Origin of the sequence: Stutzerimonas stutzeri KOS6, from assembly GCF_000307775.2 — a bacterium.
In the GTDB taxonomy this organism is placed as follows: domain Bacteria; phylum Pseudomonadota; class Gammaproteobacteria; order Pseudomonadales; family Pseudomonadaceae; genus Stutzerimonas; species Stutzerimonas stutzeri_B.
Genome location: NZ_KK020675.1, coordinates 852,798 through 909,561 on the forward strand (window position 1 = coordinate 852,798; position 56,764 = coordinate 909,561).

52 protein-coding genes and 1 pseudogene (2 of these 53 only partly in view) are annotated in these 56,764 nt (G+C 64.2%); 33 read left to right on the forward strand and 20 right to left on the reverse strand.

Annotation, left to right across the window (positions count from 1 at the left end):
• Positions 1 to 65, forward strand: the 3' end of a protein-coding gene (locus B597_RS27930; RefSeq protein WP_003296084.1) for a sensor domain-containing diguanylate cyclase. 1,396 nt of this gene lie to the left of the window's left edge; the window shows 65 of its 1,461 coding nt (coding positions 1,397-1,461); its start codon lies beyond the left edge, outside the window; its stop codon occupies positions 63 to 65.
• Positions 66 to 92: 27 nt separating this feature from the next.
• Here the strand turns inward: B597_RS27930 and B597_RS27935 are convergent, their stop codons facing one another.
• Positions 93 to 911 (reverse strand): substrate-binding periplasmic protein, encoded by an 819-nt coding sequence (locus B597_RS27935; protein ID WP_024161713.1) that lies wholly within the window; start codon positions 909 to 911, stop codon positions 93 to 95.
• A gap of 242 nt (positions 912 to 1,153) precedes the next feature.
• Between B597_RS27935 and B597_RS27940 the strand changes: the two genes are divergently transcribed.
• The 4 genes from B597_RS27940 to B597_RS27955 all read left to right on the forward strand — a co-directional run bounded on the left by B597_RS27940 (position 1,154) and on the right by B597_RS27955 (position 6,045).
• Complete coding sequence (locus B597_RS27940; protein WP_003296087.1) at positions 1,154 to 1,774, forward strand: TetR/AcrR family transcriptional regulator; 621 nt, start codon at positions 1,154 to 1,156, stop codon at positions 1,772 to 1,774.
• 199 nt (positions 1,775 to 1,973) lie between these two features.
• Complete coding sequence (locus B597_RS27945; protein WP_003296089.1) at positions 1,974 to 3,548, forward strand: MFS transporter; 1,575 nt, start codon at positions 1,974 to 1,976, stop codon at positions 3,546 to 3,548.
• Positions 3,545 to 4,660: an HlyD family secretion protein gene (locus B597_RS27950; protein WP_003296092.1), complete on the forward strand. Its 1,116-nt coding sequence runs from the start codon at positions 3,545 to 3,547 to the stop codon at positions 4,658 to 4,660. Before B597_RS27945 ends, B597_RS27950 begins: the two co-directional genes overlap by 4 nt.
• Positions 4,657 to 6,045: an efflux transporter outer membrane subunit gene (locus B597_RS27955; RefSeq protein ID WP_003296093.1), complete on the forward strand. Its 1,389-nt coding sequence runs from the start codon at positions 4,657 to 4,659 to the stop codon at positions 6,043 to 6,045. The genes B597_RS27950 and B597_RS27955 overlap by 4 nt, the downstream gene beginning before the upstream one ends.
• A 91-nt stretch (positions 6,046 to 6,136) precedes the next feature.
• Here B597_RS27955 and B597_RS27960 read toward each other — a convergent pair whose 3' ends face one another.
• The 4 genes from B597_RS27960 to B597_RS27975 form a co-directional block, all read right to left on the reverse strand.
• The gene (locus B597_RS27960) at positions 6,137 to 6,589 is read right to left on the reverse strand and encodes a PA2169 family four-helix-bundle protein (protein WP_003296094.1); all 453 of its coding nucleotides are present in this window, start codon (positions 6,587 to 6,589) and stop codon (positions 6,137 to 6,139) included.
• Between the two features lie 171 nt (positions 6,590 to 6,760).
• Positions 6,761 to 7,549, reverse strand: coding sequence for an exodeoxyribonuclease III (gene xth / locus B597_RS27965; protein ID WP_003296095.1), 789 nt, complete (start codon positions 7,547 to 7,549; stop codon positions 6,761 to 6,763).
• 83 nt (positions 7,550 to 7,632) lie between these two features.
• The gene (locus tag B597_RS27970; RefSeq protein ID WP_003296096.1) at positions 7,633 to 8,991 is read right to left on the reverse strand and encodes a heavy metal sensor histidine kinase; all 1,359 of its coding nucleotides are present in this window, start codon (positions 8,989 to 8,991) and stop codon (positions 7,633 to 7,635) included.
• Positions 8,988 to 9,662 carry a heavy metal response regulator transcription factor gene (locus B597_RS27975; RefSeq protein WP_003296097.1) on the reverse strand — a complete coding sequence of 225 codons (675 nt, stop codon included), beginning with the start codon at positions 9,660 to 9,662 and terminating at the stop codon, positions 8,988 to 8,990. The genes B597_RS27970 and B597_RS27975 overlap by 4 nt, the downstream gene beginning before the upstream one ends.
• Positions 9,663 to 9,804: 142 nt before the next feature.
• On the opposite strand from B597_RS27975, the gene B597_RS27980 reads away from it, so the two are divergent.
• A complete protein-coding gene (locus tag B597_RS27980) occupies positions 9,805 to 10,308 on the forward strand; it encodes a GlcG/HbpS family heme-binding protein (RefSeq protein WP_024161715.1) in 504 nt (167 codons plus the stop codon).
• Between the two features lie 16 nt (positions 10,309 to 10,324).
• Complete coding sequence (gene uraH / locus B597_RS27985; protein WP_003296099.1) at positions 10,325 to 10,735, forward strand: hydroxyisourate hydrolase; 411 nt, start codon at positions 10,325 to 10,327, stop codon at positions 10,733 to 10,735.
• A 5-nt stretch (positions 10,736 to 10,740) separates the two neighbouring features.
• Here the strand turns inward: uraH and B597_RS27990 are convergent, their stop codons facing one another.
• Positions 10,741 to 11,649 carry a LysR family transcriptional regulator gene (locus B597_RS27990; protein ID WP_003296100.1) on the reverse strand — a complete coding sequence of 303 codons (909 nt, stop codon included), beginning with the start codon at positions 11,647 to 11,649 and terminating at the stop codon, positions 10,741 to 10,743.
• Between the two features lie 116 nt (positions 11,650 to 11,765).
• On the opposite strand from B597_RS27990, the gene gcl reads away from it, so the two are divergent.
• From gcl to B597_RS28020, 6 genes are all read left to right on the forward strand, one after another.
• A complete protein-coding gene (gene gcl, locus B597_RS27995; RefSeq protein ID WP_003296102.1) occupies positions 11,766 to 13,547 on the forward strand; it encodes a glyoxylate carboligase in 1,782 nt (593 codons plus the stop codon).
• A gap of 199 nt (positions 13,548 to 13,746) precedes the next feature.
• Positions 13,747 to 14,529: a hydroxypyruvate isomerase gene (gene hyi, locus B597_RS28000; RefSeq protein WP_003296103.1), complete on the forward strand. Its 783-nt coding sequence runs from the start codon at positions 13,747 to 13,749 to the stop codon at positions 14,527 to 14,529.
• Between the two features lie 17 nt (positions 14,530 to 14,546).
• Positions 14,547 to 15,437 (forward strand): 2-hydroxy-3-oxopropionate reductase, encoded by an 891-nt coding sequence (locus tag B597_RS28005; protein WP_003296104.1) that lies wholly within the window; start codon positions 14,547 to 14,549, stop codon positions 15,435 to 15,437.
• Between the two features lie 336 nt (positions 15,438 to 15,773).
• Entirely contained in the window at positions 15,774 to 17,045 is a 1,272-nt protein-coding gene (locus B597_RS28010; protein WP_003296105.1) for a glycerate kinase type-2 family protein, read from the forward strand.
• Positions 17,046 to 17,129: 84 nt separating this feature from the next.
• Entirely contained in the window at positions 17,130 to 18,545 is a 1,416-nt protein-coding gene (gene pyk / locus B597_RS28015; protein ID WP_003296107.1) for a pyruvate kinase, read from the forward strand.
• 88 nt (positions 18,546 to 18,633) lie between these two features.
• On the forward strand, positions 18,634 to 19,566 hold the full coding sequence (locus B597_RS28020; RefSeq protein WP_024161716.1) for an urea transporter: 933 nt from the start codon (positions 18,634 to 18,636) through the stop codon (positions 19,564 to 19,566).
• On the opposite strand, the gene B597_RS28025 is transcribed toward B597_RS28020, so the two are convergent.
• Positions 19,484 to 19,708 (reverse strand): DUF2188 domain-containing protein, encoded by a 225-nt coding sequence (locus B597_RS28025; RefSeq protein ID WP_003294666.1) that lies wholly within the window; start codon positions 19,706 to 19,708, stop codon positions 19,484 to 19,486. The two genes, B597_RS28020 and B597_RS28025, sit on opposite strands and share 83 nt — an antisense overlap.
• Positions 19,709 to 20,095: 387 nt before the next feature.
• Between B597_RS28025 and B597_RS28030 the strand changes: the two genes are divergently transcribed.
• Both B597_RS28030 and pncB read left to right on the forward strand, forming a co-directional pair.
• On the forward strand, positions 20,096 to 20,266 hold the full coding sequence (locus tag B597_RS28030) for a con-10 family general stress protein (protein ID WP_003294664.1): 171 nt from the start codon (positions 20,096 to 20,098) through the stop codon (positions 20,264 to 20,266).
• 281 nt (positions 20,267 to 20,547) lie between these two features.
• Positions 20,548 to 21,750, forward strand: coding sequence for a nicotinate phosphoribosyltransferase (pncB, locus tag B597_RS28035; RefSeq protein WP_003294662.1), 1,203 nt, complete (start codon positions 20,548 to 20,550; stop codon positions 21,748 to 21,750).
• A gap of 43 nt (positions 21,751 to 21,793) precedes the next feature.
• Here the strand turns inward: pncB and B597_RS28040 are convergent, their stop codons facing one another.
• Positions 21,794 to 22,987 carry a GGDEF domain-containing protein gene (locus B597_RS28040; protein WP_003294661.1) on the reverse strand — a complete coding sequence of 398 codons (1,194 nt, stop codon included), beginning with the start codon at positions 22,985 to 22,987 and terminating at the stop codon, positions 21,794 to 21,796.
• A 221-nt stretch (positions 22,988 to 23,208) separates the two neighbouring features.
• On the reverse strand, positions 23,209 to 24,105 hold the full coding sequence (locus B597_RS28045) for a coiled-coil domain-containing protein (RefSeq protein WP_003294659.1): 897 nt from the start codon (positions 24,103 to 24,105) through the stop codon (positions 23,209 to 23,211).
• Positions 24,106 to 24,452: 347 nt separating this feature from the next.
• Here B597_RS28045 and B597_RS28050 point away from each other — a divergent pair, with 347 nt between their 5' ends.
• Complete coding sequence (locus B597_RS28050) at positions 24,453 to 24,725, forward strand: hypothetical protein (RefSeq protein ID WP_003294657.1); 273 nt, start codon at positions 24,453 to 24,455, stop codon at positions 24,723 to 24,725.
• Between the two features lie 9 nt (positions 24,726 to 24,734).
• Here the strand turns inward: B597_RS28050 and B597_RS28055 are convergent, their stop codons facing one another.
• Complete coding sequence (locus tag B597_RS28055) at positions 24,735 to 25,625, reverse strand: LysR family transcriptional regulator ArgP (RefSeq protein ID WP_003294656.1); 891 nt, start codon at positions 25,623 to 25,625, stop codon at positions 24,735 to 24,737.
• 93 nt (positions 25,626 to 25,718) lie between these two features.
• On the opposite strand from B597_RS28055, the gene B597_RS28060 reads away from it, so the two are divergent.
• The 4 genes from B597_RS28060 (at position 25,719) to B597_RS28075 (ending at position 30,467) form a co-directional block, all read left to right on the forward strand.
• On the forward strand, positions 25,719 to 26,327 hold the full coding sequence (locus tag B597_RS28060) for a LysE/ArgO family amino acid transporter (RefSeq protein WP_003294654.1): 609 nt from the start codon (positions 25,719 to 25,721) through the stop codon (positions 26,325 to 26,327).
• Positions 26,328 to 26,728: 401 nt separating this feature from the next.
• Complete coding sequence (locus B597_RS28065; RefSeq protein ID WP_003294652.1) at positions 26,729 to 27,310, forward strand: superoxide dismutase; 582 nt, start codon at positions 26,729 to 26,731, stop codon at positions 27,308 to 27,310.
• 283 nt (positions 27,311 to 27,593) lie between these two features.
• Complete coding sequence (locus B597_RS28070) at positions 27,594 to 29,654, forward strand: putative bifunctional diguanylate cyclase/phosphodiesterase (protein ID WP_003294650.1); 2,061 nt, start codon at positions 27,594 to 27,596, stop codon at positions 29,652 to 29,654.
• 126 nt (positions 29,655 to 29,780) lie between these two features.
• On the forward strand, positions 29,781 to 30,467 hold the full coding sequence (locus B597_RS28075; protein WP_003294648.1) for a spermidine synthase: 687 nt from the start codon (positions 29,781 to 29,783) through the stop codon (positions 30,465 to 30,467).
• A gap of 12 nt (positions 30,468 to 30,479) precedes the next feature.
• Here B597_RS28075 and B597_RS28080 read toward each other — a convergent pair whose 3' ends face one another.
• Both B597_RS28080 and B597_RS28085 read right to left on the reverse strand, forming a co-directional pair.
• Positions 30,480 to 31,373: a GIDE domain-containing protein gene (locus B597_RS28080; RefSeq protein WP_003294646.1), complete on the reverse strand. Its 894-nt coding sequence runs from the start codon at positions 31,371 to 31,373 to the stop codon at positions 30,480 to 30,482.
• Position 31,374: 1 nt separating this feature from the next.
• On the reverse strand, positions 31,375 to 31,947 hold the full coding sequence (locus B597_RS28085) for a LemA family protein (protein ID WP_003294644.1): 573 nt from the start codon (positions 31,945 to 31,947) through the stop codon (positions 31,375 to 31,377).
• A gap of 171 nt (positions 31,948 to 32,118) precedes the next feature.
• On the opposite strand from B597_RS28085, the gene B597_RS28090 reads away from it, so the two are divergent.
• From B597_RS28090 to B597_RS28120, 7 genes and pseudogenes are all read left to right on the forward strand, one after another.
• Positions 32,119 to 33,453: an imelysin family protein gene (locus B597_RS28090; RefSeq protein WP_003294642.1), complete on the forward strand. Its 1,335-nt coding sequence runs from the start codon at positions 32,119 to 32,121 to the stop codon at positions 33,451 to 33,453.
• Positions 33,454 to 33,615: 162 nt separating this feature from the next.
• The gene (locus B597_RS28095; RefSeq protein ID WP_003294640.1) at positions 33,616 to 35,040 is read left to right on the forward strand and encodes a di-heme oxidoreductase family protein; all 1,425 of its coding nucleotides are present in this window, start codon (positions 33,616 to 33,618) and stop codon (positions 35,038 to 35,040) included.
• Between the two features lie 73 nt (positions 35,041 to 35,113).
• Positions 35,114 to 36,190: an imelysin family protein gene (locus B597_RS28100; RefSeq protein ID WP_024161719.1), complete on the forward strand. Its 1,077-nt coding sequence runs from the start codon at positions 35,114 to 35,116 to the stop codon at positions 36,188 to 36,190.
• 2 nt (positions 36,191 to 36,192) lie between these two features.
• On the forward strand, positions 36,193 to 37,287 hold the full coding sequence (locus tag B597_RS28105; RefSeq protein ID WP_003294636.1) for a DUF1513 domain-containing protein: 1,095 nt from the start codon (positions 36,193 to 36,195) through the stop codon (positions 37,285 to 37,287).
• Between the two features lie 86 nt (positions 37,288 to 37,373).
• Positions 37,374 to 38,996: pseudogene (locus B597_RS28110) on the forward strand (methyl-accepting chemotaxis protein).
• A 224-nt stretch (positions 38,997 to 39,220) separates the two neighbouring features.
• A complete protein-coding gene (locus tag B597_RS28115) occupies positions 39,221 to 40,357 on the forward strand; it encodes an efflux RND transporter periplasmic adaptor subunit (protein ID WP_003294634.1) in 1,137 nt (378 codons plus the stop codon).
• Positions 40,358 to 40,427: 70 nt separating this feature from the next.
• Positions 40,428 to 43,484 carry a multidrug efflux RND transporter permease subunit gene (locus B597_RS28120; RefSeq protein WP_003294633.1) on the forward strand — a complete coding sequence of 1,019 codons (3,057 nt, stop codon included), beginning with the start codon at positions 40,428 to 40,430 and terminating at the stop codon, positions 43,482 to 43,484.
• A gap of 12 nt (positions 43,485 to 43,496) precedes the next feature.
• Here the strand turns inward: B597_RS28120 and B597_RS28125 are convergent, their stop codons facing one another.
• The 5 genes from B597_RS28125 to B597_RS28145 all read right to left on the reverse strand — a co-directional run bounded on the left by B597_RS28125 (position 43,497) and on the right by B597_RS28145 (position 47,426).
• A complete protein-coding gene (locus tag B597_RS28125; RefSeq protein WP_024161720.1) occupies positions 43,497 to 43,718 on the reverse strand; it encodes a hypothetical protein in 222 nt (73 codons plus the stop codon).
• 168 nt (positions 43,719 to 43,886) lie between these two features.
• Positions 43,887 to 45,536: a chaperonin GroEL gene (gene groL, locus B597_RS28130; RefSeq protein ID WP_003294631.1), complete on the reverse strand. Its 1,650-nt coding sequence runs from the start codon at positions 45,534 to 45,536 to the stop codon at positions 43,887 to 43,889.
• 48 nt (positions 45,537 to 45,584) lie between these two features.
• Entirely contained in the window at positions 45,585 to 45,878 is a 294-nt protein-coding gene (locus tag B597_RS28135; protein ID WP_003294630.1) for a co-chaperone GroES, read from the reverse strand.
• A 250-nt stretch (positions 45,879 to 46,128) separates the two neighbouring features.
• A complete protein-coding gene (locus B597_RS28140) occupies positions 46,129 to 46,587 on the reverse strand; it encodes an FxsA family protein (RefSeq protein WP_024161721.1) in 459 nt (152 codons plus the stop codon).
• Between the two features lie 131 nt (positions 46,588 to 46,718).
• Positions 46,719 to 47,426, reverse strand: a complete 708-nt coding sequence (locus B597_RS28145) for a HugZ family pyridoxamine 5'-phosphate oxidase (protein WP_003294627.1) — start codon at positions 47,424 to 47,426, stop codon at positions 46,719 to 46,721.
• Positions 47,427 to 47,530: 104 nt separating this feature from the next.
• Between B597_RS28145 and B597_RS28150 the strand changes: the two genes are divergently transcribed.
• Positions 47,531 to 48,289: an SDR family oxidoreductase gene (locus B597_RS28150; protein WP_003294626.1), complete on the forward strand. Its 759-nt coding sequence runs from the start codon at positions 47,531 to 47,533 to the stop codon at positions 48,287 to 48,289.
• Between the two features lie 23 nt (positions 48,290 to 48,312).
• Here B597_RS28150 and B597_RS28155 read toward each other — a convergent pair whose 3' ends face one another.
• The gene (locus tag B597_RS28155; RefSeq protein WP_003294624.1) at positions 48,313 to 49,317 is read right to left on the reverse strand and encodes a DUF481 domain-containing protein; all 1,005 of its coding nucleotides are present in this window, start codon (positions 49,315 to 49,317) and stop codon (positions 48,313 to 48,315) included.
• 124 nt (positions 49,318 to 49,441) lie between these two features.
• Here B597_RS28155 and B597_RS28160 point away from each other — a divergent pair, with 124 nt between their 5' ends.
• Positions 49,442 to 49,801, forward strand: a complete 360-nt coding sequence (locus tag B597_RS28160) for an MGMT family protein (RefSeq protein ID WP_003294623.1) — start codon at positions 49,442 to 49,444, stop codon at positions 49,799 to 49,801.
• Positions 49,802 to 49,839: 38 nt separating this feature from the next.
• Positions 49,840 to 51,540, forward strand: a complete 1,701-nt coding sequence (locus B597_RS28165; RefSeq protein ID WP_003294621.1) for an AmpG family muropeptide MFS transporter — start codon at positions 49,840 to 49,842, stop codon at positions 51,538 to 51,540.
• A 65-nt stretch (positions 51,541 to 51,605) separates the two neighbouring features.
• Here B597_RS28165 and B597_RS28170 read toward each other — a convergent pair whose 3' ends face one another.
• Together B597_RS28170 and B597_RS28175 are read right to left on the reverse strand one after the other, a co-directional pair.
• Positions 51,606 to 52,430 carry a mechanosensitive ion channel family protein gene (locus B597_RS28170; RefSeq protein ID WP_003294619.1) on the reverse strand — a complete coding sequence of 275 codons (825 nt, stop codon included), beginning with the start codon at positions 52,428 to 52,430 and terminating at the stop codon, positions 51,606 to 51,608.
• Positions 52,431 to 52,516: 86 nt separating this feature from the next.
• Entirely contained in the window at positions 52,517 to 52,996 is a 480-nt protein-coding gene (locus tag B597_RS28175; protein ID WP_003294618.1) for a YajQ family cyclic di-GMP-binding protein, read from the reverse strand.
• A gap of 156 nt (positions 52,997 to 53,152) precedes the next feature.
• Here B597_RS28175 and B597_RS28180 point away from each other — a divergent pair, with 156 nt between their 5' ends.
• The 3 genes in view from B597_RS28180 to B597_RS28190 are tightly spaced (at most 44 nt apart) and all read left to right on the forward strand, a layout consistent with a single transcriptional unit that may run on beyond the window.
• The gene (locus B597_RS28180) at positions 53,153 to 54,118 is read left to right on the forward strand and encodes a GGDEF domain-containing response regulator (RefSeq protein WP_003294616.1); all 966 of its coding nucleotides are present in this window, start codon (positions 53,153 to 53,155) and stop codon (positions 54,116 to 54,118) included.
• A 4-nt stretch (positions 54,119 to 54,122) separates the two neighbouring features.
• A complete protein-coding gene (locus B597_RS28185) occupies positions 54,123 to 55,031 on the forward strand; it encodes a putative 2-dehydropantoate 2-reductase (protein WP_024161722.1) in 909 nt (302 codons plus the stop codon).
• Positions 55,032 to 55,075: 44 nt separating this feature from the next.
• Positions 55,076 to 56,764: the 5' portion of a sensor histidine kinase gene (locus B597_RS28190; RefSeq protein ID WP_003294615.1), read on the forward strand. The gene runs 327 nt beyond the window's last position; the window shows 1,689 of its 2,016 coding nt (coding positions 1-1,689); it begins with the start codon at positions 55,076 to 55,078; its stop codon lies beyond the right edge, outside the window.

Sequence of the window (56,764 nt, forward strand, 5' to 3'; positions counted from 1 at the left end):
TCTACCGGGCGAAGAACGGCGGGCGCAACCGGGTATGCCTGGCGACGACGGCGATGCAGCCATGACGCGTCTCCGCCGCCTGGTTCGGCATCCTAGCGGTCAGCCTCACGTTTGCGCTTCTGCCGCTCCAGAAAGTCGATTTTCCACTGTTCCATTCCGATGTACTCGGACGACAGGTTTGCCTCGACCTGATGTCTGTCCTTGAGCGCAGTGATCTCGGCCTGTTGTTCGTCGAGAAAACGGTCGAAGCGCTCGATCAGTTCCCGATGCTCAATACTGGAAAGATTGAACGTAGCACGGGTATGAGGAAGCCCGGCATCGAACACCAGCGCACCCGGCCTGGCGCGCACGTTATTGAGGTAGTAGGCCGCCACCACGACATTGTAGTAGGCGCCTTCAGCGTCCCTGCGCAGCACCTGCCGTACCATGCGTGGCAGCCCCTTGCTACTGACCACTTGCACCCGATTCGCACCGATCAGCTCTTCGAAGCCCCGCGGCGACCAGCCATCCACCACCGCCAGACGTCTGAGCTCATCGAGGCCCAGCCCTGCTCGGCGCGGCATCACCATCACACCATCGACATAGTTCACCACGGGCTGACTGTAATGCAGGTTGCGTCCGGTCTTTGCCTGGGGCGACCAGTTCGGATTATCCGGATACTTGGCGTCGATCTCACCGGCAAGCAGCGCAGGCAACAGAACGTCAGCGGGCATGACGCGGAACACCAAGCGTACCCCGCTATGGGTGGCGAAACGGTCGAAAAGCTCTCGCGTGAAGCCTTTGAAATTGCCGTTGGCATCGCCACTGTAATGCGGCAGGAACTCAGCCTGTTCGACTCCGATCACATAGGCCGTCTCCGCTACCGCGGGGATTGAACAGGTCAACAAAAGAGAAGCAAGAAAGCCTTTCATCGAAACTCCGTGCAAAGGGTCCGCACGACTCCGGCAGCGAACCCCGCCACGTCGCATTCTTCGATTCGCCCTGCAGCGCTATCGATGCGACAGTAACAGAGCAGCCACAATCCTTGTATACACTTTTACAGTAAATAGCTCACAGTTCAGCCGTCTCCATGACACCTTGAGGCCGCTCGGAAGCGGGTGCTAGGATGCCACGACAGGCTGCCAGGCTGGGCAGTCACAATTGAACAGGCCCCATGTCCAGTATTCGTGAGCGCAACAAAGAGCTGATTCTCAAGGCTGCCAGCGAGGAGTTCGCCGAGAAGGGCTTCGCCGCGACCAAGACCAGCGACATCGCGGTCCGCGCCGGGCTGCCGAAGCCCAACGTCTACTACTACTTCAAGTCCAAGGAAAACCTCTATCGCGAGGTGCTGGAGAGCATCGTCGAGCCACTGCTGGCCGCCTCCGCCCCGTTCAACCAGCCCGGTCATCCGGCCAAGGTCCTGCGCGCCTACATCCGCACCAAGATCAGGATCTCCCGCGACCACGCCTGCGCGTCGAAAGTCTTCGCCAACGAGATCATGCATGGTGCGCCGCATCTGTCACCGGAGCGTACCGCCCAGCTCAACGCTCAGGCTGCGCACAATATCGCCTGCATCCAGCAGTGGATCGACGACGGTCTGATGGCGAATGTCGACGCCCACCATCTGCTGTTCAGCATCTGGGCAGCGACCCAGACCTACGCCGATTTCGACTGGCAGATCAGCACCGTCACAGGCAAGGCCCGGCTCGACGACAGCGACTACGATGCCGCTGCGGACACCATCATACGGCTGGTACTCAAGGGGTGCGAGATTGCCGAAGCGACACCCGCCTGAGCGCCATCCTGGCGCCCAGGGAACTCGAAGACGCTCACTGAACGCGGCGCTACGGGCCTGTCGGCCAGCGCCGGGCGAAATTCGCGGACATGCTTGTCGTATCTAGAACTGCGCCCTGCCGGGCGAGCCAACCTTTCGAGAGCCGATGCCTGAATACCTCGCGCCAGTTCCCCGCTGGGAACCCCATGAACGCCCGTCGATGCCCGGCTCCCCGGCCATTCTGCTGCACAGCCCGCCACGCCGCCTGGCCTATGCGGCCGTGGCCGTGCTGGTGGGCCTGACCGGTGGGCTGGGCAATGCGCTATTCCTCGCCAACCTGCCGGCGATCCAGGGCGATTTGGGGCTGACACCCGAGCAGGGGGCCTGGCTGCCTGCCGCCTACTTCATGGTCAACGTCTCGACCAATCTGGTGCTGATCAAGGTCCGCCAGCAGTACGGCCTGCGCGGTTTCGCCGAGATCGGCCTGGCCATCTACGCCCTGCTCAGCATTGCCCATGTATTCGTCGAAGGCCTGGGCATGGCCATGTTCGTGCGTGCTGCAAGCGGCTTCGCCGCCGCGACCACCACCTCGCTTGGACTGTTCTACATGCTGCAGGCCTTTCGCAAGGTCGACCTGCCGCGCGGGGTGATCGTCGCCTTCGGCCTGACCCAGATCGCCACACCGCTGGCCTGGCTGCTTTCACCGCCGCTGGTGGATATCGGCCAGTGGCACCGGTTGTACGTCTTCGAGAGCGGTCTGGCGCTGTGCTCGCTGGCCGCGGTGGTGGTGCTCAAGCTGCCGGTGGGCGAGCGCATCAAGGTCTTCGAGCCGCTGGACTTCCTGACCTTCGCGCTCTTCGCGCCGGCCCTGGCGCTGGTCGCCGCAGTGCTCGCCCAGGGTCGCGTGCACTGGTGGACCGAAGCGCCCTGGCTGGGCTATGCGTTGTGTGCCGCGCTGCTGCTGGGCTGCCTGACCTTCACGATCGAGCACCACCGGCGCAATCCCTTGCTACAGACCCGCTGGCTCGGCACCGCCGAAATGCTGCGGTTCGCCTTCGGAGCCCTGGCGCTGCGCTTCCTGCTGGCCGAGCAGAGCTACGGTGCGGTCGGCCTGCTGCAGACGCTCGGCATGGGCCCCGACCAGTTGCGCCCGCTCTATGCAGTGATCCTGCTGGGCGTAGTGATGGGCATCGCGGCCAGCGCCCTGACATTCCGCCCGCAGACCGCCTCGGCGCAGATCCTGCTCTCCATCGTACTGATTGGCGTGGCGAGCTTTCTCGACGTGGACGCCACCAGCCAGACCCGCCCGCATGACCTGTTCCTCAGCCAGGGCCTGCTGTCGTTTGCCAGCGGCATGTTCCTCGGCCCGCTGCTGATCACCGGCATCGGCAAGGCGCTGGCGAACGGCCCGAACTACCTGGTGAGCTTCATCGTGCTGTTTTCCATGACCCAGAGCCTGGGCGGACTCGCCGGACCGGCGCTGCTCGGCACCTACCAGGTGGTGCGCGAGCAGCACCACTCGGCGCACCTCACCGAGCAGGTGGTGCCGACCGATCCGCGCATCGCCCAGCGCCTGGCCCAGCAGGGCCAGGCACTGGCCGCGACCCAGGCCGACCCGCAGTTGCGCCAGGCGCTGGGCGGCGCACGCCTGGCGCAAACGGTCACCCGCGAGGCCAACGTACTGGCCTTCAACGATGTGTTCCGCCTGATCGGCTTGCTCGCCATCGCCGTGCTCAGCTGGTCGCTGTTCCACACCCTGCGCCTGGCGCGCCAGAAGAAGGCTACTGCCCCATGAGCGATGTGCGCACGTCCGACGACGAAACCACGGTGACCACCGACGCTGGCGGCACCCCGCCCGAACCGCCGAAGACGATCCAGACCAGCCGTCGCGCAGTTGCGCTGATGAGCCTGGTCGCTGTGCTGGGTGTACTCGCCATCCTCTACGCCTGGCAGCTCTGGCCATTCTCCAGCAGCCAGGTGACCACCGAGAACGCCTACGTGCGCGGGCAGCTCACCGTGCTGGCACCGCAGGTCGCCGGCTATGTCACCGAGGTGCGCGTGGAGGATTTCGAAACCGTGGAGAGCGGCGAGGTGCTGGTGCGCATCGACGACCGCCAGTACCGCCAGCGGGTCGCCCAGCGCCGTGCCGAACGCGACGCCGCGCGCTTCGGACTGGAGAACCTGGATCAGCAACTGGCCGCCGACCGTGCCACCGTGCTCGCCCGCCGCGCCGACCTGTTCGCCGCCGAGGCCGAACAGGCCCGGGCACAAGCCGACGAGCGCCGGGTCGATGAACTCGCCGAACGCGGCTCGGTATCCATTCGCGAGCGTGACCAGACCCGCGCCAGTGCCCGCGCCGCTGCGGCCAACGTCCGCAAGGCCCGTGCCGCCATCGAGATCGCCGAGCAGACGCTCAAGGCCAGCGGCATTTCCCGTGGCGGCCTCGAAGCGCAAGTGCAGATCGCCGAGGCGACCCTGCGCCAGGCCGAGATCGATCTCGCCAACACCGCAATCATCGCGCCAAGCGCTGGGCGCGTCAGCGAAGTGGGCGTACGCCTGGGCCAGTACGTCTCGGCTGGCTCTCAACTACTCTTCCTGGTGCCGCCGAAGCTCTGGGTGATCGCCAATTACAAAGAGACGCAGACGGTCCACATGCGCCCCGGCCAGCCGGTGTCCTTCGAGGTCGATGCGCTGGACGGGGCGCGCCTGACCGGGCGGGTCGAACGTCTCGCACCGGCCACCGGCTCGGAATTCAGCGTGCTGCGTCCCGACAATGCCACCGGCAACTTCACCAAGGTGGTTCAGCGACTGCCTGTGCGCATCGCCATAGACCCCGACCAGCCGCTGGCCGAGCGCTTGCGCCCGGGCCTGTCGGTGGTCACCCACGTGGATACCACAGCGCGATGAAGGTGCATGGCCTGCTCGCCACCCTCGTGCTCGCGTTGCTGTGTGCCTGCGCACCCCATCGCGAACCTTTGCCGGAGAAGGCACGGGTGGATGACATTCCCGCGCAGTGGCGGCTGCCGGCCAATGGCGCAGCACCCGTCGGGCAATGGTGGCAGGGCTTCGATGATCCCGCCCTGGCGACACTGGTCGAGCGTGCGCTGGTACGCAATACCGACCTGTTGATCGGCGCCGAACGCCTGGACGCCGCGCGGGAGCAGATCCGTCTGTCGCGTGCCGCCCTGCTGCCAAGCCTGGATGCGGTGTTCGGGCTCGAACGCAATCAGGAGCTCGGTCCCTTCGGCCCGACCCGCGCCAGCGCCGCCCAGCCTGGCCTGCAGCTCAGCTACGAGGCCGACCTCTGGGGCCGACTCGCGCGCCTGCGCCAGGTCGCCACGCTGCAGTACCAGGCCTCCGAGGCCGAGCAACAGACCCTGCGGCTGGCCGTGGCCGCTACCATCGCCCAGGGCTATGTCGCGCTGCTGTCACTGGATCGCCAGCTGGCGCTGACCCGTGAAACCGTCCAGTCGCGGCGGGCGGCGCTGAGCGTCGCCGAGGATCGTGCACGGATGGGCTACACCTCCGAACTGGAGCTGACCCAGGCGCGCTCCGAATACGAGGCGACCGCCCAGCTGGTACCGCAACTGGAGCAGGCCATCGTCGAGCAGGAGCATGCCCTGCGCCGGCTGACCGGAGACCTGCCTGGGCCGGTCGCACGCGGCACCCTGGCGGCGCTGCACCCGCCACCGGTGCCAGGCAGCCTGCCATCGACCTTGCTGCGCCAGCGACCGGACATGTATCAGGCCGAGCGACAATTGGCCGCCAGCGACCGCTTCCTCGACAGCGAGCGCGACCGTTTCCTGCCGCGGGTGCAACTTTCGGCGAGCCTCGGGCGCCTCTATGTGAATGCGCTGGACTACGATCCGCTGACGGTCTGGAGCCTGGGCGCCAGCATGCTCGCGCCGCTGTTCGATGGGCAACGGCTCGAAGCCGGTGTGGCACTGGCCACGGCCGAGCGCAACCAGGCAGCCTACGCCTATCGTGCTGCCGTGCTCGGCGCCTTCAGCGAGGTCGAGAACGCCCTTTCCGGCCTCGACCGCCTCGCCAGCCAGAGCGCGCGCGTCAAGGCGCGCCGCAATGTCCTTGCGCGCTCGCTGGAAATCGCCGAGGACCGCTATCACGGCGGCTATTCATCCTATCTGGAAGCGCTCGATGCCCAGCGCAATCTGTTCGACACCGAACTGGCCGAGGTGCAGTTGCAGGAGGCCCGGCTCAACCAGCTGATCCAGCTCTACCGCGCCCTGGGCGGCGGCTGGCAAGCACCGAAGCAGGCGGCTGCCGAACGCTGAACCGGGCGTGCCAACCGATGCTCGGGCGACGACTCACGCAAAAACGCCAGCAAGCGCTGGCGTTCTGCAAATCCGGCTTGCCAGGTAGTGGTCAGCCGCGCGCTCGCGCTGCATCACGCAGCGCCTTGACCTGGTCGTGGTTGCGCTGCACGCCCTGGTACTGGCGCTCGACGACGATGCGCACCTCGGCCGGAAGGTCCTTCTCCAACGCCTTGCGATAGCTCTTCACCGCCACATCCTCGCCACGCTCGCACTCGTTGAGAATGGCCTCGTCATCCTTGCCGGTGATCATCGACTTGAGATCGACCCACCGCCGGTGCATGTCGGCAGCCATGCTGGTGCTGTCTTCCGCATCGCCGCCCATCGAGCGAACCAGCTGCTGCAGCTCGGCGGCAGCCGTGGCGCAGTCGCGCGAGCGCTGGTTCATGGTGCTCTTGAGCTGAGGATCGCGCAGGTCCTCGGCGCATTCGAGAAAGCCCTTCTCGCCATCCTTGCAGGTTTCTATCAGGTCGTTGAGCACGGAAACCGTCTCTTTCATATCCATCATTTGCCTCCTGTCAGGTCGACTCGGGAGAAACCGCAAGACTGCGGCCCGTGTTAGAAGTCGACTGCCAGGTGCGTCCAAAGGTTCAGCGAAACCGCCCGAAGGTAGCCGCGGCAGCAGTTGGCTGGCACGGCATGCCATCACGGTTCGACGGCGCCGTCAGGTGGATGCCTACGCAGCCGGCGCCAGCCTGACCCAGGTCGGCGCATGATCGCTGGCGTGCACCTGGTCGCGTACCCAGCGATCCACCCCGGCGTCCTGCAGTCTCGGCACCAGGTCCGGACTGAGCAGCAGGTGGTCGATGCGCAGACCGGAGTTTTTCTGCCAGTGCTGGCGGAAGTAGTCCCAGAAGGTGTAGATGCGCTCCTCCGGATAGCGAGCGCGCAAGGCGTCGGTCCAGCCCTGCGCCAGAAGACGCTGGAAACATTCGCGGCTTTCCGGCTGCAGCAGCGCATCCTTTTTCCAGGAACGCGGGTCGTAGATGTCCTCGTCCGTCGGCACGACGTTGTAGTCGCCAGCCAGCACCACCGGGTGGCCGCTGTCGAGCAGGCCGGCGGCATGCTCGATGAAACGCTCGAACCAGCTCAGCTTGTAATCGAATTTCGGCCCCGGCTGCGGGTTGCCGTTGGGCAGGTAGAGGCAGGCGACGATCACACCCTGCACGGCTGCTTCCAGGTAGCGGCTGTGGCTGTCATCCCGATCGCCCGGCAGACCACGGCGGATCTCCAGCGGCTCGCAATCGCGGGCCAGAATCGCAACCCCGTTCCAGGATTTCTGCCCATGCCAGATGGCGCCATAGCCGGCTGCGCGGATGTCATCGATGGGAAAATCAGCGTCCTGTGCCTTGAGTTCCTGCAGGCAGACCACATCGGGCTGCTCGCGCGCCAGCCATTCGAGCAGATTGCCCCGGCGAGCACGGATGCCATTGATGTTGTAGGTAGCGATTTTCAGACTATCCACAAGCGCGTCTCTCACAGGCGGTTGTATCCACATTAGCCGTGGCAGCGCAGTGAGGCTTCCCGATCCGGTACCAGTGATCGGAATCAGACCGGCGTTTCGGCGAAACGCAGGGTGAGTTCGGTCATCTCCGCGTCGCTATGCACAACCACATCGCCGCCGTGCAGCTGCATGATCGAACGCACGATGGCCAACCCCAGGCCGCCGGAATCGCCCGGCTCGGCGCGTGACGGATCGCAGCGATAGAAGCGGTCGAACAGTCGCGGCAGGTGCTCTGCTGCAATCGGCGGCCCCAGATTGATCACGCTGACCGACCGCCAGCCAGCCCCTGAGCCGCTGACGATGCGCACCGGGCTGTCACTGGCGCCGTAGCGCAGCGCATTGGCCAGCAGGTTCGCCAGCGCCCGGCGAATCAGTTCGGGGTCGCCGCACAGCTCGCCCTCGGTTTGGTCGAGCAGCTGGATGCCGCGGTCTTCGGCGACGCCTTCGAAGTAGTCGCACAGTTGCTCGACCAGTGCCGGCAGTGCAAAGCATTGCCGTTCGATGGCCGCCGCCGGCTGCTCGGCACGGGCGAGGAACAGCATGCTGTCGATCATCCGCGCCAGGCGCTCGTACTCTTCCTGATTGGACACCAGCAGCGCGTGATAGGCCTCGGCATCGCGATCCCTGTGCAACAGCTGCTGGGTCTGGCCCATGAGATTGCCGAGCGGCGTGCGCATTTCATGGGCCAGGTCTTCGCTGAAGCGCGACAGCCGCGCGAAACCCTGTTCCAGCCGATCGAGCATCTGGTTCAGCGCGGCACGCAGCGGCTCCAGCTCGCTGGGCATGACCGACTCATCGAGACGCAGATGCAGATGCTGCACATCGATGGCCAGCGCCTGGCGGGTCAGGTGCCGCACCGGGCGCAGCGCACGCCGGCTGATCAGCCAGCCGAGCACGGACGCCAGCAGCGCCCCGAGGCTCAACGCCCACCATAGCTTCACACGGTAGGCCGCGAGCATCTGTTCGCGCTCGGCAAGCATGCGCCCGGCCACCAGCGTCAGCCCCGCCTCGCCCGGCAGCCGCCGCCAGGCCAGTCGCGCTCCATCAGTATCGGTCAGCTCCGCTGCGGCGCTGGCCGGCAATGTCGGAATGGGCAACCGCGCCGGGTTGATCTCGATCAGCGCGCGCCCCTGAGCGTCGAGCAACCAGAGCAGGCTGTCGCGATTGCCCAGCATGTTTTCGTAAAGCTGCGGACGTTGCCGTAGCGCCTCGACGCTCGCGCTGTCTTCGAGCAAGGCCTGCATGCGCTCCAGCCGACCGAGCAGCGCCTGATCGTCGCGCCAGCTGATTTCCCGTTCCAGCGAGCGGTACAGATACAGGCCGATGGCACCGAGCAGCACCACTGCGACCAGGGCGAAAGCGACGGCCAGGCGCAGGCTTAGCGAACGCGGCGACAGCCTCACGTTGCCGCCTCCAGCACATAGCCCATGCCGCGCACGGTGTGGATGAGCTTGAGCGGATAGGGATCGTCGACCTTGGCGCGCAGACGGCGGATCGCCACGTCGACCACGTTGGTGTCGCTATCGAAATTCATCTGCCAGACCTGCGAGGCGATCTGCGCGCGGGACAGCACCTCGCCCTGGTGACTGAGCAACAGATGTAGCAAGGCGAACTCCTTGTTGGTCAGGCTGATTCGCTCGCCCTGGCGGGTGACGCGGCGGCGCAGCAGGTCGAGCTCCAGGTCGGCGACATGGAAGCGTTCGACCTCGCGCGGCGGCCCACGGCGCAGCAGCGTGCGTACCCGTGCCAGCAGTTCGGCGTAGGAGAACGGCTTGACCAGATAGTCGTCGGCGCCCAGCTCCAACCCGCGCACACGGTCTTCCACCGCATCGCGCGCCGTCAGGAACAGCACCGGCGTATGCGCCGAACGCTGGCGCACCACCTGCACCAGCTGCCAACCATCGAGCCCCGGCAGCATGACGTCGAGGATCACCAGGTCGAACGGCTCCTCCTCGATCAGGTGTTTGCCATCGACGCCATTGCGCGCGACCTCCACCCGATAGCCGGATTCCTCGAGACCGCGCTTGAGGTAGTCAGCCGTCTTGGCCTCGTCCTCCACCACCAGAATTCGCATCGGATCACCTCGCTGATGGCGCATAGGTTATGGGAGCCGCCGTACTGCAAGCCATTACAAAAGCGTAATGCGCAGGCAACGGTTCTGATCGGCAGGCATCGGCACCATGCGCCCCGAAGCTCAGCCACCCAAGGAAACCGACATGCGTATCGCAGCCACACTGTCATTGCTGACCCTGGCATTACTTACCCCGGCCCTAAGTGCCAACGCCACCACGCCGGCACCGCTCACCCAGCAGAACGTATCGCTGTCCCTGGCCGACGGGCTGATCCAGGCCACGCTGGACCAGTGCCACGCGGAAAACCGCACGGCAGTGGTCGCGGTGGTCGATCGCGGCGGCAACCTGGTCGCCCTGCGCCGCGACGACAACGTCGGCCCGCACAACACCCTTGCGGCGCAGCGCAAGGCCTACACCGCGCTGTCGAGCAAGACCCCGACCCGTCTGTTCGCCGAGCGCGCCGCCGCTACGCCGGACGCCGCCAACCTCAACACGCTGGATGAGCTGTTGCTGCTCGGCGGTGGCGTGCCGCTGAAGGTCGGCGACGAGGTGATCGGTGCCATCGGCGTGGCCGGCGCTGGCGGTGCCAGGAACGACGAGGCCTGCGCCGTGGCCGCCATCGAAAAACTGCTGCCCTCCTCCCACTGAAGAAAAGGAAAACACCATGAAAGCACTACGTTCAATCGCCGCCGGCTTGATGCTCAGCGGCCTGTCCGGTCTGACCCTGGCCGCTGGCAACCCGCTCAGCGTGCATGTGCTGAATCTGGAAAGCGGCCTGCCGTCAGCGGACGTGCGCGTCACCCTGGAGCAACGTCAGGGTGACACCTGGAAATCACTCAACAGCGGCGAAACCAACGCGCAGGGCCGCATCACCGCGCTGTATCCAGAAGGCAAGGCGTTGGAGAAAGGCATCTACCGCGTCACCTTCATGACTGGCGACTGGTTCGCCACGCAGAAGGCCAGCACCTTTTTCCCCGAAGTTCCGGTGATCTTCGAAACCGATGGCAGCGTCGAGCACTACCACATCCCGCTGCTGCTGAGTCCCTACGGCTTCTCCACCTACCGCGGCAACTGAGCCGCTCAGCGCACTTCCCAGTAGCCCGGTGCGTTGTAGATGGCCTTTAGGTAGTCGATGAAGAAGCGCACCTTGGCCGGCAGGTAGCGCTGCTGCGGATACACCGCCTGGATGTCGTAGGCGGGCAAGGCGTACTCGTCGAGTACCGTCACCAGCTCGCCGCGCTTGAGCTCGGCCTGGATCTCCCAGGTCGAGCGCCAGCCGATCCCCAGGCCCTGCTTGACCCAGTCGAACAGCAGCTCACCGTCATTGCAGTCCAGATTGCCGGCCACGCGGATCGCCACCTGGCGAGCGTCGCGCAGGAAGGTCCAGCCACGCTGCTGGCCACCCTGCAGATTGAAGGCGAGGCAGTTGTGCTGCGCCAGCTCCTCCAGCGTTGTCGGCGTGCCGTAACGGGCGAAGTATTCCGGCGAACCGCAGACCACCCGCCGATTGGGAAACAGCCGCACCGCCACGTAGTTGGGGTCGGTCACCTCGCCGATGCGAATACCCATGTCGTAACCATGGCGCACCAGGTCGACCACGCTATCGGTGAAGTTGAACGACAGCTGCAGGTCCGGGTAACGCGCCTGGAATGCCGGCGCGTGCGGACCGATATGCCGGCGACCGAAGGCGGCCGGTGCCGAGACCACCAGATGGCCGCGCACCGAGGTACGGTCATGGCTGATGCTGGCATCCACTTCGTCGAAGTCCCTGAGCAGCCCGCGTGCGCGCTCCAGGTACTGCTCGCCCAGATCGGTCAGTGACAGACCGCGGGTCGAGCGGTGCATCAGTTTCACCCCCAGATGGCGTTCCAGTGCATCCAGGCGCCGCCCCATCACCACCGGCGTGACGTTCTCCTTGTGCGCCGCCGCGGCGAAGCTGCCGCAATCGGCCACCAGGACGAAGCTGCGCAAAGTTGTATAACGGTCCATTCGATACTCCTGATATCGACAGAACTGAAGTCTCGGCCAATTCCACCTGCGATTCCAGCCCGGCATGCTTGAACCACTTAGAAAAACTATCGAATAAGAGTCAGGAGGAGCGATCCATGGCCCGCATGAGAGCAATTGACGCCGCCGTCGCGGTATTGCGCAAGGAAGGCATCGACACCGCCTTCGGTATCCCCGGTGCGGCGATCAACCCGCTGTATTCCGCCCTGCGTGCCGATGGGGGCATCCGCCACATCCTCGCCCGCCACGTCGAGGGTGCCTCGCACATGGCCGAGGGTTACACCCGCACCAAGGCCGGCAACATCGGCGTATGTATCGGCACCTCCGGCCCGGCCGGAACCGACATGATCACCGGTCTCTACTCCGCCTGGGCCGACTCGATTCCGATCCTCTGCATCACCGGCCAGGCGCCGCGCGCACGTCTGTACAAGGAAGACTTCCAGGCCGTGGACATCGAATCCATCGCCAAGCCAGTGACCAAGTGGGCGGTGACCGTTCGCGAGCCGGCACTGGTACCGCGGGTATTCCAGCAGGCCTTCCACGTGATGCGCTCCGGTCGTCCGGGTCCGGTGCTGATCGATCTGCCATTCGACGTGCAGATGGCCGAAATCGAATTCGACGTCGACACCTACGAGCCGCTTTCGGTCTATAAGCCGGCAGCCACTCGCAAGCAGATCGAGAAAGCCATCGACATGCTCTGCGCCGCCGAGCGTCCGTTGATCGTCGCTGGTGGCGGCATCTACAACGCTGGCGCCGAAGAGTTGCTGGTGGAATTCGCCGAAACCGTTGGCGTGCCGGTAATCCCGACCCTGATGGGCTGGGGTTCGATCCCTGATGACCACCCGCTGATGGCCGGCATGTGTGGCTTGCAGACCAGCCATCGCTACGGCAACGCCAACATGCTGGCCTCGGACTTCGTGCTCGGCATCGGTAACCGCTGGGCCAACCGCCACACCGGCTCGGTCGATGTCTATACCAAGGACCGCACCTTCGTCCACGTGGACATCGAGCCGACCCAGATCGGCCGGGTGTTCTCACCCGACTTCGGCATCACCTCGGACGCCGGTGCCGCCCTGAAGCTGTTCGTCGAAGTAGCCAAGGAACGCAAGGCCGCCGGCAAGCTGCCGGACCACACGCCCTGGGCCGCAGACTGCCAGGAACGCAAGCGCACGATGTTGCGCAAGACGCACTTCGACAGCGTGCCGATGAAGCCGCAGCGCGTGTACCAGTGCATGAACAATGCGTTCGGCAAGGACGCCTGCTACGTCAGCACCATCGGCCTGTCGCAGATTGCCGCCGCGCAGTTCCTGCACGTCTACAAGCCGCGCCACTGGATCAACTGCGGCCAGGCAGGCCCGCTCGGCTGGACCATTCCGGCGGCGCTCGGCGTGGTCGCGGCGGACCCGACTCGCAAGGTGGTGGCGCTCTCGGGCGACTACGATTTCCAGTTCATGATCGAGGAACTGGCGGTGGGTGCGCAGTTCAAGCTGCCCTACATCCACATCCTGGTGAACAACGCCTACCTGGGCCTGATTCGCCAGGCGCAGCGCGGCTTCGAGATGGATTACTGCGTGCAGCTGGGCTTCGAGAACATCAATGCCGACCAGAGCGGCATGGAAGGCTACGGCGTCGATCACGTCGCGGTGGTCGAGGGCCTCGGCTGCAAGGCGATCCGCGTGTTCAAGCAGGAAGACCTGCGCCCCGCCATCGAACAGGCCCAGGCCTGGATGGCCGAGCATCAGGTGCCGGTGGTGATCGAGGTGATCCTCGAGCGCGTGACCAACATCGCCATGGGCACCGAGATCGACGCCATCAACGAATTCGAGCCACTGGCCGACGGCCGCGAAGATGCACCGACTGCGGTCGCGCTGCTGGATTGATGCATCCGTAAGCAAACGCGTGGAAGACGCTTCGCGGTCTTCCACCCTACGCAAGTGAACGTAGGGTGGATGTCGCGAAGCACATCCACCGGACGCACCGGCGGGAGCGCTCCGAGTTTCCGCCAACGCTGAAGTAACCACAGGGTGGATGTCGCGTCAGCCCCTCTACCCATTGTCCCTACAGACAAGGAGATTCACCATGCCCCGCTTTGCCGCCAACCTGTCCATGCTGTTTACCGAGATGGACTTTCTCGACCGCTTCGCCGCTGCTGCCAAAGCCGGCTTCAGCGGCGTCGAATACCTGTTCCCCTATGACTACCCGGTCGAGCAGATCAAGGCCAGGCTCGAGGCCAATGGCCTGACCCAGGTGTTGTTCAACCTGCCAGCCGGCGACTGGGCAGGTGGTGAGCGCGGTATCGCGATCCTGCCGGAACGGGTCGATGAATTCCGTGCCGGCGTCGATCAGGCGATCGCCTACGCCAAGGTGCTGGGCAACACTCAGGTCAACTGCCTGGCCGGTATCGCACCGCGTGGAGCCGACCTCGGCAAGCTGGAAATGACCTTCGTCGAGAACCTGCGCTATGCCGCGCAGAAACTCGAGGAGGCTGGCATCCGCCTGGTCATGGAAATGATCAACACCCGCGACATCCCGCGCTTCTACCTGAACAACACCTCCCAGGCACAGGAGATTCGCGGCAAGGTTGGCCACCCCAATCTGTTCCTGCAGTACGACATCTACCACATGCAGATTATGGAAGGTGACCTGGCGCGCACCATCGAAACCAACCTGGCCGCGATCAACCACATCCAGTTGGCCGACAACCCGGGGCGCAACGAGCCAGGCACTGGCGAGATCAACTACCACTTCCTCTTCGAACACCTGGACCGTATCGGCTACCAGGGCTGGATCGGCTGTGAATACAAGCCGGCCACCACCACCGCTGCCGGCCTCGGCTGGATGAAAGCGCACAACGCAATCTGAATCAGAGGATATTTCTCATGGCAAAAATCGGATTTATCGGCACCGGCATCATGGGCAAGCCTATGGCGCAGAACCTGCAAAAAGCCGGGCACACCCTGTTCTTTTCCGAGCACTTCGACAAGGCTCCGGCCGACCTGTTGGGCGACAACGGCATCGGCCTGGCCAACCCACGCGAAGTGGCGCAGGAAGCCGAATTCATCATTATCATGGTGCCGGACACCCCCCAGGTTGAAGACGTTCTGTTCCGCGAAGACGGCGTTGCCGCAGGCGTGGGCGCTGGCAAAGTGGTGATCGACATGAGCTCGATCTCCCCTACCGCCACCAAGCAGTTCGCCGAGAAGATCAAAGCCACTGGCGCGGCCTACCTTGACGCGCCGGTATCCGGCGGTGAAGTCGGTGCCAAGGCGGCTACCCTGTCGATCATGATCGGCGGTTGCCCGAATGCCTTCGAACGCGCGCTGCCGCTGTTCCAGGCCATGGGCAAGAACATCACCCGCGTCGGTGGTAACGGTGACGGCCAGACCGCCAAGGTGGCCAACCAGATCATCGTCGCGCTGAACATCCAGGCAGTGGCCGAAGCCCTGCTGTTCGCCGCCAAGAACGGCGCCGACCCAGCCAAGGTGCGTGAAGCGCTGATGGGCGGCTTTGCCGGCTCGAAGATCCTGGAAGTGCACGGTGAGCGCATGATCAAGGGCACGTTCGACCCAGGCTTCCGCATCAGCCTGCACCAGAAGGACCTCAACCTGGCCCTGGCCGGCGCGCGCGAACTGGGCCTTAACCTGCCCAACACTGCCAATGCACAGCAGGTCTTCAGTACCTGCAACGCATTGGGCGGCAGCGGCTGGGATCATTCGGCGCTGATCAAGGGCCTGGAGCACATGGCCAATTTCTCGATCCGCAAAGAGTAAGCTTCGAGCTAACTGCGCCGAGCGTGCCAGAACCCACCTTCAGGGACAGACAGACCGGGTGGTGGGAAATCGCAACGCTTGGCGCCAGCGATGCTCCAAGGGTTGGACTGCAAGCGCCTGGGACGGAATCATCGCGTCGCCCCACGACCAGCGCCATGCGCACCTGCAGTTCGACCGCCGCCGCAAGCGGCACCCTTTTCGATCCGCCCGGTAGAAGGTGTCACGGCCCGACCGCCGGGTGGGTCGATTCCAAACCTTAGCGCTTGCCTGTTTGTACTTGCATTGACGAGCCCTAAGGTCTGGAATCGCCCTCCAGACCAATGAAAGGAGCTGTATATGAGCCTCGACCCCCAAGCCCTGCTGCGCCAGTTGTTCGACAGTGCCATCGAGGCCGCCCATCCGCGCCATGTGCTGGCCGACCAGTTGCCCGCCGATCGCAGTGGACGCGCCATCGTCATCGGTGCCGGCAAGGCGGCCGCCGCGATGGCCGAAGCCATCGAGAAAGTCTGGGAGGGCGATCTGTCCGGCCTGGTGGTGACCCGCTACGAGCACCACGCCGATTGCCGCCGCATCGAAGTGGTGGAAGCCGCGCATCCGGTACCGGACGACGCCGGCGAGCGCGTCGCCCGTCGCGTTCTGGAGCTGGTGAGCAATCTGCAGGAAAGCGACCGGGTGATCTTCCTGCTCTCCGGCGGAGGCTCGTCGCTGCTGGCATTGCCGGCCGAAGGCATCAGCCTGGCCGACAAGCAGGCAATCAACAAGGCGCTGCTGCGCTCAGGCGCACACATCGGCGAGATGAACTGCGTGCGCAAGCACCTCTCGGCGATCAAGGGCGGTCGTCTGGCCAAGGCCTGCTGGCCGGCCAGCGTCTACACCTATGCGATTTCCGACGTGCCGGGGGACGAAGCGACGGTGATCGCCTCAGGCCCGACCGTGGCCGACCCGACCACCTCGGCACAGGCGCTGGAGATCCTCGAACGCTACGACATCGAGGTGCCGGCCAACGTCCGCGCCTGGCTCGAGGACCCGCGTTCGGAAACCGTCAAGCCGGGCGATCCGATGCTCTCGCGCAGCCATTTCCAGCTCATCGCCACGCCGCAGCAGTCGCTCGACGCCGCCGCCGAGGCTGCCCGCGCGGCCGGTATCACGCCGCTGATCCTCGGTGACCTGGAGGGCGAAGCCCGCGAGGTAGCCAAGGTGCATGCCGGCATCGCCCGCCAGGTGGTCCTTCACGGCCAGCCGATCGCCGCGCCCTGCGTGATCCTTTCCGGCGGCGAAACCACCGTGACCGTGCGCGGCAACGGCCGCGGCGGACGCAATGCCGAATTCCTGCTCAGCCTCACCGAAAACCTGCAGGGCCTGCCCGGCGTCTATGCACTGGCCGGCGACACCGACGGCATCGACGGCTCGGAGGACAATGCCGGCGCTCTGATGACCCCTGACAGCTTCGCCCGCGCCGAGGCGCTGGGCCTGCGTGCTGCCGACGCCCTGGCGAACAACGACGGCTACGGCTACTTCGCCGCGCTGGACAGCCTGATCGTCACCGGTCCGACGCGCACCAACGTCAACGACTTCCGCGCCATCCTGATCCTGCCGTCGCCCCGCTGACGGGCGTTTGCGGCGCGCCTGCCGCGCCGGGATACGGGTCGGTTACACGACGAACAGAACAATAACTGCCGATAGAGCCCCGCCATGACACACGACAAGAAGGTCAAGATCCTCGCCACCCTCGGCCCCGCCACCCGCAGCGTCGATGACGTGCGCGCCCTGGTCGAGGCCGGGGTCAACCTGTTCCGCCTGAACTTCAGCCACGGTGAGCATGCCGACCATGCCGAGCGCTTCGCCTGGATACGCCAGGTCGAGCACGAACTGAACCAGCCGATCGGGATTCTCATGGATCTGCAGGGGCCCAAGCTCAGGGTTGGCCGCTTCGCCGAGGGCAAGGTTCAGTTGGTGCGCGATCAGGCCTTCCGTCTGGATTTGGATCCGACCCCTGGCGACAGCCGGCGGGCCAACCTGCCGCACCCGGAGATCATCGCCGCGCTGGAGCCGGGCATGCAGTTGCTGATCGACGACGGTCGCCTGCGCCTGACAGTCACCGCACGCCATGCCGATGCCGTCGATACTCGCGTGGTCGCCGGTGGCGAACTGTCCGACCGCAAGGGCGTCAACGTACCGGAAGCCGTGCTGGAATTGAGCCCGCTGACCGAGAAGGATCGCCGCGACCTTGCCTTCGGCCTGCAGCTTGGGGTCGACTGGGTGGCCCTGTCCTTCGTCCAGCGCCCCCAGGATATCCATGAGGCACGCGAGCTGATCGGCGACCGCGCCTTTCTCATGGCCAAGATCGAGAAGCCATCGGCAGTCCAGCACCTGCGCGAGATCGCCCGGCTTTCCGACGCGATCATGGTGGCGCGCGGCGATCTCGGCGTGGAGGTACCCGCCGAGAACGTCCCGCGTATCCAGAAAAACATCGTACGCATCTGCCGCCAGCTCGGCCGTCCGGTAGTGGTCGCGACGCAGATGCTCGAATCCATGCGTTTCGCCCCGGCACCGACTCGCGCCGAAGTGACTGACGTAGCCAATGCCGTGGCCGAGGGAGCCGACGCGGTGATGCTCTCGGCGGAAACCGCGTCCGGGGACTACCCGCTGGAAGCGGTAAGCATGATGAGCAAGATCATCCGCCAGGTCGAAAGCGGCCCTGACTTCCAGGCCCAGCTCGACGTGCACCGGCCGAATGCCGAGGCCACCCTGCCGGATGCCATCAGCTGCGCCATCCGCCGCATCAGCAGCATTCTGCCGATTGCGGTGCTGGTCAACTACACCGAATCCGGCCGCTCCAGCCTGCGCGCCTCGCGCGAGCGCCCGGCCACGCCGATCCTCAGCCTGACGCCGAGTGCCGCCACCGCGCGCAAGCTGACGGTGGCCTGGGGCGTGTATTCGGTGGTGGATGCGCCGATGCGCGACATGGAACAGGTCAGCGGCCACGCTCTTGAGCTGGCCCGCGCCCAAGGCATGGCCAGCAGCGGAGACACGGTACTGATCACCGCCGGCGTGCCACTGGGTCAGCCCGGCACGACCAACTCGTTGCGCATCGAAGTTCTGAGCTGACCGCGGCCGGGCGACCGCCCGGCCAATCCCCCCTACCGTTGCCGCCGGTCCTGCCGACCGGCGCGCTGCCGTTCGCCCGGATATCACCATGCGTGACCGTTCTGCAGTGCGCGCCCTCTTCTATGCCTTCAGCCAGATCGTCCTGCAGCGCCATGCCGGCTGCGGCGCGCTGGTCATGCTCGCCCTGGCCATCGGCGCGCCTGCGCTGCTCGCCGGGGCGTTGTTCGGCGTGCTGGCGGCGCATATCGGCGCGGCCTGGCTGCACTATCGGACGGCCGATCGCGATGACGGCCTGTACGGCTACAACGCCGCGCTACTCGGCGCCCTGCTGGTCGGCCGCCTGGGGTTGTCCACGACCAGCCTGGCACTGGTGGCGCTGGCCGCACTGGCCAGCTGTCTGCTGCAGTCACGGCTGCTCGAGCGGCTGCACCGCAACGCCGGTCTGCCGGGTTTCACGCTGCCCTTCGTGCTGATCGGCCTGATCGTCATGCTGGCCAATCCGTCCGGGCCGGCTCCGGCAGCCGCCGTGCTCTCCCCAACCGCAATGACACTGCTCGAGGCCTGGCTGCTCGGTATCGGTCAGGTGCTGTTTATCGATGAACCGCTGGCGGCGAGCTGCATGCTGCTGGGCGTAGCGCTGGCATGCTGGCGCGCCGCGGCCTGGCTGCTGGCGGGCTCGGCGCTGGGGCTGGTGGCGGCGGGCCTGCTCGGTGCGGCCTGGATGGACGGGCTCGCCGGTTTCAATCCGGCCCTGGCCGCGCTGGCACTGGCGCAATGGCGCGGCGGCTGGCGCCTGCCGCTACTGGGCATGACCGCCGCCGTCCTGTTCTGGCTGGTCGGCGCGAGCCTCGGTTTGCCGATGCTGACGCTGCCATTTCTGTTGGCGACCTGGCTGGGCCTGCTGGCTCGCGCACCGCGCCCCTGGCATGGCTGGAACTTCAGCCGCCGGTCGCCAGCGGGTTCTGCTCCTGCGGATACCGATGTTGCTCTTCGACGCCGCCGTCGTCCCCGTGAACCTTGACCAGCGCCGTGCGCAGCTTCATGAAATCGCGCGTCTCGTCGAGGATGTCCTGTCGGTTCATCGCCTCGAGCAGTGCGCGCTGGTCGCCTTCCTCGCGCAGCACCCAGCGGTCGTCCTCGTGAGTGATGTGATAGATCTCCATGCCATTGTCTCCAGCAGATGAAAGAAGGGGTTCCTTCTAAGAAAGGCAATAGCTGCCGAGGTTCGCTGCCGCACAGGTGATTCTCGGTGCGGTCGCTGTAAAGATCGGCTGATGCGCCTGCTGGCGCAATGTCGGGCGCGCCAGCCTGGTAAACCGAGCCAGACAGGATGCACTGAGCGGCAACTTTTGACGTATTGAAACTGCAACTGCCGTTTCGCCTGTAATTTCATCACGCCATAGTCCCACTCGACATGCGGAAAACCATTCGTCCGCACTTTTTCGCACAACGAAACTCCTGCGGACTTGCCCCCTCTCACACAGGGAGGCTGATTGGTTTTTCTCGCTCAGCCGTTTGTGAAAGTCTCTATCCATTGAGGAGAAAAAGACATGGCAAATAATAATCCCGGCAACTTTGCCAATGATAAAGAGAAAGCATCAGAAGCTGGCCGCAAGGGCGGCCACAACAGTGGCGGCAACTTCGCCAACGACCGCGAGAAGGCCTCGGAGGCCGGCCGCAAGGGTGGCCAGAACAGCCACGGCGGTGGCCGCAGCAGCTAAGCGCTGACGGCAGCAGAAAGGGCAGGTGCTCCGGCACCTGCCCTTTCTTTTTATATGCTAAAAGGGCAAACAGCCCTTTTATGTTATCGCCAGCTTGAGGACCATACCGAAAACATAGCGGAGTCACTTCTATATAAAAGCAACTTGCCAGCCAAAAAAGCTCAAAAGAAAAAGATCAATCAACCACCAGCTCGCCCAACAATATTGGCAGCTATTTAACAATCACCCCGACGATGCCGTTTGTCGATATCATCCGAGCGACGTTAAAGGGGGAGCATTCGATGAGTGGCAGTGCATTTTCCGAGCGAGTGGTCCAGAGCCTGCTGGATACCGACTTCTACAAACTCACCATGATGCAGGCAGTGCTGCATCACTATCCCAACGCCGAAGTTGAATGGGCGTTTCGCAGTCGCTCCGGGGAGGACCTGACGCCCTACCTCGACGCCATCCGGCAGCAGATCGAAGCACTTGCCAAGCTGCAGATGACGGCCGAGGAACTTGCCTACCTCGAACGCATCCCCTTCATGCAGCCGGATTTCATCCGCTTTCTCGGATTGTTTCGCTTCGACCTGCGCTACCTGCGCCTGGACATCGACGATGGCGAACTGGTGATCCACCTGCGCGGGCCCTGGTTGCACGTGATTCTTTTCGAAGTGCCGCTGCTGGCCATCATCAGTGAGGTCCGCAATCGTGCACGCTACGCCCGAGTGCCCCTGGCCCAGGCGCGCGACAGGCTGGACGAAAAGCTTGCATGGCTCCGCAACCAGGCGACCGACGCCGAGCTGGCGACCTTCACGCTGGCGGATTTCGGCACCCGCCGGCGCTTCTCCTTCGCCGTTCAGGCGATGGTGGTCGAGCGACTGCATCACAGCTTTCCAGGTCGCTTCGTCGGCACCAGCAATGTGCATCTGGCGCGCACGCTGGGCGTCAAGCCCATGGGGACCATGGCCCATGAATGGATCATGGCGCACCAGCAGCTAGGCCCGCGGCTGATCGACAGCCAGGCTGCAGCGCTCGATTGCTGGGTACGCGAATACCGCGGGGCATTGGGCATCGCGCTGACCGACTGCATCACAATGGACGCCTTCCTGCGCGACTTCGATCTCTACTTCGCCAAGCTGTTCGATGGCCTGCGCCACGACTCCGGCGACCCGATCGAATGGGCCGAGAAGGCCATCGCCCATTACCGCCACCTGGGCATCGACCCCATGACACGCCAACTGGTGTTCTCCGACGGGCTGGATTTCGCCAAAGCGCTGGATATCCACCGGGCACTGGCCGGGCGCAGCAATGCCAGTTTCGGTATCGGCACGGGCCTGACCTGCGATATCCCCGGGGTTGAGCCGACCAACATGGTCATCAAGATGACGGCATGCAATGGCCAGCCAGTGGCGAAGATATCGGATTCAGCGGGCAAGACCATGTGCCGCGACGAAGCTTTCGTCGGCTATCTGCGTCATGTATTCGGACTTACGCAGCCCTGATCCGAACTCGTCGCCCGCCAAGTCTCGAGTGCGCGCGAAGACCTTAGCCCCTCAAGGCCAGCGCGCCCTGACGGGGCTCTTCCGGCTCTGCTGCACAGAGGCGATTGCGCCCGCTCGTCTTGGCCAGATACATGCGCCTGTCCGCCAGTTCGAGCAGATCACGGTAATCGTCCACCTGATCACAACGACGCTCGGCGAGTCCTATGCTTGCGGTCAACGGCACGCCATCAGGACGCACACCCAGCCCCTGACCGGTGAGGCGTTCAAGGGCTTTGTGCGCCTGCTGCATGTCGGTGTCCGGCATGATCAGCAGGAATTCTTCTCCACCCCAGCGCAGCAGGCTGTCCGAACCGCGCAGCGTCGCCACCAGCCGCCGCGCCGCCTCACGCAACACCTGATCGCCGGCTTCATGTCCATGGTTGTCATTGATCGACTTGAAGTGATCGAGATCGATGAAGGCCAATGCCAGCCCGGCATTCTTGCGCTGCGCACTGTCCCATTGCAGACGCAGGATTTCTTCGCCGCTGCCCCGGGAAAAGACACCGGTGAGCGGATCACGGATGGCCTCGCGCACGAGCGCGAACATGAACGCCAGCTGACTCATGCTGGCCAGGCTGGCGACACCCGCGATCAGGATCAGGAGCCAGAACGCCCCCGCGAACGACGGCCAGTTCAGGGTCGCCCAGCTGAGGTATCCGGCAAGCGCCTGCGCCAGCAGCAGTAGACTGGACAACACCAGGTTCTCCACCAGCGTCAATGGGAAGATGGTCAGGCCGGCCATCAGCACGAATGGCAGAAAGGCATAGCCGGCGCCCACCACGGCGGAAAACTGGGCCAGCTGGTAGCTGCCGAGCAGCGTGTGCGAGGCGATATAGAAGGCGGTGGGAATGGAGAACAGGATGGCGATCGCCCGATAGGCGTCCAGCAGATTTCCGCTGGGCCGGTAGAACAGCAACAGACAGGTGAAGGCCAGGCAAGCCAACATCCGGAACCCGGCCAGTACCAGCCAAAGCCGCGGCTCGAACACCACCAGGTCAATCAGGCTCCACAGCGGAGTCAGCACGGCAAAAAGAAAAGCGAACAGCCGGACGCGATTGACGATCAGCGTCGCCCGACGCTGGCACAGCAGCAGCGGGTGGCGTCGAGGATCGAGCAAGTGGCGAAGCTCGTTGGGCTTGAGCTCACTGGGCAGTAGCGTTGTCAGGCGATTTCGCAGCAGATCGAGAAGCGATGGCATTTATTGTTCTGCTCCCATGCTGGGCTGGCTCTTTGCGCAGCAAAGCCCGACTCGGCATTCGCGAACCCAGGGCAGGCTCTCCAGTATCCATTTCAACGCCGACAGTCGCCCGGCAGCTGCGGCACTCCGTCGCTCGACTCACGAGCGGGGGCCGATGATAGCAGTCCGCAATCCAAGCTCCTTGAGCTAGGACAATAAGCGCCACACTCGCTCGAGTCGCTTCAACGCCCGTCAATCTGCCCTTGCAGATTGGCGATCTGGCCCTGCATGGCATTGATGGTGCGAGTGACCTGGGCGCGGAAGGAGTCGAACTCCGCGGTGTTGGTGGCGCTCGGAGCCGGCCGGTTGTCCAGTTCGCTGCGCAGCACCAGGATGTCCTGTTCCAGCCGGTTGATCGCCTGGCTCTGGTTGCCTCCCTGCTTGAGCGCCGCCACCTCCTTGTCCAGGCTGTCGATCCGCCCCGCCAGCCTGGCTTGTTCGTCCAGTGCGGATTTCAGCGCGGCCTGCTCGCTGCCCAGGGTCTTGAGCGTCTCGGCCAGCGTCGCGGTGGTGCCTTGCTGGGCCTGCAGATCGGTGCCCAGACGCTCGAGGCGCCTGCCCTGATCGTCCACGCGCTGATCCTGGTTGCCCTGCTTGCCGGCCAGGCTTTGCTGCTCGGTGGCAAAGGCCTGCTGTTTACGGGCGAGATCCTGCGTCTGCTGCTCGAGCTGCTTGATACGCAGCTTCACGGCCTCGCTCTCGGTTGTCACATTGGACTCGGTCGCCACCACCTTGCCGGAAATGTCCTGCAGCCGACCAGCGGCGTCCTCACTGATCCTCGCGAAGCTTTCCTGCGTCGCGACCAGTTGCAACTCCAGCATCGCGATCTTCTGGTAGCTCCACCAGCCCAGCGCGCCGAGGCTTATCAGCAACGCCAGCAGCAGCACCCAGAGCGGCGCGGTATTGGTCTTGGCGCCACCGACCGGGCGGCGCTTCTGCCGCGAGCGCGGGTCATCGCCATAGTCGCCCGCCGTTTTGCGAATAGGCTCGAGATCCGGCGCCGGATAGGGCTCCACACGGTCACCGCCTGCGGTCAGGCTGGGGATATTTTCCAGTTCATCGTGAGCATCGTTGCGCATGGGTTACCTTCAATGGCGCGGAGCGGAAAAACAGCACGCAGTATAACGATTCGGGACGTCCCCTTCAGCGGCGCACGTCCGCTGGCCGAATGCACCGTGCCAGAGCACTGCAGCGCAGGACATACACATCCCGGTGCAGCCAGCCACCGCTCGATCGCAAGGCGGGGGCGCGACGCAGCCATCCGCAGAACGGTCAAAGCCACGGCACCCGGCGCCTCGCTTGCCGATCAGGGTCGCACCGCAAAAGCTGTCATAGATTGGTACGCCGCTTGCTACGGACGTTGTGCCAGCGGATAGACACTTCCAACAGGGATGTTGGGCCTTACAGCAATCACGAGGAGCACTTCATGGAGCTGAACAAGGCGGTTATCGACTGCATGAAAAGCCTGCGGCGCAGGCTTCGCGAGGAGCAACAACTCGACATCCACCTCAACCAGCCGGACGCGGTATCGGCGATGCTCGCCGCATGCATGCGCTCGGATGACGAGCTGACTCGCGATCTCGGGCGTCAACTCGCCACCTTCAGCGACCAGCTGCCACCCTCGCCGCCTTCGCCACGCAGCGCCGTCAGCAGCAGCCCATCCGTGCGCATCTACCGTGGTCAGCGCGTCCTCGCCTGAAGCCCTGTCTCATTCGGCGAGCAACCAGTCGCTCGCGCTGCGCACCAGATGACGCGTCAACTCGTCGAGCAATCGCCCACCGTTACGCCAGTGGTGCCAGTAAAGCGGCACATCGATCGGGGTTCCCGAAAGCACATCGACCAACTCGCCACGCTCGAGTTCGCCACGCACCTGCAACTCCGGCACCAACCCCCAGCCGAGACCACTGAGCAGCATGCGTACGAAGCCCTCGGACGAGGGGCAAAGATGATGGATGAAAGTCTCGCCCCCACCGACCGCGGCCATGTAGCGATGCTGTAGCTGGTCATCCGGCCCGAACACGATGGCCGGCACGCCGGCCAGCTCCGCGGCCTCGGCCAGGCCACGAAAATGCCGACTGAGGAATGCCGGGCTGGCCAGCGCCCGATAGCGCATCGCACCCAGGAACTGACTGCGCGCACCGGCCAGGGGGCGCTCGGCCGCACAGACGCACGCCGCGACCTCGCCTGCACGCATGCGCTTGAGCCCGACCGCCTGGTCCTCCACCACGTGATCGAGCAACACCCGATGCTCGGCGCAGAACGGGGCGACCGCGCCCGCCCACCAGGTCGCAAGGCTGTCGGCATTCAACGCGATGCGCAGCCGCTCCGGCTGTCGGTTCTCATCCAGCGTCGGCACCTGCCCCTGCAGGTCCCGCTCGAGCAGCCGCACCTGCTGCACGTGGTTGAGCAGGCGCTGGCCCAGTTCGGTCGGCTTGGGCGGCGCCTCGCGCAGAAGCACGGGTTGGCCGACGCGCGCCTCGAGCAGCTTGATTCGTTGCGATACCGCTGACTGGGAAAGCCCCAACGCCTGCGCGGCGCGTTCGAATCCCGCCTGTTCCACCACTGCCGCAAGTGCAGCCAACAGCTTGTAATCGAACATCAGTTTTCCTAATGACACCCAAACAAAATTCGCTTCTCTTATATCGCACCTCTACCCAGACTCGCCACCGGCCAAACAACCGAGGCAAGCAAGATGAATGCGATATGGCAGAGCTATCTGAACGGGCTGCTGGTGGCGGCAGGGCTCATCATGGCCATTGGCGCGCAGAACGCCTTCGTTTTGGCCCAGAGCCTACGACGCGAACACCACCTGCCGGTCGCGGCACTGTGCATCGCCTGCGACGTATTGCTGGTGAGCGTTGGCGTATTCGGCCTCGCCGCATTGCTGGCGAGCAATCCGCTGCTGCTGGAGATCACCCGCTGGGGTGGCGCGGCCTTTCTGCTCTGGTACGGCACGCTCGCGCTGCGACGGGCCGCCCGCCCGCAAAGCCTGCACGGCACCGAGGCGCAACCGCGCTCAAGGCGCGCGGTGTTGCTCGCCGCCCTGGCAGTGACGCTGCTCAATCCACACGTCTACCTGGACACGGTCGTGCTGATCGGCACCCTGGGCGCACAGCAGCCGGAACCAGGCGCCTATACCCTGGGCGCGGCGAGCGCATCGACCCTCTGGTTCCTGATGCTTGCCCTGGGCGGCGCCTGGCTGGCACCTTGGCTGGCTCGGCCGCTGACCTGGCGGCTGATTGATCTCGGCGTCGCCATGATGATGTTCGCGATCGCCGCGCAACTGGTCTTCTCCCGCTGACGAACCGCGACCTATCGTCACTGGCGTTTTGCGCTGACCACGGAACGCAAGGCGCGGCGACGCGGTCCACGCAAGGCGCAGCCAGCTATCCAAACTCGCAGGCCGAGCCTTAGGCGACCGCTCTGGGGTCTATATTCCACACAGTTGCCGCGTGGTTTTGCCGCAGGTCGAGTGCTATGATCGCTGGCTCGCAGACATGGAGCGGAAGGCTCCAGTCTGTCTGTTCGGCCGCCCGTGAACGGCCAGAGATTGCGCAAGCATGTAGCGAGCGAAGGGAACGAGAAGGTCAAGGGCAGGATGCGCATGCATTCGCACCTGCTCACCGGCAACGCCGGCATTGTCCTCTGACGTCCCTCCGAGCTGGCCGCATCAATCCTCGACACCTGAGTAGGAGATACATCATGGCTTTCGAATTGCCGCCGCTGCCTTACGAAAAGAATGCTCTCGAGCCGCACATGTCCGCCGAGACGCTCGAGTTCCACCACGACAAGCACCACGCTGCTTACGTTACCAACCTGAACAACCTGATCCCGGGTACCGAGTTCGAAGGCAAGGATCTGGAAAGCATCATCAAGACCTCGTCGGGTGGCATCTTCAACAACGCCGCCCAGGTCTGGAACCACACCTTCTTCTGGAACTGCCTGGCGCCCAACGCCGGTGGCCAGCCGACTGGTGCCCTGGCCGATGCCATCAACGCCTCCTTCGGCTCCTTCGACAAGTTCAAGGAAGAGTTCACCAAGACCGCTATCGGCACCTTCGGCTCCGGCTGGGCCTGGCTGGTCAAGAAGTCCGACGGCAGCCTCGGCCTGGCCAGCACGATCGGCGCTGGCAACCCGATGACCGCCGGCGACAAGCCGCTGCTGACCTGCGACGTCTGGGAACACGCTTACTACATCGACTACCGCAACGCTCGTCCGAAGTTCGTCGAGGCGTTCTGGAACCTGGTCAACTGGGACTTCGTCGCGAAGAACTTCGCAGGCTAAGCTCCACAAGCTAAGCTTCACAGGCAGCATCAGAGAATGCCCGCACCCATGCGGGCATTTTCATTTGGGGCTTCCGCATCGGCTGCCGTTATGTTTTACAGGCCGAGGGATTCATCAAACCGACGAATGACGTCGGTACATTCCTGTACGCTCGGAGATAATCCTCGATTGCCATAGCGCCTTCGCGCTTTGCTGGTTCCCGGCATTAACCGTCTCTTTGACGATTGCCGAATGACTGTCAATACTTGCGCAGCAGAGCACTGGCACGGAAAAGGACCTTCACTTGAAGCTGGAATTGCGCAATAGCCTGTCGTGGAAGCTCCTACGTATCGTCCTCTTGTCGGCCCTGGCGGTAGGGCTTCTGCTCAGTTGTGCGCAGATCATCTTCAGCGCCTACAAGACACGCCACCTGATCGAAGCCGATGCCCAGCGCATTCTGCGCATGACTCGCGATCCTTCCACCCAGGCGATCTACAGCCTCGACCGTGAAATGGGCGCCCAAGTCATGGAGGGCCTGTTTCAGCACGAGTCGATTCGCATGGCGTCCATCGGTCATCCGGACGAAGGCATGCTGGCATTGAAGATCCGCCCGCCTATCACGCTCTCGACGCGCTGGCTGACCGACCCGATCCTCGACCGCGACCAGCAGTTCTCCATACCCCTGATCGGCAAGCCGCCCTACAACGAGTACTACGGCGACCTGCGCATCACCCTGGACACGGCCCAGTACGGCCAGGAGTTCGTCAACGACTCCATCGTCATCTTCGTCGTCGGCATGTTGCGCGCACTGACGCTGGGCCTGATCCTCTACCTGATCTACCAGTGGCTGCTGACCCGTCCGCTGACCAAACTCATCGAGCATCTGGCGCAGATCAACCCCGACCGCCCCGGTGCGCACAAACTGCCGATGGTCAAAGGACATGAACGCAATGAGCTGGGCTTGTGGGTCAATACCGCCAACGGCCTGCTCGCCTCCATCGAACACAACATGCACCTGCGCCAGGAAGCCGAAAGCAGCCTGCAGCGCATGACGCAGTACGACTCGCTGACCGGCCTGCCCAACCGCCAGCAGTTGCAACGGCAGCTCGACCATATCCTCGACGAGGCGCGACGCCTGCAACGACACATCGCAGTGCTCTGCCTGGGTCTCGACGACTTCAAGGGAATCAACGAGCAATACAGCTACCAGACGGGTGACCGCCTGCTCAAAGCGATGGCCGATCGCCTGCGTGGCTCGGCCAATCGCCTGGGTGCACTGGCGCGACTGGGTGGTGACCAGTTCGTCCTGGTACTGGGCGGCATCGAGCAGCCGTATCAGGCCGCCGAGCTGGCGCAGGAGCTGCTCGACGACCTGGAGAACCCGATCGAACTCGACGGGCACCTGATCCGCCTGCGCGCCACGATCGGCATCACCCTTTATCCCGAGGACGGCGACAGCACGGAAAAGCTCCTGCAGAAGGCCGAGCAGACCATGACGCTGGCCAAGAGCCGATCACGCAACCGTTACCAGTTCTACGTCGCCAGCATCGACAGCGAGATGCGTGCTCGCCGGGAGCTGGAAAATGACCTCAGCGAAGCGCTCAAGCGCGACGAATTCTTTCTGGTCTACCAGCCTCAGGTGGACTATCGGCAGAACCGCATCACCGGCGTCGAGGCCCTGATTCGCTGGAAGCACCCGCAAGGCAGACTGGTGCCGCCCGACCTGTTCATCCCGCTCGCGGAGCAGAACGGCAGCATCATCGAGATCGGCCAGTGGGTGCTCGATCAGGCATGCACTCAATTGCGCCGCTGGCATGCGCAGGGTTACACCGGCCTGCGCGTGGCGGTGAACCTGTCGACCGTGCAACTGCGACACCCACAGCTGCCCGAGATGATCGCCGCGCTGTTGCAGACCCATCAGTTGCCGGCCGAAACCCTTGAGCTGGAAGTAACCGAAACAGGCCTGATGGAAGACATCGAAGCCGCTGCGCAGAACCTGCACAGCCTGCGACGCTCCGGCGCGCTTATCGCGATCGACGACTTCGGTACCGGATATTCGTCGCTCAGCTATCTGAAAAGCCTGCCACTGGACAAGATCAAGATCGACAAGAGCTTCGTCCAGGACATCGGCCAGGATGAAGGCGCGACCATCGTGCGGGCGATCATCCAGCTCGGTAAAAGCCTCGGCATGACCGTCATTGCCGAGGGGGTCGAAACGCCGGAACAGGAAGCCTATCTGATTGCCGAAGGCTGCCAGGAAGGCCAGGGCTACTACTACAGCAAGCCACTGCCTGCTCGTGAGCTCGATCTGCTGCTGCGCCAGTCGCAGCCATTTGACCGGGCCATCAACTCGGAGCTGTATTGAACGCCGTCTCGCCCTGGCCCGACGCTCCTGGTTGTCCATGACAAGCCGGCCCGGGCAACTGGCCAGATGCGCCGACCTGAGCGACACTGCGCCCCTTTTCCGGCCCCGCCCACCGACGAGCTCACGATGAAACGCTTCGTACTCTGCGATACCGCTCCAATCCCCGGCGACGGCGGTGCCTTGTGCCTGTTCGAATATGGCGATGACTTCGTCATCAAGATTCAAGGTGGCAACGGCAACCAGCTGATGAACACCCGCACTCATGGCTCGGAAGATGCCCTGGCCGAGATTCCCTGCAAGCGAATTGCCGCACGGCCGCAGGCACGCGTACTGATTGGCGGCTTGGGCATGGGCTTCACGCTTGCCTCGGCGCTGCGCCATCTCGAGCAGGACGCCGAGGTGCTGGTCGCCGAACTGGTCCCCGGGGTGATCGACTGGAACCGTGGCGCACTGGGTGCGAAATCCGGATATCCGTTGCGCGATGCGCGGGCACTGGTCCTGAATCAGGATGTTGCCGAACTGCTGCAGAACGAGCCGCAGGGCTTCGATGCAATCATGCTGGACGTCGACAATGGCCCGGAAGGCCTGACGCAGAAGAGCAATAGCTGGCTCTACTCGCTGGACGGACTCGACGCCTGCGCACGAGCATTGCGCCCCTCCGGCGTGCTGGCGGTATGGTCGGCGAGCGCCGATCGCGCCTTCTCCGGGAAGCTCGCCAGAGCCGGCTTCAAGGCCGAGGAGGTCAAGGTGTTCGCCCATGGCAATCGCGGCACCCGCCATACCATCTGGATCGCCGAGAAGCGCAAGGGCTGAGGCGATGCCTACCTACCAGGCGGTCACACCCAACTGCGAAGCCAGCCAAACGGCACCTGCCAGGCAAAGCACAGCCCCGCCTGCCGCCTGCCAATGGAAACGCCGGGCCAACACTTCCTCGCCATGACTGGATAATACGAACGGCATCGCTTCCCGCGGTCGGCTCAGCCGGTGCAGGGCTGGGGCTGTGCTGCGCTGGCGATGCAGATCCTCAGCCTCGAGCCTCGCGGCCAGGCGCACCCGCCGCCACTCCTGCTCGTCGAGCAAGCCATCGGAATTGCTGTCGAAACGCTGCAGCAGACCGGAGAAGTCGCCTTTCCACCGACCAATCACTTCACGCCTGGCGGCATTCAGGTCGAATCCCTGGCGCCCTTCGCCACTGCTCTGAAAATCGCCGATCGCGTACAGCGGCTCCCCTTCGTGCAACCGCTCCTCGGTGTAGCGATAGCGCTTGGCGCCGCTGAACAAATCCAGCCAAGCACTCGGTGCGATGCTGCGTGGATGCCGCAGGTTGCCGGTCCAGACCTTGCGAAATGCCGGATATACCGTGGCACCGCGCGGGTCGATCAGGCACTCGCCGGTGGCATCGGCCAGTCGCAGCCACGCATCGCTGACGCCTCGTTCGACCACATGCCAGCTGCTGCGCTTGCCATTGGAGCGGTACGCCTCGATCCGATAGCGCCACCAAAGGCAGCTCTCGCCGGTCAGCGGGGCCACTGGCTGCGGCACCGCCAGCACGCGCAGCACGCCAGCCAGCTCGACGTATCCCTGGGCTGCCGAGCGAATCCGCGAGGTAGGGGTGTCGAGAAGATGGCGAGCACGTGACCAGCGCCCGATGCAGAGCCAAGCCCCGCCGGCACAGAGCGCGACAGCGGCGACGAAGGTGAAGGCCTGGCCGAGATCCATGTCAGCCGAACAGCGCCTTCAGGTCGACATCGGCCTTCTCTGTCTCGCTGAATTTCAGCAATACCGCTTCCTTGAAGCCGAACAGTCGCGCCAGCAGCACGTCGGGAAACTGCTCGATGCGCACGTTGTTCAGATTGACCGCCTCGTTGTACAGCTCGCGGCGATCGGCGATACCGCTTTCCAACCCGCTGATGCGCTGCTGCAGGTGGCGAAAGCTATCGTTGGCCTTGAGTTCGGGATAATTCTCGGCCAGCGCGAACAGTCTTCCGAGTCCGGCGCGCAATCCGCTTTCCGCCTGCCCGAGCGCAGCCACATCGCCTTGCTGGCGAGCGCTGGATACCGCGTTGCGGGCACTGATCACCTGCTCGAGCGTACTGCGCTCGTGCTGCATGTACTGGCGACAGGTCTCGACCAGTTTGGGCAACTCTTCGTGACGCTGGCGCAGCAGCACGTCGATGTTCGCCCAGGCCTTGCCAATGCCATGCTTGAGACGCACCAGGCCGTTATAGAGAATCACCGCGTAGGCGGCGACGAGGAACAGGACCACCAGCACAACCACCACGCTCAGGCTCATCGGCGTCTCCGGGAATGAACATGCAAAACGCCAGCATTGTACCGGCAGCGCCGAAGCGCAAGAGCGAGGTGGTGCACGCATTGGCTTTGCACAAAATGCAAATCTTTCGCATTATTGTCCGCTTCCGAGCAGCACTCGGCTTCGTTCACCCGCACGCAAAGGAATCCACACATGCTACGCACCCCCACCTGGGCAACCGCCAGCCTTCTCGCCGTGGCCATCTCGCTCGCCGGTTGCGGCGAGGACAAAGCCCCCGCGAACCAGACAGCCGCCCCGCAGAGCACCACCGAGACTGCACCTGCCAAACAGGCGAAGGCGCTTGACGAGAAGGCCGCCAAGGCCGTCGTGAGCCACTATGCCGATCTGGCGCTGGCCGTGTTCAGCGATGCGCATACCACTGGCGTGAAGCTGCAGGAGGCCGTCGACGCCCTGCTCGCCAACCCCAGCGAAGAAACCCTGCAGGCCGCCCGCCAGGCCTGGCTGGCCGCCCGGGTTCCGTACATGCAGACCGAGGTGTTCCGCTTCGGCAACGCGGTAGTGGATGACTGGGAAGGTCAGCTCAACGCCTGGCCGCTCGACGAGGGCCTGATCGACTACGTCGAGGGCGACTATCAGCATGCGCTGGGCAATCCGGGAGCGACGGCGAACATCATCGCCAATAGCGAACTGCAGATCGGCGAAGACAAGCTCGACACCCGCGAAATCAACGGCGAGTTGCTGGCGAACCTGAACGAACTGGCCGGTTCGGAAGCCAACGTCGCCACCGGCTACCATGCCATCGAATTCCTGCTCTGGGGCCAGGACCTCAATGGCAGCGGTGCGGGTGCCGGTCAGCGGCCGTATACCGACTATGTCGAGGGCGAGGGCTGCACCGGCGACAACTGCGACCGCCGCCGTACCTACCTGAAGGTGGCTACCGACCTGCTGGTCAGCGACCTGCAGGAGATGGTCGAACAGTGGCAGCCGGGCGCCGAGAACTACCGTGCCAGCCTGGAAGCGGAATCGGCCGAGAACGGCTTGCGCAAGATGCTCTTCGGCATGGGCAGCCTGTCGCTCGGCGAACTGGCCGGCGAGCGCATGAAGGTCGCGCTGGAAGCCAATTCCACCGAGGACGAGCACGACTGCTTCAGCGACAACACCCATAATTCGCACTTCTTCAATGCACGCGGCATCCGCAACGTCTACCTGGGCGAGTACCAGCGCGCCGACGGCAGCCGCCTGACCGGTCCGAGCCTCGCCTCGCTGGTCCAGGCCGCCAGCCCGGAAGTGGACAGCACGCTGAAGGCCGACCTGGAAAACACCGAAGCCAAGCTGCAGGTGCTGGTGGAAAGCGCCGACAATGGCGAAGCCTTCGACCAGCTGATCGCCGCGGACAATGCCGAAGGACAGGAGAAAGTGCGCAACGCCATCGCCGCGCTGGTCAAGCAGACCGCAGCGATCGAACAGGCCGCCGGTGCCCTCGGTATCAGCGATCTCAACCCCGACACGGCCGATCACCAGTTCTGATCCGCCGGGCGACACTGGCGTAGCCCCTGGCTGCGCCAGTGTCGCCATCCACCCCGCCCGCTAACTGCCCAGCGCCTCGCGCAAATGCAAATCCCTCTTATTCAATTTCGATTAGCCTGCTAAGATTGTGCCGCTTGATTCACCGCCCTGCAGGTATTTCCGATGCGCCCGCTGTTTCGCCGTCTCTTCCCACTGCTGGCCCTGGCCCTTGCCCTGGCAGCCTGCAATCACGACGAGACACCGACCTTCGACCAGCCTGAAGCCGGCGAAATGCTGTCGGGTGGCAGCACCACGGTGATGCAGTTCGATCAGAACGCTTTTTCCATGCCGTCGGCGAATCTTGCGCCGATGCGCCGACTAGACTTCAGCGTCGGCAACAGCTTTTTCCGCAATCCGTGGGTCATCGCCCCGTCATCCACCACCGCCCGCGACGGCCTCGGACCGCTGCTGAACACCAACGCCTGCCAGAACTGCCATATCAAGGACGGCCGCGGCCATCCGCCCGAACCCGGTGCTGCAAGCGCCGTTTCGATGCTGGTGCGCCTTTCCGTGCCGGCCGGCCCCGAGCACGCCGAGGTGATACGTGAGCGCGGCATTGCCCAGGAGCCGAGCTACGGCGGGCAGTTGCAGGACATGGCGATTCCCGGCGTGGCACCCGAAGGCAAAGTGCGGCTTGGCTATTCCATCGAACGCGTGCGCTTTGCCGACGGCACCGAAGTGGAACTGCGCAAACCCGAAGTCGAGCTGAGCGAACTGGCCTATGGCGAGATGCACCCAGACACCCAGCTTTCACTGCGTATCGCCCCTCCGATGATTGGCCTCGGCCTGCTCGAAGCCATAGCGGACGAGGCGCTGCTGGCCAATGCCGATCCCGATGACCACGACGATGACGGCATCTCCGGACGCCCCAACCGCGTCTACGACCAGACCACTCGACAAACCGTGATGGGCCGCTTCGGCTGGAAGGCCGGCCAGCCGAGCCTCAACCAGCAGAACGCGGATGCCTTCTTCAACGACATGGGCCTGTCCACCAGCCTGTTCAGTGGCAGCAGTTGCACTGATCGGCAGACCGATTGCCGGGCGCTACCCGACGGCGGCGAGCCGGAAGTGAGCGACAACATCCTCGCCCAGGTGCTGTTCTACACCCGCAACCTCGGCGTGCCGGCACGGCGCAATGTCGGCGATCCCCAGGTACTGGCCGGCAAGACGCTGTTCCACCGCGCCGGCTGCCAGAGCTGCCACGTCCCGCAGTTCACCACAGCCGCCGATGCCGCCGAACCGGAGCTGGCCAGCCAGGTCATCCGTCCCTATACCGACCTGCTGCTGCACGACATGGGCGAAGGTCTGGCCGACCATCGACCGGAATTCGAGGCCAGCGGTCGCGAGTGGCGTACAGCGCCTCTTTGGGGCATAGGCCTGACCCGGACGGTCAGCGGCCATAGTCAGTTCCTGCACGACGGCCGCGCGCGCAACCTGCTCGAGGCCATACTCTGGCACGGCGGTGAAGCAGAACGCGCACGCCAGACCGTGCTCGGCTTCGATCAGCAGGAGCGCAACGCACTTGTGAGCTTCCTCGAGTCGCTCTGAGCCACCACGCCAACCATTCATGCTTGCGCTCTGCCCGGGAGCGCAGCAATCCGACATTGCCGACGAGGACACCATGATCCGTTCGAATCTGTTTCGCATCGCCAGCGGCAGCCTGCTGAGTGCCCTGCTGCTGAGCGCCTGCACCCCCAGCGACCCACAGGCCGAGACCAGCAAGGCGCTGGTCGATGGCGTGCTGCTACCGACCTACACCCAGTGGTCGGAAGCCGACCGTCGCCTGGCGGCGAGCGCCATTGCCTTCTGCGCCGACAACCAGACACGGGAAGAGGCACGCCAGGCCTTCGTGCACGCGCAGACCACCTGGGCGGGGCTGCAACCGCTGATGATCGGCCCCCTGGGCGAGGGAAACCTGGCCTGGCAAGTCCAGTTCTGGCCGGACAAGAAGAATCTGGTGGGGCGCCAGGTCAGCGCGCTGCTCGAGGCCAAGCCCGACCTCAGCCAGGCGGATCTGGACAACGCCAGCGTCGTGGTACAGGGCCTGAGCGCCTATGAATACATTCTGTTCGACAAAAGCGTCGACCTTGATGAAAAAGCCACCCGGGCGCGCTATTGCCCGCTGCTGACCGCCATCGGCGAACATCAACAGAAGCTCGCCGCCAACGTTCTGCAGCAATGGCAGGACAAGGACGGCATGGCCGATCAGCTGCGCAGCTTTCCCAACGAGCGCTACGCCGAGCCGGGCGAGGCCATCGCCGAGCTGCTGCGGGTGCAAGTCACGGCCCTCGACGGCCTGAAGAAGAAGCTTGGTGCACCGCTCGGCCGGCAGACCAAGGGGCATCCGCAGCCCTACCAGGCTGAAGGCTGGCGCAGCGACACGACGCTGGTCAGCATCGCGGCGGCAGTCAAGGGTGCCGAAAGCCTCTGGCTGGGCGCTGACCGGGATGGCCTGCGCCAGCTGCTCGGTGGCGAGCAGAGCGATCTGGCCACACGCATCGATGCCGGCTACGCCGATCTTCTGCAGCAACTGGCCGGCCTGAACCAGCCGTTCGGCGAAATGCTCGCCAGCGAACAGGGCCGCGCACAGCTCGACGGGCTGTACGAGCGAATCGACCAGTTGCATCGGCTGCACCAGCTGGAACTGGCCCGCGCCCTTGGCGTGCAGATCGGTTTCAATGCCCACGACGGAGACTGAACATGAAACGCCGGACCCTACTCGGCCTGAGCGGTGCCATGCTCGCCGCTGGCGGTATCGCGGGCTGGGCCCTGACGCGCCACGGCGAGCAACAGGTGTTGCTGTCGGCGCGCGATGGCAGCGACGGCCGGCACTATGCCGTCGGCTACCGGCTCGACGGTAGCCAGGTGTTCGCCACGGCGGTCGCCGAACGCTGCCATGATGTCTATCCGCACCCGTTCCTGCCCCTGGCGGTATTCGTCGGTCGCCGGCCGAGCCGTGAAAGCTATCTGATCGACTCGCGCGACGGCCGCCTGCTGCAGGTACTGGCCTCGCCAGCCAACCGCCATTTCTACGGCCACGGCGTGTTCCATCGGGACGGCGAGTGGTTCTATACCACCGAGAACGACACGGCCGATGCCGGTCGCGGCGTGCTCGGCGTCTATCGGCTGGAGGATCGCCAACTGGTCCGCGTCGGCGAGCATGCGACCCACGGCATCGGCCCGCACCAACTGCTGTGGATGCCGGACGGTGAAACCCTGGTCATCGCCAACGGCGGCATTCGCACCGAGGCCGACAGCCGCGAGATGATGAATCTCGATGCGATGGAGCCGAGCCTGGTACTGCTGCGCCGCGACGGCACACTGGTCAGCAAGGAACAACTGCCCGAGCAGATGAACAGCGTGCGCCACCTGGCCGTTGCCGCGGACGGCACCATCGTCAGCGGCCAGCAGTATGAAGGCGACCCGATGGACCGCGTGCCGCTGCTGGCGATCAAGCGACCCGGCCAGCCATTCCAGCACTTTCCGCTGGGCGAGGCGCAACGCCAGATCATGAACCAATACACCGCCAGCCTGGCCATCCACGATGAACTGCGCCTGCTGGCCGTCACCGCGCCGCGCGGCAACAAGGTCTTCATCTGGGAGCTGGACAGCGCCGAGCTTCGCCAGGAGGTCCATCTGCCCGACTGCGCGGGCGTCGCCGCGGTCGCCGAAGGCTTCGTGGTCAGTTCCGGCCAGGGCCGTTGCCGGCTGTTCGACTGCCGTGGCTCGCGTATCGCCAGCACACCGCTGGAACTGCCGGCGGGGCTCTGGGACAACCATTTACGCATCGTCTAGCTCAAGAAAATCATCACGCCGCCGATGTAGGCAAGGCAACGGCAGGGACGTTCATTGCTGCTTTTATCCCACGACGAGACCTTGCCATGCTCCAGAAATCCCTGCGCGCGCAGATCCTCGCGCTGATCGGTGGCAGCCTTCTGCTGACGCTGATCGTCTCCCTCGCCTGCATTCGCCTGCTGGGCAGCAACATCGACCACTTCCAGGTGCTGCTCGATGGCCCGCTTGCCGAGCGGCAACTGATCGACGAGGCCAACCTCGAATTCAAGGTACAGGTCCAGGAATGGAAGAATGTGCTGCTGCGCGGCAAGCAGCCGGACCAGCGCAAGCGCTACTGGAGCCAGTTCGAGGCACAGGAAGCCAAGGTGCAGAGGATTCTCGCCGATCTGCTCGTGCTGACCGCCGAGGAGCCGGCGCTGGCCAGCCAGATCGAGCGCCTGCGCAACGAGCACCGTAACCTGGGAGACGCCTATCGCAAGGGACTGGAGGCCTTCATCGCCGCCGGTAGCGATCCTTTCGCCGGGGACGCCGCCGTGACCGGCATCGACCGGGACACCAGCGCCCACCTGAGCGAACTGGTCAAACAGCTGGGCGAGAACGCCCAGCTGCGCTAGAATGGCATTCGAGACGATGCCGAGCGCACGGCCCTGCTGGGAGCGGCCTTCATGGTCGTCGCCGGCATTCTGGTAGCCCTGCTCGGCCTGTGGCTGGTCAACCGCCAGATCATCGAGCCGATCCGTACGCTGATCGAGCACATTGCCCGCCTCAGCCAGGGCAAGTTCGCCGACCGAGTGGACGCCAGCCGTGCCGACGAACTGGGCCGTCTCGCGGCGGCCGCCAATGTGCTGCGCGATTTCCTCGCCGACACCTTTACTCGCCTGCAGCTGGGCACCTCCAACCTGGACAGCGCCAGCGGCGAGCTGAATGCCATCGCCAGACTGATGGCCGAAGGCGCCCGCGAGCAGTTCTCGCGCACCGATCAGGTCGCCACGGCCATGCACGAGATGTCGGCGACCGCCCAAGGAGTCTCGCGGCATGCCGCCGAAGCCGCACAGGCCGCCGACGCCGCCGACCATGCCGCGCAACAGGGCGAGGCGGTGATGCGCGGGACCATCGCCACCATCACCGATATGAGCAACGAGATCGCCAGCACGGCAGACGTCATTCGTCGCCTGGAAGGCGACAGCGGGCGCATCGGCAAGGTGCTGGAGGTGATCCGCGGGATCGCCGATCAGACCAACCTGCTGGCGCTCAACGCCGCCATCGAGGCCGCCCGCGCGGGTGATGCAGGCCGCGGCTTTGCCGTGGTCGCCGACGAGGTGCGCACCTTGGCCCAGCGCACCGCGAAGTCCACCGCCGAGATCCACCAGATCATCGACACTGTGCAGACCGGCGCGAGCGATGCCGTACGCGCCATCGAGAGCGGTCAGGCACGCAGCGAACAGGGCGTCGGCCAGGTGACCGAGGCCGGCCAGATGCTGCAGCGCATCACCCAAGCGGTGGAAGCGATCCGCGACATGAATCGCCAGATCGCCACGGCCGCCGAAGAGCAGACCGCGGTGGCCGACGATATCTCGCGCAATGTCATGGAAATCACCTCGATCGCGACCGCCAACCAGCAGAACGTCGAGCGGACCGAGACCGCCAGCCGCAACCTGCACGGGCTTTCGGCCCAGTTGAGTGAGGTCACCCAGCGCCTGGCCGGCTGACTGAAGATGGCGGAGCGGCAGCTTGCCGGCCGCCCGAGGCATCACTGACCGTACGCCCCACCCTCTTTACTTGCCGTCGTTTCGGGGCTAAGTTCCTCGCTCTGCGGTTCCTGCTGCGCCAGGTGGCCAACAGGTCGCCGACTCCGGCGACAACCGGGTCGTTCGGACGGCTGCCTCGATCATGGCAGTAGACAGCCGGCTCACATCTCCAAGGAAATCGGAACATGTTGCGCCGCATGCTGCTCATGCTGGGCGCGGTGATCGTCGTCGTTGCGATCCTCGCCGCCCTCAAGTTCAACTCGATCTACCAACAGATTCAGCAGTTCCAGGCACCCAAGCCGGCCATCGAGGTCGAGACGGAAAGCGCCCGGCGCATGGACTGGCAGAGCCGCCTGCCGGCGATCGGCACGCTCAAGGCCTCGCAGGGTATAGACCTCAGCGTCGAGATTGCCGGGACGATCAGCGATATTCAGTTTCAGTCCGGGGAAAAGGTCAGCAAAGGCCAGGCCATCGTGCTGCTCGACAGTGAAATGGAACAGGCCAGCCTGGCCAGTGCCGAAGCCGATCTTGGCCTGGCCAGGCTGGAGTTCCAGCGTGCACGCAGCCTGCTCGAACGCCAGGCGGTCTCCCGCAGCGAATACGACCGGCTCAATGTGCAAGCGCAAAAGGCCGAGGCCAGCGTCGCCCAGCTGCGCGCCAGCCTGGCGAAGAAGCGAATCCTGGCCCCCTTCTCCGGCACCATCGGCATCCGCCAGGTGGACGTGGGCGATTACATCGGTGCCGGTACGCCGATCGCCACGCTGCAGGACCTTTCCACGCTGTTCGTCGACTTCTTCCTGGCCGAACAGCACGTGCCGCTGCTCAAGCTCGGCCAGCGGGTACAGCTGCGGGTCGCCGCCTATCCCGAAGAGCGCTTCGAAGGCGTGATCACTGCGCTGAATCCGAAGGTGGAAACGACCACCCGCAACGTGCAGGTGCGCGCCGAGCTGGCCAACCCCGATGGCCGCCTGCTACCGGGCATGTTCGCCGACCTGCAGGTGCTGCTACCGAGCGAAACCGCGCAGGTGGTGGTGCCGGAAACCGCCATCACCTACACGCTGTACGGCAATTCGGTGCTGCTGGTGACCAAAGGCACGCCGCCGGAGGGCGTCAGCACGGACGAACCCTATCTGGTGGTCGAGCGGCGCTTCGTCACCACCGGTGAGCGCCGTGATGGCTTGGCGGTCGTCCTCGAGGGACTCGAGGATGGCGAACAGGTGGTCACCGCCGGCCAGCTCAAGCTGGACAGTGGCACCCATGTCGCCATCGCCGAAAGCCGTACGCTCAAGCCGGAAGGCTCACCGCAGCCGGCGAACGACTAGAAAAAGCCCGCTCTAAACCACAGCCGGCCCGACGCACAGCAGACTTCGACAAGTTTCCAGGGACCTCCCCATGGCGTTCACCGACCCCTTCATCCGCCGCCCCGTGCTGGCCAGTGTCATCAGCCTGCTGATCGTGCTGCTCGGCGTGCAGGCCTTCAACAGCCTCAGCATTCGGCAATACCCGCAGATGGAAAGCGCATTGATCACGGTGACCACCGCTTATCCGGGGGCGAACGCCGAGACCATCCAGGGCTACATCACCCAGCCGCTGCAGCAGAGCCTGGCCAGCGCCGAGGGCGTGGACTACATGACCTCGGTGAGCCAGCAGAACGCCTCGGTGATCTCGGTCTATGCGCGCATCGGCGCCGACACGGATCGTCTTTATACCGAGCTGCTGAGCCAGGCCAACTCGGTGAAGAACCAGCTGCCGCAGGACGCCGAGGACCCGGTGCTGAACAAGCAGGCAGCCGATTCCACTGCGCTGATGTACATCAGCTTCTACAGCGACCAGTTGAGCAATCCGCAGATCACCGACTACCTGTCGCGGGTCATCCAGCCCAAGCTGGCGACCCTGCCAGGCATGGCCGAAGCGCAGATCCTCGGCAACCAGGTGTTCGCCATGCGCCTCTGGCTGGACCCGGTGAAGCTCGCGGCCTATGGGGTTTCCGCCAGCGACGTCAACGAGGCGGTGCGCCAGTACAACTTCCTCTCCGCCGCCGGTGAAGTGAAAGGCCAGTACGTGGTCACCAGTATCAACGCCGATACCGAGCTGAAGACCCCGGAAGCGTTCGCGGCCATTCCGCTCAAGACCGTGGGCGACAGCCGCGTGCTGCTCGGTGATGTGGCACGGGTGGAGATGGGTGCCGAAAGCTACAACTCGATCAGCTCGTTCGACGGCATCCCCTCGGTCTATATCGGCATCAAGGGCACGCCCAGTGCCAACCCGCTGGACGTGATCAGGGAAGTGCGCGCGATCATGCCGCAGATCGAGGCGCAGCTGCCGCCGGGCCTGAAGGCGACCATCGCCTACGATGCCACCGAATTCATCCAGGCCTCCATCGACGAGGTGGTGAAGACCCTGGCCGAGGCGGCGCTGATCGTCATCATCGTCGTCTTCCTCTTCCTCGGCTCGCTGCGCACCGTGCTGATCCCGGTGATCACCATCCCGCTGTCGATGATCGGCGTGCTGTTCTTCATGCAGGCGATGGGTTACTCGATCAATCTGCTGACCCTGCTGGCGATGGTGCTGGCGATCGGTCTGGTGGTGGATGACGCCATCGTCGTGGTGGAGAACATCCACCGACACATCGAGCAGGGCAAGCCACCGTTCCAGGCCGCTCTCGATGGCGCGCGCGAGATCGCCATGCCGGTGGTTTCGATGACCATCACCCTGGCCGCCGTCTATGCGCCCATCGGCTTCCTAGAGGGGCTGACCGGCGCGCTGTTCCAGGAGTTCGCCCTGACCCTGGCCGGGGCCGTGCTGATCTCCGGCGTGGTGGCGCTGACGCTGTCGCCGATGATGTGCTCGAAGCTGCTGCGTCAAGAAGGGAATCCCAGTGGCTTCGCCCATCGCCTGGACGAGCTGTTCGAGCGTCTCAAGCAACGCTACCAACGCGCACTGCATGGCACCCTTAATACCCGCCCGGTGGTACTGGTGTTCGCCGTGCTGGTCCTCGCGCTGATTCCCGTGCTGCTCATGTTTACCGAGAGCGAACTGGCACCGGAGGAGGATCAGGGCATCGTCTTCATGATGGCCAGCGCGCCGAAGACCGCCAACCTGGACTACCTGAACGCCTACACCGACCAGTTCCTGGAGATCTTCAAGAGCTTCCCGGAGTACTACTCCTGGTTCCAGATCAACGGTTTCGACGGCGTGCAGAGTGGCATCGGCGGCTTTCTGCTCAAGCCCTGGGACGAGCGCGAACGCTCGCAGATGGAGATCCTTCCCGAGGTGCAGGCCAAGCTCGATCGCCTGCCCGGCCTGCAGATCTTCGGCTTCAACCTGCCCTCGCTGCCGGGCACCGGTGAAGGCCTGCCCTTCCAGTTCGTGATCAACACCGCCAACGACTACGAGACGCTGCTGCAGGTGACCGAGCGCATCCGCAAGCGTGCCGAGGAATCGGGCAAGTTCGCCTTCCTCGACGTGGACCTGGCCTTCGACAAGCCGGAGATCGTGGTCGAGATCGACCGCGAGAAGGCCGCGCAGATGGGCGTGTCCATGGAAGACCTCGGCCTGACCCTGAGCACCCTGCTCGGTGAGGGCGAGATCAACCGCTTCACCATCGAAGGCCGCAGCTACAAGGTCATCGCCCAGGTCGAGCGCGCCTACCGCGACAATCCAGGCTGGCTGAGCAACTACTACGTGCGCAACCAGCAAGGCCAGATGCTGCCGCTGTCGACGCTGATACGGGTGCACGACCGCGCCCGGCCGACCCAGCTCAAGCAGTTCCAGCAGCTCAACGCCGCGATGATCCAGGGCTTTCCGATCGTCAGCATGGGGGAAGCGATCGAAACGTTGCAGACCATCGCCCGCGAAGAGGCGCCCGAGGGCTTCAGCTTCGATTACGCCGGCGCCTCGCGCCAGTACGTGCAAGAAGGCAATGCGCTGTATCTGACCTTTGCCCTGGCGCTGGCAGTGATCTTCCTGGTCCTGGCCGCGCAATTCGAGAGCTTCCGCGATCCGCTGGTGATCCTGGTCAGCGTGCCGCTTTCGGTGTGCGGTGCGCTGGTGCCGCTGTTCCTCGGTCTGTCGAGCATGAACATCTATACCCAGGTGGGGCTGGTGACGCTGATCGGCCTGATCAGCAAGCACGGCATCATGATCGTCGAGTTCGCCAACCAGCTGCGCCGCGAACAGGGCCTGGGCCGGCGCGAAGCGGTGGAAGAAGCCGCGGCGATCCGCCTGCGCCCGGTGCTGATGACCACGGCGGCGACGGTGTTCGGCATGGTGCCGCTGATCATCGCCAGCGGAGCCGGTGCGGTCAGCCGCTTCGACATCGGCCTGGTGATCGCCACCGGCATGTCGGTGGGCACGCTGTTTACCCTGTTCGTCCTGCCTGCCATATACGACTTACTCGCCCGCCCCGACCATGCGCCAGCCGCTACCGAGCCGGTCAGAGCCCGCTAACCGCCGCTTGGCTCAACGCGGCCCCTGGGACAAGCCGTAAAGCAGCAACAGCAGATCCTGATCAGGGCGTATCGCTTCGAACTGCGACCGCCCGACAGGCGGCACAGGGCAGTAACTGCGGATTTCGCTGCTCTTCACCAGCGTCGCTCCGGGCTCGTGCCAGGCCGCTACGCAGACCGTGGTCACTCCAAGCGCACCGACCATGAATAATCCTCGAACAATTTCCAGCTTCATGGCGTAAACCGTTGATTAATGAGGTGGTGAACTGACCGTAGCTCAGTTACTCGATTACTGCGTCGTTTTGGACGAACGGTGCTTTCCGCCGAGAGGCACGCTCGTTTCCCAGGTATAAAAAAACCCCGCACGAGGCGGGGTTCTTTTTGCAGCTAAGGGCCGGTCGGCTTACATCATGCCGCCCATGCCACCCATACCGCCCATGCCACCCATGTCCGGCATGCCGCCAGCGGCCTTGTCTTCAGCCACTTCGGCGATCATCGCTTCGGTGGTGATCATCAGGCTGCCGATGGACGCTGCAGCCTGCAGCGCCGAACGGGTCACCTTGGCCGGGTCGAGAATACCCATCTCGATCATGTCGCCATAGGTGTCGGAAGCGGCGTTGAAGCCGTAGTTGCCTTCACCCTGCTTGACCTTGTCGACCACCACGCTCGGCTCGCCGCCGGCGTTGGAGACGATCTGGCGCAGCGGCGCTTCGACGGCGCGACGCAGCAGCGCGATACCGACGTTCTGGTCTTCGTTCTCGCCCTTCAGTTCGGAGATAGCCTGCAGAGCACGCACCAGCGCGACACCACCGCCAGGGACCACACCTTCTTCGACGGCAGCACGGGTCGCGTGCAGGGCGTCTTCAACGCGGGCCTTCTTCTCTTTCATCTCGACTTCGGTACCGGCACCGACCTTGATCACGGCAACGCCGCCAGCCAGCTTGGCCAGACGCTCTTGCAGCTTCTCCTTGTCGTAGTCGGAGGAGGTGTCCTCGACCTGCTTGCGGATCTGCGCCACGCGAGCTTCGATGTCGGCCTGAGCGCCGGCGCCGTCGATGATGGTGGTGTTTTCCTTGTTCAGCACGACGCGCTTGGCGTTACCCAGGTGCTCCAGGGTAGCGGTTTCCAGGCTCAGGCCGACTTCTTCGGAAATCACGGTACCGCCAGTCAGGATGGCGATGTCCTGCAGCATGGCCTTGCGGCGATCGCCGAAGCCAGGCGCCTTGACCGCAGCGACCTTGACGATGCCACGCATGTTGTTGACCACCAGGGTGGCCAGGGCTTCGCCTTCGACGTCTTCGGCAACGATCAGCAGCGGGCGACCGGCCTTGGCAACGGCTTCCAGCACCGGCAGCAGTTCGCGGATGTTGGAGATCTTCTTGTCGACCAGCAGCAGCAGCGGGCTGTCCAGCTCGGCGACCATGGTGTCCGGCTTGTTGATGAAGTACGGCGACAGGTAGCCGCGATCGAACTGCATGCCTTCGACGACGGACAGCTCGTTCTCCAGACCCGAACCTTCCTCGACGGTGATCACGCCTTCCTTGCCTACGCGCTCCATGGCTTCGGCGATGATGTCACCGATGGAGGAGTCGGAGTTGGCAGAGATGGTGCCGACCTGGGCGATGGCCTTGGAGTCGGTGCACGGCTTGGCCAGGTTCTTCAGCTCGGCGACGATGGCGATGGTGGCCTTGTCGATGCCGCGCTTGAGGTCCATCGGGTTCATGCCGGCGGCAACGGCCTTCAGGCCTTCGTTGACGATGGCCTGGGCCAGAACGGTAGCGGTGGTGGTGCCGTCACCGGCCTCGTCGTTGGCCTTGGACGCAACGTCCTTGACCAGCTGGGCGCCCATGTTCTCGAAGCGGTCCTTCAGCTCGATTTCCTTGGCGACGGACACGCCGTCCTTGGTGATGGTCGGAGCACCGAAGCTCTTTTCCAGCACGACGTTACGGCCTTTCGGGCCGAGGGTCGCTTTGACGGCGTCGGCCAGGACGTTCACACCGACCAGCATCTTCTTGCGTGCGGAGTCGCCGAATTTGACTTCTTTAGCAGCCATGTTGATTGATCCTCAATTCGTGAATTATTTACGGAGATTCGCGGTTGATCAGGCTTCGACGACGGCGAGGATTTCGTTCTCGCTCATCACCAGCAGGTCTTCGCCGTCGACCTTGACGGTGTTGCTGCCCGAGTAAGGGCCGAACACCACCTTGTCACCGACCTTGACGGCCAGCGCGCGTACTTCGCCGTTGTCCAGCACGCGGCCGGTACCGACAGCAACGACTTCGCCACGGTTCGGCTTCTCGGCAGCGGAGCCCGGCAGGACGATGCCGCCTGCGGTCTTGGTTTCTTCTTCGCTGCGACGAATCACGACGCGGTCATGCAGAGGACGAAGCTTCATTGTCGATCTCTCCTAGTAGAGTGGTTCCATGCCGATGACCCTTCATCGGCGGGTTGGGCAAATCCGGCGGTGCCGGTTGCGGCCCGCAATGCGAGCCGCAGAAGACGGACTGTCGAACACGACAGCGACCTTGCGGTGTCCGCTACATGCGGGCGCTCAGGAACATTTCAAGGGGCGCAGATGAAATTTTCATGGCCGGAAACGAAAATAGGCATGCTCGATGGCATGCCGGTTGCCCTGCCAAAGTCGATCATCTATCGCGATCGCGACGCTCCCACTCGCCTTCGATCACGTTGGGCCGCTGCGGGCCGGAGCGCGCCTGCAGGTCATCGGCAAAGGCACGCTGACGACGTACCTGGGCCTCGATCCGCCGATTGATCATGCGGAACAGGAAATTGCGCGTCGGCGGAAAGAGCACGATCAGCGCCAGCACGTCGCTGATGAACCCGGGCAGGAACAACAGCCCCCCGCCGATGGCCATCATCAGGCCCTGCAGCATCTCGCGCTCGGGCAGCTCACCTCGAGCCAGCCGTTCGCGTGCGCGCCAGGCGGTAGCAAAACCGGCCAGGCGCAGCAGCAGGATGCCAGCGATCCCGCTGAGCACCAGCAGCAGGATGGTCGCCAACGCACCAATGGAGCTGCCGACCTTGATCAGTACGTACAGCTCGGCCAGTGGAAACAACAGGAACAGCACAAAGAAGATTCGCATCGAGGGTCCTTGACGGAAGATCAGCTTCCAGTCCTCTGTAGATGACGGCATCGCAGGCCTAATTCAACCCGCATGGAAAACAGCCTGTAACCGGATTATGCACCTCGCGCCTGAAGCCAGGCTGAATCCTCTCAACTGCGGGCCAAAGCCACCAGCGCCTGGCGCACCGCCACGGGCGTCTCGCAAGGGGCCGCAAAGGCAAGCCAGTGCAGCGCCTGGCCGATCCGCAGATGAAAGCCTTCGCTGTCGATGCCGGCCAGTTGCGCCGCCGGGCTGCGTGGCAGGCCGGCCTGCTCGACGTAATGGGCGATGGCGGCGGCATGATCCTCATTCATATGCTCGACCATGCTCCGCTCCACCTCCCCGTTTTCGACCGCGAACGGGTTGGCCAGTGCGACCTGGTCCAGCCAGTGAATCGCGCCGAAGCCGCCGATGTAGCGCCAGCGCACCGGATCGAGCACCCAGAAGTCGAAGTCGTGCACGCGGTGATAATCCCGTGACTCGGGAAAATAGCGGTAATAGCGCTGCGCGGCCGCTTCGATCGCTGCAGGCCCGTCGAGCTGCCGCGCCTCGGCCAGCAGGGTAAGTCGCCCGGCCGCCTGGACGTCGTCGGCGGCACGCTCGCCGACCAGCAACGAGCAGCGCCCATCGCCCTTGAGGTTGCGGGTATGCTGGGCGATGCGGCTGATCAGGATCAGCGGCCGGCCGCTGGCATCCAGGCAATAGGGCACCACCGAACCGAACGGAAATCCGGGCATGGCCTGGGAATGGGTGGAGAGCACGCCGCGGTATTCCTTGAGCAGGAGTAGTCGGGCATGCTTGCTGGCTTCGGCGCTCACCTGGGGCTCCTCGAGAGGCGATTTCGTTTCGACGGTGCGCTCAGCATAACGGTTTCCCCGGCGGACGTCGTTTTCCGCAGCAGAACGACAACAAGGAGATGAGCATGCAGCTTCAAGACAAGGTCATCATCGTCACCGGCGGCGGACAGGGTCTGGGCCGCGCGATGGGCGAGCACCTGGCGAGCAAGGGCGCTCGACTGGCACTGGTCGACCTCAATCAGGAACGCCTGGACGAAGCCGTGGCTGCGTGCAAGGCAGCCGGCGGAGAGGCACGCGCCTACCTGTGCAATGTCGCCAACGAGGAGCAGGTGACCGACATGGTCGCTCGCGTGGCCGAAGACTTCGGTGGCCTGCACGGGCTGGTGAACAATGCCGGCATCCTGCGCGACGGCCTGCTGCTCAAGGTCCGCGACGGCGAGATCAGCAAGATGAGCCTGGCCCAGTGGCAGGCGGTGATCGACGTCAACCTCACCGGCGTGTTCCTCTGCACCCGCGAGGTCGCGGCGAAGATGGTCGAGCTCAAAAGCGAGGGCGCGATCATCAACATCTCCTCCATCTCCCGCGCCGGCAACATGGGCCAGACCAACTATTCTGCCGCCAAGGCTGGCGTGGCTTCGGCCACGGTAGTCTGGGCCAAGGAACTGGCCCGTTACGGCATTCGCGTGGCTGGCGTGGCGCCGGGCTTCATCGAGACGGAAATGGTCGCCAGCATGAAGCCCGAAGCACTGGAAAAGATGACCGCCGGCATTCCGCTGCGGCGCATGGGCAAGCCGGCCGAGATCGCCCATTCGGTGGCCTACATTTTCGAGAACGACTACTACACCGGACGCATCCTGGAGCTGGATGGCGGCTTGCGACTCTAGGCAGCCGCAAGCCGCTGCTTTTTTTACCAGCCCACACCGAAGCCGATGCTGTAGCGCGTCTCGTCCAGATCGTCGTCCGCGCCGCTGATGATGTCCTTCTCCGCCTTCATGTTCAGCGAGGCCCAGTCGGTCACCTTGTAGCGCAGGCCGACTTCGGCATCGAGGGCATAATCGGCGACGTTTTCCAGCGGCTTGCCAAGTTCGCCAGTGCTGAACAGCTCGAAGGTCTTGCCCACCAGATAGCGGTTGTAGTCCCACTTCATCGCCGCCAGGTAGAAATTCTCCTTGTCACCATCGGAGAACTCGTAATCGCTGCGGTTGATCAGCCCGGCCAGCGAGAACGCGCCCAGGTCATCGTCCCAGAACTGATAACCCGGACCGGTACCGATGGTGCGCTGGCGGCGCACGTCTTCGATCTGGTCGCGCTTGTAGCTCAGGCGCCCCTGCCAGAACCAGTGCTCGTCGATGAATCGGTCCAGCGCGTATTCGGCGTCCCAGTTGTCGGTGACCGTGACGCCGTCGCGGTATTCCCGGTTGTAGTTGCCGGTGCCGTTGTGTCGCCACAAACCATGCCGGGCCTTGGTATCGAAGGAGACGTCGTAGTCATCGGTATCGGTATCGGCGCGTTTGTAATCCATCGCCACATCCACATTGCCGCTCCAGGTGAAATCCTGGATCAGCGGCTTGGGATGGATGATCTGCGTGATGCTCGCCAATTCCACCGTACGCGGCGCGGCGCCGTTGACCAGCGTGACCTTGCCCCGCTCGGCGGCCTGCAGCGCCTGGGCGACCTCACCGCTCACGTCGTCCTGTTTGACGAGCAACTTCTGGTCGCTCTCCAGCGTGGCGATCTGGCTCCACTTCAGCGGGATCGAGCCACCATATTCGGTCTCGATGAGCAGCTTGCCGCCGTCGAGCACACTGATCTTGCCGGTCAGGCGGTCACCGTTCTTGAGCCACACGGTGTCGGCAAGCGCTGGCAGGGCAAAAGTGGAAAGGGTCACGCAAAGCAGGGTTCTGGAGAACATATATGTACGGGATTCTGGCCGGGATCGATTGAAAGGCTGGCATTATCCTTATGCCTTTAACCACAGCAAGCACGGACCGCCGAATGGAACAGGAGTTCGCCAAGCCCCGACTGGAAGCACCAGCATGAACGAGCACACTCCGTTGCTGCCACCCTCCGCCGATGCCGAGACGCGTCGTGCAGCCGTCTATCTGGTGATGTCGCAGATTCCATACGGCAAGGTCGTGAGTTATGGCCAATTGGCCGCAATGGCCGGGCTCGGTCGCGCAGCACGCTGGGTCGGCCGATTGATGTCGCAACTGCCGGACGGCACCAGCCTGCCCTGGCACCGGGTGATCGCCGCTGGTGGCCGGCTCAGCCTGCCAGCCGGCTCCCCGGCTGGGCATGAGCAGCGCATGCGCCTGCGCGCAGAAGGGCTGAGCATCGTCAACGACCGGGTGGACATGCGTCGGCACGGCTGGCATTCGACGGAGCACAGCGGTTAGAGTGCGCCCTTCGTCCAAACTGTACAGAACCTCGATGTATGTCCCGTGAAACCTGGCGCGCTGCGCTAGCCGCCTATGCCAGCCCCGCCACGCTGGCCCTGCTGTTGCTGGGTTTCGCAGCTGGTCTTCCCGCTGTACTGGTGTTCTCCACCCTCTCGGTGTGGCTGCGCGAAGCGGGTGTCTCGCGTGAAACCATTGGCTTCGCCAGCTGGATCAGCCTGGCCTATGCGTTCAAGTGGGTGTGGTCGCCCATGCTCGACCAGTGGCGTCTTCCCTGGATCGGCGCGCTCGGCCGCAGGCGCTCCTGGCTGGTGCTGTCGCAGGGATTGATCGCCATCGGTCTGATCGGCATGGCGCTGTGCAATCCGCAACACAACCTCACCATGCTCATCGCGCTGGCGGTGATGGTGGCGTTTTCCTCGGCCACCCAGGACATCGCCATCGATGCCTATCGCCTGGAAATAGCCGAAGACAAACTGCAGGCGACCCTGGCGGCCAGCTACATGACCGGCTACCGCATCGCCATGCTGCTGGCCAGTGCCGGCGCCCTGTTCCTCGCCGAATGGCTCGGCTCGAGTAGCCACGACTACAACCAGGCGGCCTGGACCACCACCTATCTGGCTTTCGCCCTGCTGATCCTGCCCGGCCTGATCACCAGCCTGGTGATCCGCGAGCCGGATGGCGCCGCACCGCTGCCCAACGAGCCGTCATGCTACAGCTTCAACCACCAGCTCGCCGCGGTCGGATTGCTGCTCGTGCTGTTGATTTCCATACCGGCGATGATCAATGCATTGATCGCCCAGGCGTGGCCGCGAGCGACGCTGTATGCGCTGTTCATACTCGGCAGTATTTCACCCATGGGCCGGGCGCTGTTCGTGCCGGTACGGCATATCTTCAGCCAAGCCAAGCAACGCCAGCGACCGGCACGGTTCGACTTCGCTCATCAGGCGGTATCGGTCATCGTGCTGATCATCCTGATGGTATCCACGACCGGCATGTTCCAATCCTATTGGGGCGGCTACTGGCCGCGCGGCACCATGTACCTGCTGATCTGCTGGGGCTGCCTGTCAGGCCCAGGCCGCATCCTCATGGGGCCGGTGCTGACACCGATCACCGACTTCATCATGCGTTACCGCTGGCAGGCGCTGCTGCTGCTCGGGCTGATCGCCACCTACCGGATGTCGGACACCGTGATGGGCGTGATGGCCAACGTGTTCTATATCGACCAGGGCTTCTCCAAGGACGAGATCGCCAGCGTCAGCAAGCTGTTCGGGCTGATCATGACCCTGCTCGGCGCGGCATTCGGCGGCCTGCTGATCGTGCGCTTCAGCATCCTGCCGATCCTCTTCATCGGCGGCGTCGCCTCGGCGGCGACCAACCTGATGTTCATGCTGCTGGTGGAAATGGGCGCCAACCTGCAGATGCTGGTCGTCACCATTTCCTGCGACAACTTCAGCGGTGGACTGGCGTCGACAGCCTTCGTCGCCTACCTGTCGAGCCTGACCAACCTCAAGTTCTCGGCCACCCAATATGCGCTGCTCAGTTCCTTGATGCTGCTGCTGCCGCGCCTGCTCGGCGGTTATTCCGGCGTCATGGTGGAAAACCTCGGTTACAGCAACTTCTTCCTGGTTACCGCCCTGCTCGGAGTACCGACCCTGGTGCTGATCGTCTGGCAGTGGACCCGGAGCCGACAGCAGCCCGGTGCCGTGGAACACGAAGCGACCTCGGAACACTCCTGATACAGCGAATCAGCCTGAAACGAAGAAGCCGGCGAAATGCCGGCTTCTTGATGCGTGCATGAACCTCAGCTCTGTACCAGGTGCACCACACGCTGCGGGAAGGGAATGCCGACCCCGGCGGCGGCCATGCGCTCCTTGACCAGCTCGGTGAAACCGAACGTCACCGGCCAGAAGTCCTCCGTCGCCACCCAAACGCGCAAGGACAGGTTCACCGCGTTGTCACCCAGGCCGGTAACGAACACGACCGGCTCGGGGTCGCGCAGCACACGCGGATCTTCGGCAATCTCCAGCAGGATCTGGCGCGCCAGCTTGATATCGCTGCTGTAGTCGATGCCGACATTGATGTCGGCGCGGCGCCGAGGCTCGCGAGAATAGTTGGTGATATGCCCGTTCGACAGCGCGCCGTTGGGCACTACCACGGTCTTGTTGTCAGCGGTCTTGAGTACCGTGTGGAAAATCTGGATGGAGTTGACGGTGCCGCTGACACCCTGCGCCTCGATCCACTCGCCAACGCGAAACGGACGGAACAGCAGGATCAGCACGCCACCGGCAAAGTTCCCCAGGCTGCCCTGCAACGCCAAGCCGATGGCCAGGCCGGCGGCGCCGATCACCGCGATGAACGAGGTGGTTTCCACACCTATCATCGACGCTACGCTGATCAGTAGCAGCACCTTGAGCGCTATGCTGGCCAGACTGCCGATGAAGCCATGCAGGGTCGGGTCGACCTTGCGACGCTGCAGCAGGCTGCTGACCTTGCCGGTCAGCGTATTGATCAGCCACCAGCCGAGCAGCAGCGTCAGCAGGGCAAGCAGAACCTGTGCACCGTATTGCAGAACCACGGGCAGCCAGGATTCGGAAAGATCGACCAGATAGTCGACAGAGAGGTCCATGAAAATACTCCTTCGGGGATCGGTGCCGGCAGGCCGGACACCGATAACAGCGGGGGGATAGAACATGCGCCGCGGCGCAGCGGGAATCAGTCGCGGAAGTTGTTGAACTGCAGAGGCATTCCGAACTCATGGCCACGCAGCAGGGCAATGGCTTCCTGCAGATCGTCGCGCTTCTTGCCGGTCACGCGTACCTGTTCACCCTGGATCGCGGCCTGCACCTTGAGCTTGGCGTCCTTGATGTACGCGACGATCTTCTTCGCCAGCTCCTTGTCGATGCCTTCGCGCAGCACGGCTTCCTGCTTCATGGTCTTGCCGGAAGCGTAGGCGTCCTTGATTTCCAGGCACTGGATATCGATCTTGCGCTTGACCAGACTCAGCTTGAGGAGCTCCAGCATCTGTTCCAGCTGGAATTCGGCGTCTGCCGTCAACTGCACGGTCAGGTCCTTCTGCTCGAAGCTGCCTTTGCCACGCAGGTCGTAACGTCGATCCAGTTCCTTGATGGCGTTATCGATCGCATTGGTGACTTCGTGCTTGTCCAGTTCGGACACCACGTCGAACGAGGGCATGATATTCCTCCACTTAACTGAAGCGCGACGGACCGCATGAGCCGAGCGCGCATGTCTTGACGGTATGAAAGCGCAGTCATTATAACGCTTAGACGTGTCAGCGCCCGCCCTACGGCCTGGAGTGACAGGACGCCCCAACAATTGATCGAGCGCGCCATGCCCAACCCTCACCTGAGCATCCTCGTCGTCGATGACGCCAAGTTCTCCAGCGTCATGATCGGTCGCGCACTGAGCAAAGCCGGCTATCAGGATATCCGCTTCGCCAGCAGCGCCGCCGACGCGCTGGCGCAGCACGCGCAACGCCCCGCCCACGTCCTGCTGGCGGACTGGCTGATGCCGGAGATGGATGGCCTCGAACTCACCGGACAGATTCGCCAACGTGATGCCGCGAGCGGTCACTACAGCTACATCATCCTGTTCACCGGGCGCGACAGCGAGAACGCCCTGGGCCAGGCGTTCGATCATGGCGTGGATGACTTCATCAGCAAGTCGGCGATGAGCGAGCAGCTGCTGCCGAGAATCTTCGCTGCCGACCGGCTATGTGCTTCCCTGCAGCGCCTGAAGCAGGAAAACCATCAGCTGGCTGAAAGTGTCGCCAGCCTGGAGCAGCAAAGCCTGCACGATCCGCTGACCGGACTGGGCAACTGTCGCTACCTGCATCAGCGCCTGGCGGCCAGCCTGCGGCAAATGGAAAATCGAGGCAGCGCGCTGTACTACCTGCAGATCGGCCTGGCGAATGCCGATGCGCTGCGCGAGCGCCACGGCGAAGAACTCTACGCGGAGATCCTCTGCGCCATTGCCAGCCGCCTGCAGCAGCTCGTCCGCCCCCTGGATGTGGTGTGCCGGATCGATGACAGCCAGTTCGGCCTGCTGGCGCAGGTCAGCGACCTCAAGAGCTGCTCACCGAGCAGTTTCAAGCGCCTGCACGAGGGCCTGAATCTGCGTGCAATGAAGACCAGCGAGGGCTTCGTCTCGATCAAGGCGGGAATCAGCCTGATCACCCTCGATATCGATGCGCTGCCCATCACCCCCCAGACCATCATCGAACGCGCAGCGAGCCTGCTGCCGGACGCCTACAGCACCGGCCGCATCGTCCCGTTGCGGCTGAAGCAGTCGGTATGAGCCGGTGACCTGGCACATCCTCGGAGCGGGTGCGCTCGGCAGCTTGTGGGCCACGCGCCTGGCGCGCGCCGCTGTACCGGTACGGCTCATCCTGCGCTCGGCGCAACGCCTGGGCGAGTATCAACGCAGCGGCGGGCTCAATCTGAAAGAGGACGGCCGCAGCAGCGTGCAGCGGATACCGGCGGAACTGCCCGACACACCCGTCCCGATCGAACGGCTGCTGGTGGCCTGTAAGGCCTATGACGCCGAGGCGGCCATCGCCCAGGTGGTATCTCGTCTCGTGCCCGGTGGCGAGATACTGCTGCTGCAGAACGGCCTCGGCAGCCAGCAAGCGATTGCCGAGCGCTGGCCTCAGGCGCGCTGCATCTTCGTATCGAGCACGGAAGGTGCCTATCGCGAGGCCGACTTCAGCGTCGTGTTCGCCGGCCGCGGCCAGAACTGGCTGGGCGACCCCGGCGGGGGCGACGCGCCGTCCTGGCTGGATGAGCTGGAGCGTGCCGGTATTGCGCATATATGGAGCAGCGACATCCTCACCCGGCTCTGGCGCAAACTCGCCCTGAACTGCGCCATCAATCCGCTTAGCGTGCTCCACGACTGCCGCAACGGCGAACTGCTGCAGCATCGCGAACAGCTCGACGCGCTCTGCGAAGAACTCGGCGAACTGCTCGAGGCCAATGCATCGGCAGCCGCATGCGACCTGCAAGTCGAGGTGCTGCGGGTAATAGAAGCGACGGCCGCGAACTACTCGTCAATGCATCAGGACGTTCGACTTGGCCGCCGCACGGAGATCGCCTATTTGCTCGGCCACGCCTGTGCCACGGCCGACAGCCTGGGGTTACCGGTGCCAAAGCTGCGCGAGCTGCACCGCCGACTCTGCGAATACCTGCGCCAGCGTGGATTGCCCACCCACTGAGGCGCGGCTACCCTGCTGAGACCTCTGCTGCAGCGTACCCGCCAATGATCCTGCGCCAACGCCTCGAAAACCTGCCGGTCGGCCGCAAACTGTTGCTCGCCCTGCTGGTGTTGCTGGCCGCCGTCCTGCTGGTGTCCAACCTCACATTCATCAGCGCGGCCTACTGGATCTCGCGACAGAGCGTGGCGCCGCAGGCCATGCACACGCTTGGCGAGTTGTTCGCGACGGAACAGCTGAGCACCCGCGCGCTTTCCTCACCGGAAGCGGCCAGCGCCTTGCTCAAGCGCCTGGACGGTTACGCACCGCTGCGTGCGGCTGTCATCTATGACCGCAACGGCAACAGCCTGGCGCAAGCTCAACAGGGCGATCGCCTGCTCCTGCCGGAAAAGCTGAGCGAGGTTGCCCACTGGCGCGCCAGCGAGATCCGCGCCAATCTGCTGGTCCGGCTGCCGCAGCCGGACGGCAGCGCTGGCCACCTGCTGATGGTCGCCAGCAGCGAACTGCCAGGGGCCTTCTACACCGGCACGCTGACCGCCAGCCTGGCGATCCTGGTGGTCAGCCTGCTGCTCTGGATCCTGGTCGCCAGGCAGATCCGCCAGCTCATCACCCGCCCCATCCGGGATCTCGAGGCGCTATCGCGTCAGGTCACTCGGGAAGAAAACTATTCCCTGCGCGCCAAGCCCGGCAACCAGGACGAGATCGGCCGTCTGGCAGACGCATTCAACACCATGCTTTCGCGCATGGAAGCCCGCGAGCAACAGCTCAAGCGCGCCCGCGACGATGCCCAGGAGGCTTTCGATCACGCCCAGGGCCTGGCCGAGGAAACCCGCCATTCCAATCGCAAGCTGGAGCTGGAAGTCCAGGTGCGCAGCAAGATCGAGCAGAAGCTCACCGGCTTTCAGAAGTACCTCAACAGCATCATCGACTCGATGCCCTCGGCACTCATCGCCCTCGACGAGCAGCTGTACGTCACCCAATGGAACCAGGAAGCCAGCGCGCTTTCCGGCACGCCGCTGGACGATGCCCTGAACCAGCCGGTATTCGTCGCCTTCGAGCCGCTGAAGCCCTTCCTCGCGCGGATTCGACGCACCTCGGAGCAGCATGTGGTGGAGAAGATCGAGCGCGTCACCTGGCTGCGCAACGACGACCCGCACCACTACGCACTGACCTTCTACCCGCTGACCGGTGTCGGTGGCCGCGGCGTGGTGATCCGTATCGACGACATCACGCAACGCATCAACATGGAAGAGATGATGGTGCAGTCGGAGAAGATGCTTTCGGTAGGGAGCCTGGCGGCCGGCATGGCCCACGAGATCAACAACCCGCTCGGCGCCATCCTGCACAACGCACAGAACATCCGCCGCCGGCTGTCGCCGGAGCTCGAACGCAACCGGGACGCGGCTGACGAGACCGGTGTGCGGCTGGAGGCGGTCAATCAGTATCTGCAGCGTCGCGAAGTGCCGCAGTTGCTCGACGGCATCCAGCAGGCCGGCTCGCGCGCAGCGAAGATCGTCAGCCACATGCTCAGCTTCAGTCGCATGAGCAACCGCCAGCTGGCCGACTGTCATCTGCCGATGCTGATCGACCAGGCGCTGGAGATCGCCGGCAACGATTTCGCTCTGATGGAGGGCTTCGACTTCAAGGCGATCGACATCGTTCGTGATTTCGATCCGCAGATCGACCGGGTGCCCTGCATCGGCAACGAACTCGAACAGGTCCTGCTCAATCTGCTG

Coding starts and splice junctions, on each gene's coding strand:
- hyi (WP_003296103.1), top strand. CDS start 13,747: ATGCCCCGCTTTGCCGCCAACCTGTCCATGCTGTTTACCGAGATGGAC.
- B597_RS28120 (WP_003294633.1), top strand. CDS start 40,428: ATGGCGTTCACCGACCCCTTCATCCGCCGCCCCGTGCTGGCCAGTGTC.
- B597_RS28085 (WP_003294644.1), bottom strand. CDS start 31,947: ATGAGCCTGAGCGTGGTGGTTGTGCTGGTGGTCCTGTTCCTCGTCGCC.
- B597_RS27990 (WP_003296100.1), bottom strand. CDS start 11,649: ATGGACCGTTATACAACTTTGCGCAGCTTCGTCCTGGTGGCCGATTGC.
- B597_RS28045 (WP_003294659.1), bottom strand. CDS start 24,105: ATGCGCAACGATGCTCACGATGAACTGGAAAATATCCCCAGCCTGACC.
- uraH (WP_003296099.1), top strand. CDS start 10,325: ATGAAAGCACTACGTTCAATCGCCGCCGGCTTGATGCTCAGCGGCCTG.
- B597_RS28010 (WP_003296105.1), top strand. CDS start 15,774: ATGAGCCTCGACCCCCAAGCCCTGCTGCGCCAGTTGTTCGACAGTGCC.
- pncB (WP_003294662.1), top strand. CDS start 20,548: ATGAGTGGCAGTGCATTTTCCGAGCGAGTGGTCCAGAGCCTGCTGGAT.
- B597_RS27975 (WP_003296097.1), bottom strand. CDS start 9,662: ATGCGAATTCTGGTGGTGGAGGACGAGGCCAAGACGGCTGACTACCTC.
- B597_RS28135 (WP_003294630.1), bottom strand. CDS start 45,878: ATGAAGCTTCGTCCTCTGCATGACCGCGTCGTGATTCGTCGCAGCGAA.
- gcl (WP_003296102.1), top strand. CDS start 11,766: ATGGCCCGCATGAGAGCAATTGACGCCGCCGTCGCGGTATTGCGCAAG.
- B597_RS28065 (WP_003294652.1), top strand. CDS start 26,729: ATGGCTTTCGAATTGCCGCCGCTGCCTTACGAAAAGAATGCTCTCGAG.
- B597_RS28080 (WP_003294646.1), bottom strand. CDS start 31,373: ATGGATCTCGGCCAGGCCTTCACCTTCGTCGCCGCTGTCGCGCTCTGT.
- pyk (WP_003296107.1), top strand. CDS start 17,130: ATGACACACGACAAGAAGGTCAAGATCCTCGCCACCCTCGGCCCCGCC.
- B597_RS27935 (WP_024161713.1), bottom strand. CDS start 911: ATGAAAGGCTTTCTTGCTTCTCTTTTGTTGACCTGTTCAATCCCCGCG.
- B597_RS28115 (WP_003294634.1), top strand. CDS start 39,221: ATGTTGCGCCGCATGCTGCTCATGCTGGGCGCGGTGATCGTCGTCGTT.
- B597_RS28105 (WP_003294636.1), top strand. CDS start 36,193: ATGAAACGCCGGACCCTACTCGGCCTGAGCGGTGCCATGCTCGCCGCT.
- B597_RS28075 (WP_003294648.1), top strand. CDS start 29,781: ATGAAACGCTTCGTACTCTGCGATACCGCTCCAATCCCCGGCGACGGC.
- B597_RS28030 (WP_003294664.1), top strand. CDS start 20,096: ATGGCAAATAATAATCCCGGCAACTTTGCCAATGATAAAGAGAAAGCA.
- groL (WP_003294631.1), bottom strand. CDS start 45,536: ATGGCTGCTAAAGAAGTCAAATTCGGCGACTCCGCACGCAAGAAGATG.
- B597_RS28060 (WP_003294654.1), top strand. CDS start 25,719: ATGAATGCGATATGGCAGAGCTATCTGAACGGGCTGCTGGTGGCGGCA.
- B597_RS28005 (WP_003296104.1), top strand. CDS start 14,547: ATGGCAAAAATCGGATTTATCGGCACCGGCATCATGGGCAAGCCTATG.
- B597_RS27980 (WP_024161715.1), top strand. CDS start 9,805: ATGCGTATCGCAGCCACACTGTCATTGCTGACCCTGGCATTACTTACC.
- B597_RS28050 (WP_003294657.1), top strand. CDS start 24,453: ATGGAGCTGAACAAGGCGGTTATCGACTGCATGAAAAGCCTGCGGCGC.
- B597_RS28150 (WP_003294626.1), top strand. CDS start 47,531: ATGCAGCTTCAAGACAAGGTCATCATCGTCACCGGCGGCGGACAGGGT.
- B597_RS27955 (WP_003296093.1), top strand. CDS start 4,657: ATGAAGGTGCATGGCCTGCTCGCCACCCTCGTGCTCGCGTTGCTGTGT.
- B597_RS28160 (WP_003294623.1), top strand. CDS start 49,442: ATGAACGAGCACACTCCGTTGCTGCCACCCTCCGCCGATGCCGAGACG.
- B597_RS28020 (WP_024161716.1), top strand. CDS start 18,634: ATGCGTGACCGTTCTGCAGTGCGCGCCCTCTTCTATGCCTTCAGCCAG.
- B597_RS28095 (WP_003294640.1), top strand. CDS start 33,616: ATGCGCCCGCTGTTTCGCCGTCTCTTCCCACTGCTGGCCCTGGCCCTT.
- B597_RS27945 (WP_003296089.1), top strand. CDS start 1,974: ATGCCCGGCTCCCCGGCCATTCTGCTGCACAGCCCGCCACGCCGCCTG.
- B597_RS28140 (WP_024161721.1), bottom strand. CDS start 46,587: ATGCGAATCTTCTTTGTGCTGTTCCTGTTGTTTCCACTGGCCGAGCTG.
- B597_RS28125 (WP_024161720.1), bottom strand. CDS start 43,718: ATGAAGCTGGAAATTGTTCGAGGATTATTCATGGTCGGTGCGCTTGGA.
- B597_RS28040 (WP_003294661.1), bottom strand. CDS start 22,987: ATGCCATCGCTTCTCGATCTGCTGCGAAATCGCCTGACAACGCTACTG.
- B597_RS27940 (WP_003296087.1), top strand. CDS start 1,154: ATGTCCAGTATTCGTGAGCGCAACAAAGAGCTGATTCTCAAGGCTGCC.
- B597_RS27960 (WP_003296094.1), bottom strand. CDS start 6,589: ATGGATATGAAAGAGACGGTTTCCGTGCTCAACGACCTGATAGAAACC.
- B597_RS28025 (WP_003294666.1), bottom strand. CDS start 19,708: ATGGAGATCTATCACATCACTCACGAGGACGACCGCTGGGTGCTGCGC.
- B597_RS28090 (WP_003294642.1), top strand. CDS start 32,119: ATGCTACGCACCCCCACCTGGGCAACCGCCAGCCTTCTCGCCGTGGCC.
- B597_RS28175 (WP_003294618.1), bottom strand. CDS start 52,996: ATGCCCTCGTTCGACGTGGTGTCCGAACTGGACAAGCACGAAGTCACC.
- B597_RS28170 (WP_003294619.1), bottom strand. CDS start 52,430: ATGGACCTCTCTGTCGACTATCTGGTCGATCTTTCCGAATCCTGGCTG.
- B597_RS28155 (WP_003294624.1), bottom strand. CDS start 49,317: ATGTTCTCCAGAACCCTGCTTTGCGTGACCCTTTCCACTTTTGCCCTG.
- B597_RS27950 (WP_003296092.1), top strand. CDS start 3,545: ATGAGCGATGTGCGCACGTCCGACGACGAAACCACGGTGACCACCGAC.
- B597_RS28100 (WP_024161719.1), top strand. CDS start 35,114: ATGATCCGTTCGAATCTGTTTCGCATCGCCAGCGGCAGCCTGCTGAGT.
- B597_RS28165 (WP_003294621.1), top strand. CDS start 49,840: ATGTCCCGTGAAACCTGGCGCGCTGCGCTAGCCGCCTATGCCAGCCCC.
- B597_RS28180 (WP_003294616.1), top strand. CDS start 53,153: ATGCCCAACCCTCACCTGAGCATCCTCGTCGTCGATGACGCCAAGTTC.
- B597_RS28055 (WP_003294656.1), bottom strand. CDS start 25,625: ATGTTCGATTACAAGCTGTTGGCTGCACTTGCGGCAGTGGTGGAACAG.